The following is a 57,671-nucleotide window of genomic DNA, read 5'->3' as shown; positions in this document are numbered from 1 at the left end:
ACCACCTCGATCACGCGCCGCAAATCCTCGAACGACCGTTTTACCTGCTCGGCCGGATCGCCGGCCTGCAATCCGTGGTCGCCATGGACCAGCGACGTCATGTCGTACACGCGGTGGATGATGGCGTTGACCTGGCCGTCCGGGCCCAGCACCGGCAGGTTGGTCGGCAACCAGTATTTGACGATGAAGTCGCCGCCCTGGCGGTCGGGCACATCGTAGCGCTGCAGATCCATGGTGTGGATGCGGCGCGTGCGCACCACTTCCTGCAGCGAATGACGCAGGCGGTCTGGGCCGTCCGCATCGGCCGAGGCGGCCGGAAATGCCTCGAACATCGGTCGTCCGATGATTTCCGCGCGCGTGGTGGCGGTGGCGGCCAGGTATTCGTTCGAGGCGTGCACGATGACGAACTCGGGCGAAACATCGAGCACGAGCAAGGCAAACGGCAAGGCCTGGACGACGAGGGAGGTTTCAACAGTCATCGGATACGGGAAGATCGGGTTTTTTTGTGATTTTAGCATCCGTACGGCAACGCACGAATGGACCTGGATTCATGGTGGACACGGTAGGTTGCGGACGCTGCGCAGCTTGTACACTCTGTGTACCATCCGACAACTTCGAGCGTCCCCCATGTTCCGATACAGTTCCAGCGCCCTGACGCCGGGCCGCGTGGCCGGCGCCACCGTGATCGCCACCCTGCTTGCCGTCCTGTGCGCGGTCACGCTGGCGCGCGCGCCCGACCTGATTGCCGCCATGCCGCCGCTCGTGTACCACGCGCTGGTCGGCGGCGCGTGGGCGGCCGCCGCCACCGCGCTGGGCACGCTGCCGGTCTTGCTGTCGCAAGGTTTTTCGCCGCGCGCGCACGCGGCGGCGCTGGGCCTGGGCGGCGGCATCATGCTGGCTGCCACCTCGTTTTCGCTGGTGTTGCCGGCGCTTGCCGCCAGCAAGGGCGCAGGCAGCACGGCGCTGGCGGCCAGCATGACCGTGGGGGGCGGCATCCTGGCCGGCATGCTGCTAGTGATGGCGCTCGAACGCCTGGTCCGCTCGGACGGGGTACTCGACCACGGCGGCACCGTGGCGCGCGCCTGGCTGTTCGTGGCGGCGGTCGCCATCCACAATATTCCGGAAGGCATGGCGATCGGCGTCGGCTACGCCGGTGTCGACCTGAGCAAGGCCAACGCGCTGGCGACCGGCATCGCCATCCAGGATATTCCCGAAGGCATGGTGGTAGCGATGGCGCTGCGCGTGGCCGGTTACGGGCGCCTGTTTTCTGTGGCGCTGGGCACGCTGTCGGGCGTCATCGAACCGGTCAGCGCTGTCGTGGGCGCGCTGCTGATCGAAGCCTCGGGCACGCTGCTGCCGTGGGGCCTGGCCGGTGCGGCCGGCGCAATGCTGTACGTGATCTGCCACGACGTGGTGCCCGAGTCCCAGCGCCACGGCAACGACCGCACCGCATCGTTCGCGCTGGTGGTCGGTTTCATTGTCATGATGGTACTGGACACGGCCATGGGCTGACGCCTTCCATGCTGGAAGTAATTCCTTGATGCAATAACGCAACGCGACCCGGCGTTTTTCATTGTGCTTATGGCAGCTTTGCCGCCGATTCGACAAGCGGACGATACACTGCACAGAGCGGGGCGGCCCCGTTTCTATAAGAGACATTGCAATGAAAAATTCGATCGAAGAGCTGGCGTCCATGGATCACGAAACCCAACTGGCTACCGCGATGTCGGTGCTGGACGCCATCCACCGCGTGCAGGCCGTCATCGAGTTCCAGCTCGACGGCACCATCATCCACGCCAACGCCAATTTCCTGGACGCCGTCGGCTACACGCTGGACGAAATCGTCGGCCAGCACCACAGCATGTTCTGCGAGCCCGAGTACGCGGCGTCCGCCGAATACCGGCAATTCTGGCAGCACCTCGGTGACGGCGAGTTCCACTCCGGCGAATTCAGGCGCCGCGCCAAGGGCGGCAGGGAGGTGTGGATCGCCGCGTCATACAACCCGGCGCTGGGCCCGGACGGCAAACCGGTCAAGGTGATCAAGTTTGCCACCGACATCACCGCGCGCAAAATGGCGGCGGCGGAGGCCCAGGGCCAGCACGCCGCCGTCAACCGGGCCCAGGCCGTCATCGAATTCGACCTGACCGGCCGCATCCTCACCGCCAACGACAATTTCCTGAACGCGCTCGGCTACAAGCTTGACGAAGTCGTCGGCCAGCCGCACGCGATGTTTTGCGAGCCAGCGTTCAGCCGCTCGCCCGACTACGTCGCCTTCTGGCGGCACCTGGCCTCGGGCGAGCTGCACTCGGGTGAATTCAAGCGCCTCTCCAAGACCGGCCGCCCGGTCTGGATACAGGCCAGCTACAACCCGATCTTCGACGCCAGCGGCAAGCCGTTCAAGGTCGTCAAGTTTGCCACCGACATCACCGAAGCGAAGATGCGCAACGCCGACTTCGAAGGCAAGAACCTGGCGATGAACCGGGTCCAGGCCGTGATCGAATTCGACCTGCAAGGCAAGGTCCTGACCGCCAACGACAACTTCCTCAACATCATGGGCTACCGGATCGACGAGGTGCAGGGCCAGCATCACCGCATGTTCTGCGCCGCCGCCTTTGTCCATTCGCCCGAATACCTGGCCTTCTGGGAACGGCTGGGGCGCGGCGAATTCAACGCAGGCGAATACCGGCGCGTGACCAAGGACGGCAAGGACGTCTGGATACTGGCGTCGTACAACCCGATTTTCGATGCCGAGGGCAAGCCCCTGAAAGTGGTGAAATTTGCCACCGACATCACGGAGCAGAAAAACCTGAGCACGGAATCGCGCGGCAAGCTCGATGCGCTGGGCCGCTCCCAGGCCGTGATCGAATTCGACCTGCGCGGCCACGTGCTGTCGGTCAATCACAACTTCCTGCGCACCATGGGCTATGTCGAGGAGGAAGTCGTGGGCGCACACCACAGCATGTTCTGCGAAGAAGAGCTGGTCAAGAGCGCGGAATACCGCAACTTCTGGGCCGCGCTGGGCCAGGGCCAATTCCAGTCGGGCCTGTTCAAGCGGCGCGGCAAGCACAATGCCGACATCTGGATCCTGGCCACCTACAACCCCATCCTCGACATCAACGGCAAGGCCTACAAGGTGGTCAAGTTCGCCATGGACATGACCGAGCAGGTGCGGCGCGAAATGCTGGTCAGCGAAAAGGTGCAGGGCATTTCCAGGGTGCTGGCCAAGCTCACGCAATCGATCGGCGAAATTGCCGACGGCTCGCAGCAGACCGCCGGCATGGCCGGCCAGACCCAGGTCGAAGCGGCCGATGGCAGCAAGCTGCTGGGCCGATCGAAGGACGCCATCATGGCGATCCAGAAGTCGTCGGTGGACGTGCGCGAAATCATCGACACCATCAGCGACATCGCCAGCCAGACCCACCTGCTGGCGTTCAATGCCGCGATCGAGGCGGCGCGCGCCGGCGAGCACGGTTATGGTTTTTCGGTGGTGGCCAACGAGGTGCGCAAGCTGGCGGAAAAATCGGCGCTGGCCACCCGCGAAATCGCCAAGCTGATCAACGAAACGGTCAGCCGCGTCGACGAAGGCACGCGCCTGTCCGGCGACGTGGAGGCGGCGTTCGAGCGCATCGTGCGCTCGATGGCGCAGACCAGCGTGGCGATCGGCCAGATCCACGCCTCCACGTCGGCCCAGGCCAGCGCCACGCAGGACGCGTCGGCGCTGCTGACCGAGCTTGAAACCATCACGCCGAAACACTGAGATGGCAGTCGCGCAGAATCACGCTGCCGCTGTGGTCCAGCTGGCGGTGGCCACCGTGGGCGCGGTCACCATCGGCATCCCGGTCGCAGCGGTATTGCAGGCGCTGCCCCTGGCAGGCGCCCTGCACCCGCTGCCGCGCCGCCAGGGCGCGCTGTGCGGCGTGGCCGACCATGGCGGTGCGCTGGTGCCGGTGGTGGACCTGGCGCGCTGGGTCGAGGTGGGCGCCGCTGCGGACGCCGGCGCCGACCGGCACAAGCACGCGCGCATCCTGGTGCTGGGCGACGGCCGGCGTACCATCGGCCTGCGGGTGGACGCCGTGCTGGGTCTGACCGACGTGCCCGCGCCAACGCAGGTGCTGCACGACCAGCACCCGGACGAGGTCTTCGACACCGTGGTCAGATCGGCCGACCTGGCGCGCGTGATCAGCGTGCTCGATGTCGGACGGCTGATCGCGCTGGCGGCGGCATGGCACGCTGGCGCCGACGGGGCCTCGGGTGCTCCGGATACCGGCAGCGCTGGCGGTGCTGACGGTGGCGAGTACCGCAGCAGTGGCGCGGGCCAGGCCGGCGAAGCCGGCATGCCCGACGGGGCAGCTGCTGCAGCGGCTGCCGGCGTGCACGGTGCGGCGGCGCGCCCGCCCGGCGTCCTGTACGCGCTGCTGGCCGTGGGCGACGCCCGCATCGCCGTGCCCGCCGACGAGGTGGCGCAGGTCAAGCGCATGCCGCCGCTGCAGCCGCTGGGTCCTGCCGGGGGCAGCAATTACTGCAGCTGGCGCAACCGCAAGGTGGCGGTGCTCGATACCACGCGCCTGCTCAACCTGCCCGCCGCAGCAAACGCGCCGCTGCTGGCCATCGTCGAGCGTGGCGACCTGGCGCTGGGCCTGGCCGTGCGCGCGGCGCTCGAATTGCGCACGCTGGCCGCACCGGCCACTGGCGTGGCCACCACCGTCATCGACGACGATGGCAGCGCAATCGAGGTGATCGACACGGCCACCCTGCTGGCGCGCGTGCCGGAAGCCTCGATCAGCCGCACGACCGAAGCGGCGCCCAGGCTGTCGGCGGCGACCGCCACGGCAGCGGCCCAGCGCGTCAACAGCAGCGCCTACATCGTGTTCCAGACCGACCAGCAGCACGCCACGGCCATCGATCCGATCGAGGAAATCCTGGCGCTGGCGCCGGCGCACGTGGATGGCCAGGAGCAGCTGCTGCCAACCATCGCCTGGCGCGGCCGGCCGCTGCCGCTGGTGGACCTGCGCCCGGCAGGAACGCCCACCCCCGCCGGCTGCGATGCGCGCATCATCGTCGCGCGCAGCAGCGAGCGCTGCACCGGCTACGTGGTGAAACACGTGCTGCTGCTGATCCCGCCCAATACCGGCAAGCTGTACCGCATGGCGCTGGCCGGCGCCGGGCTGGTGGAATTCATCACCACGGGTGCGGTCAACGAGCAAGCCAGCTACCGCACCATCGACCTGGCGCGCACCGACCTGTCACCGGCTGCTGCCTGACCCCGCCGCCCGCCGGTGTCGGTTCGGTCCTGGCACCGCCGGCGGCCACGATGGTGCGACAGCGACCGAACTTTCCAATGCGCGCCGTATCCAGCCGGATACCAATCATCCGCGAACGCATTGGAGGCAGCAATGAAAGCTGAAGATTTCACCCGACCGGAAAACCGCAAGCGACCAGAACGTCAGCGCGCCCTGCCGCCCGACGTCATCACCGGCGCCTACCCCGGCATCTTCTATGTCGCCGACCGCCACGGCATGCTTACGCAGTGGAACCAGCGCTTGCAGGCGATCACGAACCTGAGCGACAGGCAACTGGGCGCCCTGCGCCTGGCCGACCTGTTCATCGAGGACGACCGCGAGCGCGTCGAGGCCCTGTTGCGCGACGCAGGCGAGCAACAGGACGCGCAGTCGATCGAGGCATCGATGCAGGGCAGCGACGGCGCGCTCGTCACTTTTTTACTGTCGGTTGCCAACGCCCCGGGGACCGGCCAGGTATGCGGCTTCGGCATCGACATCACCGCCCGCCGCGCGCGCGAAAGCCTGCTGCGGCTACGCGAGCGCGCGCTGCACGCAGCCAGCAACGGCATCGTGATCACGCGCTGCATGGGCCGCGAGAATCCGATCGATTACGTCAACCCGGCGTTCGAACGCATCACCGGCTACACGGCTGCCGAGGCACTGGGACGCGACTCGCGCTTCATGGCCGCGCCCGGCCTCGACGACGACCTGCGCACGCAGCTGCGCGAAGCCATCCGCGAACGGCGCGAAGCGACCGTGGTGTTTCGCAACCTGCGCAAGGACGGCGGGCTGTTCTGGAACGAGCTGTCGGTCACGCCGGTGCAGGACGAGCGCGGCATGGTGACCCATTACATCGGCATCATCAACGACGTCACGGTGATCAAGGAACGCACGTCGTGCCTCGAACACCGTCTCAACCACGATGCCTTGACCGGGCTGGTCAACCGGAACCTGCTGTGGGACCGGATGGAACAGGCGCTGCAGGCGGCCCGGCGTAACAAGACGCTGGTAGCAGTGGTGCTGGTCGATCTCAACAAGTTCAAGCAGATCAACGACACGTACGGCCACGAGGCCGGCGACCTGGTGCTGACGGTCGTCTCGCGCCGCATGCAAAACGCGGTCCGCGACACCGACACCGTGGCCCGCCTCGCTGGCGACGAATTCGTGCTGGTGCTGGCCGACCAGCCCTCCCTGCGCTACACCATGCGCATGATCGAGCGCCTGCGCGCGAACCTGGCGCAGCCGGTAGCGTTCGACCAGCACGAAATCGCCATCGGGGCCAGCCTCGGCGTCAGCATCTATCCGCACGATGCCGATGCGCCGCTGGAACTGGTCAAGGCTGCAGACCTTGCCATGTACGACGCCAAGGCCAGCGGCGACACCGAAGCCCACTTCTATCCTGCCGATCACCGCGCCAGCGCCGACGCGCGGCGCCGCTTCGAGAGCAACCTGGTGGCCGCCCTGGACAATGACGAATTCTTCCTCATGTTCCAGCCGCGCATGGGGGCGCGCGACGGCGCACTGCGCGGCGCGCAGGCGCTGCTGCGCTGGCGACATCCCGAGCAAGGCGTACTCACGCCGGCGCTGTTCCTCAAGCAGGCCGAAAGCAACGGCATGGCGAAGCGCTCGGTCACCGGCTGCTGGCGCTGGCCATCGATTGCATGACCCGGCTGCGCGATGCCGGCGTGACCGGTTTTCCCCTGTCGCTGCAGGTCGGCTTCAGATCGCTGAGCGAGGACCGCTTCATCCCCGCGCTGTGCGACCGTCTCGCGCAGCAGGGCCTGCCCGCGTCGATGCTGCAGATCGAGATCGATGAGCGCACCTTGCAACGCGATCCCCAGCTGATGCGCAAGATCACGCAGCAATTGCGCGCCTGCGATATCGGGCTGGCGCTCGGCGATGTCGGCGACGGCGCCACCCTGCTCAGCAGCTTGCCCGAGCTGGGCGCATCGCACCTGAAAGTGTGCGCGGGCGCGGTCGGCGCCATCTCGCCCGAAGGCGACGAGGGCGCGCTGGCCCGGCTGTTGATCGACCTCGGCCACACGCTCGGCATGACCGTGGTGGCCGACGGGGTCGAAACGGCAGCGCAAGCGGAATTTTTACGGCAACACGGCTGCGACCTGCTGCAAGGCAGCCATATCGGCCATCCGGTGTCGGCCAGCAAACTGCTCACCTTGCTGGCGCCGGCGGGCCAGCGCGGCAGCGGCGCGCCCTAGGCAAGGCGCGCAGCAGCCAGGCTGGGTTCACTGTTCGCGGAACGCATCGAGCATCGGCGTCGGCCTGCCTTGCTGGTCGAATGCGCCCATCGGATAGCCTTTCCAGTCGTATGCCTGCGGCTCCCAGTAGAACGCGCCCACGCCCATGCCGTTGTTCACCGCACGGACCTTGGCCAGCAGGTCGGCGATGATGGCCTTGCCCTCGGGGTGATTCCACGGCGCGCCCACCTCGGCCAGCAGTACCGGCTTGTGGTAGCGCGCGGTGACGTCGTTCATGGTCGCAAGGCAGGCGGCGGTGGCGGCACGCCAGCTGAGGTTGCTGGCGGTGGTCGGGTAGGCGGAGGCGCCGATCAGGTCGAACTTGCCGCCATGCGCGACCAGGCCGTCGTAGTTCCAGCGGAAGCGCGCGCCATCATGGCAGTTATCGACGTGGACGATCACCAGCGCCTGCGGGAAGACCTGCTTGACGGCGTCGTAACCGGCAGTGACGAAGCGCGCGTAGTGCTGCATGTGCGTGTTGGCGTCGCCCTCGGGCCACAGCATGCCGTTGGTGGTTTCGTTACCGACCTGCACCCACTCGGGCGTGATGCCGGCCTCGCGCAGGGCGGTCAGCGTGGTGCGCGTATGGTCAGCTACCGCAGCGGCCAGCTGGTCGACGCTGTAGTGCTGCCACGCGAGCGGCTTGAACTGCTTGGCCGGATCGGCCCAGTCGTCGCTGTAGTGGAAGTCGATCATCAGGCGCATGCCGGCCTCCTTGACGCGGCGGGCCTTGACCAGCGTATCGCGCAGGTTGTTGTAGCCAGCGGCGGGATCGACCCACACGCGCAGCCGCACCGCATCCATGCCCTGCTTCTTGAGCGTGGCGAGCAGGCTTTGCTGCCTGCCCTCGCGGTTGCGCATGACGCGGCCCGCATCTTCCATTTCGGTGATCCAGCTGATATCGGCGCCCTTGGCAAAGGCGCCCGGCGTGGCGACGCCCGGCGCGGCGGCGCCGGCAAAGTGGGCGCCGCCGGCCAGCAACGCGCTGACCAGCACGGCGTGCAGCAGGTGTTTCATGTCGTCTCTCCGGGTCGGGTGGCAAAATCTAGCGGCATGCTACTGACAGTCACGCTGCCCGACCAATCATTTTTCTTTGAAGATGTATACCGAAATCGCATGACGCGTTTCCAACACGGCCGGTTGCGTATTTCACGTCGCGGGAATATGATGGGCCGGTCGTTGCCACCTGACCGACCTCGGCTTCCCCCAAGCCCTCGTCGCAAAGGCTGCAGGTACGCAAGGTGCCTGCTTCGGATCCCGCCTCTGCGGGGCTGAACCTTCCCGTTTTCCGCCACCCCGTTCCAGCTTGCCGGCGTGCGCGCAAACGGTCCATATTATTTATAAAAATGAATGGAGACATCATGAAAACCGCTTTGATACTTGCCGCTGCCGCAGGTTGGCTCGCTGCCGCCCACGCCCACGCTGCGATCGACGCCGCCACCCTGACCGGCGCCAGTACGCCGCTGCAGACCGCCCAGTATGGCGTGCGCAACTACTCTGCGCCGGTGCTGATCGACAGCCTGCATGCGCCGGCCAACTACATGGCTGCGCCGGCGCTGCCGGTGTGGCGCTTCGCCCAGTCCGACCCCACCGGCGGCGTGCTCACCTTCGAGCGCCAGCCGGCGCCGTCGAACGGCTGGCATGCGTGGTCGCGCAAGGGCGCGGTCACGGTCACCGGCGGCGGCGCCGCGCGCGCCGACCGCATCTACACGGTGTACAACGGCCAGCAGCTGGTGGCTGCCATCAACCAGGCCGGCAACGAGCCGAAGATCATCCGCGTGGTCGGCCACATCGACCTGCGCTGGAGCCAGAACAACACGGTGTTCCGCGAATACACGAGCTACCGCGACCAGAAGTTCGGCGGCTCGATCAGCCTGCCGTCGAACACCACGCTGGTCGGCATCAACGACGCCCAGGGGCGCCCTGCCCGCATGACCGGCACCACGATCCTGATCGGCGGCGAGCTGGCGCTGAGCGCCGGCGGCGACGAGCAGGCCGACTTCAAGAAGTGGATCGCCGACGGCAAGGACGGCGACGACTACCCGACCTGGACCCGCAACGTCATCGTGCGTAACATCGCGTTCGACACGCCGTGGGACGTCAACCCGGAAGACTCGGCCAACGCCTACGCGGACGGCATCACGCTCTCGCGCGCGCAGAATGTCTACATCTCGCACCTGACCATCAGCGACGGCGACACGCCCGACTCGCTGGCCGGTTCGACCAACAACACGCGCCACGACGGTGCGCTCGACGTGGTGCGCGGCAGCGACTACGTCACCATCGCCAGCAACGTCTTCAACAAGCACCACAAGACCACGCTGGTCGGCAACGGCGATGCCGGCCGCGCCTGGAGCGACGAGGGCCGCATGCACGTCACCTTCTCCGGCAACTGGTACGACGGCGCCACCACGCGCCTGCCGCTGAACCGCTACGGCCAGGTGCATATGTTTAACAACCTGATTGCCGGCAGCACCAGCACCAAGGACAGCAACGTCAAGTTCGAGGGCGGCACGGACGCGCGCTACCGCTCCAACATGCTGCTGGAAAATCACTACTACAACTTCACGGGACTGAAGGTGACGGAAGTGTGCGGCAAGGCGATCAAGGGCAAGGACTTCATCGGCTTTCGCTCGTCCGGCCATATCTTCAGCAGCGACAAACTGGTGAACGGCACTGGCACCAGCACCATCGACGGCCAGTGCGGTTACGCGCCGCCAACCGGCAACAACGTCTGGACCCCGCCGTACGCGTACACGCTGCAGACGGCGGCAGCGACGCTGACGTCGGTGCCGGCCAGGGCGGGCGCCGGCAAGCTGCCTTGATGTGAAACGGCGCGCGTGATGGGCGCGGGCCGTGTGCAGTTGACGCCAGGCGCGCATTGCACGAGCGCCGGACGGCGCCTTCGGAGCAAGGCGCAGCGACGAAGACAGTACGACAGTACGACAGTACGGCAAGGAGCTGCAACGCCGCTCCGGAGGTGCCGTCCGGTGCGCCTAGTCGTGGAAGGCGTCGACGACCTTACGCTTGCCGAGCATGAACGCATCGGCCACGTGGCGCAGCGGCGCCACGTCGACGTCCGACTTGCCGGCCTTGACCAAGTCGGCGAACACGCGGTACAGCGACGGGTACTCGGCTTCCTTGTCCAGCGGCTGCTCGACGTCGTCGATCCACAGGCGCGAGCCGCCGTCGGACAGCTTGAGCTGGCCCTTGGCCGTGTCCACCACGATGTCCCAGCTTTGCTTGCCGGTCTGGCGCCAGTCGAATTCGGCGTGCACGCGCAGGTCGCCCGCGCCCTGGAAGTGCAGGTCGGCAGCAATCGGCGCTTCGCGGTTGTCGGGAAACTCCAGGCTGGCGCCGCTGAGGAAGACACGCTGCGGCAGAATCTCGGTCACGATCGACAGCGCATTGATGCCCGGATCGAACACGCCAAGGCCGCCCGCCTGCCAGATCCAGTCCTGGTTCGGATGCCAGTGCCGCACATCCTCCTTCCACACCACGTGCAGGCTGGTCGGGGCATGGGCCGCCAGGTAGGCCTTGGCCGGCTGCACGCCGGGCGCATAGCGCGAGTGCCAGCTGGTGAACAAGGTCAATCCTTTCGATGCTGCCAGCGCTTCGAGGTCGGCCACTTCCGACAGCGTGGCGCCGGGCGGCTTTTCCAGGAACACATGCTTGCCGGCGCTGAGCGCCGCGTGGGCCGCGCTGTAGCGGTACTGCGGCGGCATGCACAGCGACACCGCTTCGATGTCCGGCATCTGCGCCAGCATGGCTTCGATCGAGGTAAACCCCGGGATGCCGTCGACCGTGTTGTGACGGCTGGCCGAAGCGATCAGCTGGTAATCGGGATTGGCGGCAATCGCCGGCAAATGCTGGTCGTGCACGATCTTGCCGACGCCGACGATGGCGAGTTTGATAGCGGACATGATGTCTCTTTCTAGTGATGAATGGGCGCAGTACTGCAAGCTAGCGCTATCCTAAGGGACGCCGGGATGCCACACCAATGACTTTTGCAGCACTAAACATAACCAAATCGACATAGCACTTTTCGCAGTGGAATTTGATCTGGCGCGTTTCGAAAAAGGTTGTTAGAATAGCGCCCTCTGCGGGAGTAGCTCAGTTGGTAGAGCGCAACCTTGCCAAGGTTGAGGTCGAGAGTTCGAGACTCTTCTCCCGCTCCAGTTTTCCTTGCGAAAGCTGGCTGGTTTGTCATTCACACTCCTGTGCGGGAGTAGCTCAGTTGGTAGAGCGCAACCTTGCCAAGGTTGAGGTCGAGAGTTCGAGACTCTTCTCCCGCTCCAGTTTCCCCCCCCTGTTTGTCTTCCCTTGTTGTTCGTGCGTGTCGTTGGCCATGCCCGGGTTGCGCTTGACCGATGTCTTTTTGCCACTGCCGCTGCTACATTAACTAAATTTAATCAATCGCACAGCCCCATTTAAGCCCCTACCGGGCATAGTGCAGTGCCATCAGAAAACTTTTAGTATTTCGACCGCGCCCCTATCGCCAACTGGACCGAACAATGCACCTGACCACCCTTGCGCGCCGTTCCGCGCTCGCTGCCGCTGTTACCACCGTCACCCTCGCCCTCGCTGCCTGTGGCGAGAAAAAACAACCCTCGCCGCCGCCCGTCCCCGAAGTGACGGTGCTCGCAGTCAAACGCGACAGCGTGCCGCTCAAGGTGGAGCTGCCCGGCCGCACCGCGCCCTTCCTGCTGGCCGAGGTGCGTGCTCGGGTCGATGGCATCGTGCAGGAACGCCGCTTCGTGGAAGGCGCCGACGTTAAGCAAGGCCAGCCGCTGTACCTGATCGACGCTGCGCCATACCGCGCCACTCTGGCCAGCGCCGAGGCCACGCTGCAGCGTGCGCAGGCCAACCTGGCATCCACCACCGCCCAGCTCGACCGCTACAAGGTGCTGATCGGCGGTAACGCGGTCAGCAAGCAGGCCTTCGACAATGCCCAGGCCGCGCAACTGCAGGCCGCTGCCGATGTGGCGGCCGGCAAGGCGTCGGTCGCCACCGCCAAGATCAACCTCGGCTACACCAACGTGACGGCGCCGATCAGCGGCCGCAGCAGCGTCTCGCAGGTCACGCAAGGCGCCTACGTTCAGGGCGGCTCGGCCACCCTGCTCACCACCATCCAGCAGATCGACCCGATGTATGTCGATTTGCAGCAGTCGAGCGTGGAAGGACTGGGGCTGCGCCGCGACCTCGCTGCCGGCGCACTCAAGCTCGACGGCGCCAATCACGCCACCGTCACCCTCAAGCTCGAAGATGGCACCACCTATCAGCACGCGGGAACGCTGGAATTTGCCGGCGTGACCGTCAACCCGGCCACCGGCTCGGTCACCCTGCGCGCCAAGTTCCCCAATCCCGATCACCTGCTGCTGCCCGGCATGTATGTGCGCGCGTCCGTCAGCCAGGGCGTGCGCCCGGCCGTGATCCGCGTGCCGACACCGGCTGTCACCCGCAACGCCCAGGGCGAAGCGACCGTGATGCTGGTCGGCGCCGACAACAAGCTCGAACAACGCACGATCGAAACGGGCGCGCTGGTCGATGGCCAGTGGCTGGTCGAGAAAGGCCTGCAGGATAACGAACGCATCGTCACCAGCGGCATCCAGAAGCTCAAACCGGGGATCGTGGTCAAGGTGCGCGCCGCCGCGCCGGCCGCCGCTGCCACCGCCGCTGCCACCCCGGCTGCAGCGCGCTAAGGGACGACACACGATGCCTAAATTTTTCATCCAGCGCCCGATCTTTGCCATCGTCATCGCGCTCCTGATCATGCTGGTCGGCGTCATCTCGCTGATGAAGCTGCCGGTCGAACAGTATCCACCGGTCTCGCCGCCCACCGTGCAGATCCAGGCCAGCTACCCTGGCGCCTCCGCCGAGACCATGCAGAACACCGTGGTGCAGGTGATCGAACAGCAGATGACCGCGATCGACAACCTGCTCTACATGACGTCCACCAGCGACGACACGGGCCAGTCCACCACCACCCTGACCTTTGCCGCCGGCACCGATCCCGACATCGCCCAGGTGCAGGTGCAGAACAAGCTGCAGCTTGCCGTGCCGCGGCTGCCCAACGATGTCCAGCAATCGGGCCTGCGCGTGAGCAAATCGACATCGGACTTCCTGATGGTGGCGGCCTTTGTCTCGGACGACAACAGCATGACCAAATTCGACATCGCCAACTACGTGGCCTCGAACATCCAGGACCCGCTCTCGCGCATCCCCGGCGTGGGCAGCATGAACCTGTTCGGCACCCAGTACGCGATGCGGATCTGGCTCGATCCCGTCAAGCTGCGTAGCTATTCGCTCACGCCGCTCGACGTCAACACGGCCATCGTCGCGCAGAACGTGCAGATCTCCGGCGGCCAGCTGGGCGGCTCGCCTGCCGTCACGGGCCAGACGCTGAGCGCGACCATCAGCGAATCGACACTGATGCGCACGCCCGAGCAGTTCCAGCGCATCCTGCTCAAGGTGCAGCCCGATGGCTCCGCCGTGCGCATCGGCGACGTCGCCCGGGTGGCGCTCGGTCCCGAAAACTACAACGTCGATGTGCGCATCAGCGGCAAGCCTGCCTCGGGCCTCGGCATTTCGCTGGCGCCCGGCGCGAACGCGCTGGCCACGGCCGACGCCGTGCGCGCCCGGCTGGACGACCTGAAAGCCTATTTCCCGCACGGCCTGCGCGTGGTGTACCCGAACGACATCACGCCGTTCATCAAGGTCTCGATCCACGAAGTGGTGAAGACCCTGATCGAAGGGATCGTGCTGGTGTTCCTGGTGATGTACCTGTTCCTGCAGAACTTCCGCGCCACCCTGATTCCGTCGATCACGGTGCCGGTGGTGCTGCTCGGGACCTTCGGCATCATGTCGGCGCTCGGTTTCACCGTCAACACGCTGTCGATGTTCGGCCTGGTGCTGGCGATCGGCCTGCTGGTCGACGACGCCATCGTGGTGGTGGAAAACGTCGAGCGGGTGATGCACGAGGACGGCCTGGGGCCGTACGACGCGACCGTCAAGGCCATGGGCCAGATCACCAGCGCGCTGATCGGCGTGGCGCTGGTGCTGTCTGCCGTGTTCGTGCCGGTGGCGTTTTCCAGCGGTACCGTCGGCGCCATCTACCGCGAATTCTCGCTGACGGTAGTGGCCTCGATGCTGCTGTCGGTGTTCGTGGCCCTGACGCTGACGCCAGCGCTGTGCGCGATGCTGCTCAAGCGGCCGGACCCCGATCACCATGATAAGCGCGGTTTCTTCGGCTGGTTCAACCGCAGTTTCGATCGCACCCGCGACCGCTACCTGGGCGGCGTGACCGCCATCATCGGCCGCCGCGGCCTGTGGATGGTGCTGTATGCGGTGCTGATCGGCGCCGTGCTGTTCCTGTTCCTGCGTCTGCCCGGCGGCTTTTTGCCCAAGGAAGACCAGGGCTATATGTTCGTGCAGGTGCAAACCCCGGCTGGCAGCACGCTGGAAACCACCGGCAAGGTGCTCGACGAGATCAGCAACTACCTGCTGACGGACGAAAAGGCGATGGTCGAATCGACCTTCCTGACCAACGGCGCCAGCCAGCCGCAGCGCGGCCAGAACCAGGGCCGTCTGTTCGTGCGCCTGAAACCGTGGGGCGAGCGCGAAGACGCCAGGCTTTCCGTGAGCGCGCTGAGCGACCGCATCGCCGCCCGCTACGCCAACTTCCAGGGCGCCCAGGTGACGCCGGTGGAACCGCCGCCAATCCGCGGTCTCGGTTCGGCCACCGGTTTCTCGCTGCAGCTGCAGGACCGTGGCAACGCCGGCCACGAAGCGCTGGGCAAGGCGCGCGACCAGCTGCTGGAACTGGCGAAAAAGGAGCCGAACCTGAGCCGCGTGCGCTACACGGGCCAGGCCGACAATGCGACCTATAAAATCAATATCGACCGCGAGAAGGCGGCAGCGCTGGGCGTGAGCCTGACCGATGTCGACCAGACCTTTGCCACCGCCTGGGGCTCGCGCTACATCAACAACTTCTTCGATACCGACAACCGCATCAAGCGCGTGTATGTGCAGGCCGACGCCCAGTTCCGCATGAACCCGGACGACATCAAGCTGCTGTACGTGCGCAACCAGGCCGGCGGCATGGTGCCGTTCTCCGCGTTCGCCACCGCCCAGTGGGCGTGGGGTGCGCCGGCCATGTCGCGCTACAACGGCATCGAGTCGGCCGAGATCCTCGGCCAGCCGGCGCCCGGCCACAGTACCGGCGAAGCGATGAAGATCATGGAACGGCTGGTGGCCCAGCTGCCGGAAGGCTTCGGCTACGAGTGGAGCGGCATCTCGCTGCAGGAATCGCAGGCCGGCGCGCAGGCGCCGCTGCTGTACGCGCTGTCGATCCTGGTCGTGTTCCTGAGCCTGGCCGCGCTGTATGAAAGCTGGTCGATTCCCGTCTCCGTCATCATGGTGGTGCCGGTCGGTGTGCTCGGCGCGCTCGGCGCGGCCACCGCCTTCGGCCTGGAAAACGACGTGTTCTTCCAGGTCGGGCTGCTGACCACGATCGGCCTGTCGGCCAAGAACGCGATCCTGATCGTGGAATTTGCACGCGAACTGCAGATCGAGGGCTACGCGATCCTCGATGCGGCGCTGGAGTCGGCCAAGCTGCGCCTGCGCCCCATCATCATGACGTCGATGGCCTTCGTGCTGGGCGTGCTGCCGCTGGCCATTGCCAGCGGCGCCGGCGCGGCCAGCCAGAATGCGCTCGGCATCGGCGTGATCGGCGGCATGCTGACGGCGACCTTCCTGGCGACGTTCCTGATTCCGCTGTTCTTCGTGCTCATCGCAGGCAAGATCAAACAACGCAACCCATCGGACGGCGCCGCACCGCCGGCCGCCATCGCCACCCAGCCGGAGGCGCACTGACATGAAGACCACGCTGAACACCATGATGCAGACGCTGGGCGCAGTACTGGGCCCGTTACTGGCCGGGACACTGGTCGCCGGCTGCGCCCTGCAGCCCGCCTATCAGCAGCCGACCACGGCCGCCACGACCACCACGCCGGCCTACCCGACCGGCCCGGCCTATGCGGCCGCACCGACGGCGAACGGCACTGCCGCCGCCGACACGGGCTGGCAGAACTTCCTGGTCGATCCCCGGCTGCAGGCGCTGGTGCGCCTGGCACTCGACAACAACCAGGATCTGCGCGTGGCCCTGCTGCGCGTCAGCCAGGCGCAGGCGGCCTTGCAGTTGCAGCGCGCCGCCGCCCTGCCCACGGTCGGCGCCGAAGCGTCGGCCGGACGCTCGTCGACCACCAATAATGCGTCCGGCAACCGCGCGCTCAGCAAGAGCAACGCGGTGATGCTCAATACCGCATGGGAGATCGACCTGTTCGGCCGCCTGCAAAGCCTGAGCGAGTCCGCGCGCGAACAATACCTGGCCAGCGCCTACGGCCGCCAGGCCACGCACATCCTGCTGGTGTCGCAGGTGGCCGACCAGTATCTGGCCATGCTGGCCTACGACGAGCAGCTGAAGGTCACCGACGATACGCTGGCTGCCGCGCGCGAGTCGTACCGCATCGTCAAGCTGCAATACGACACCGGCACCACCTCGGCGCTCGACGAATCGCTGGCGCAGGTGACGCTGCAGCAGGCCGAAGCGAACCACGCTGCGCAGCTGCGCCTGCGCGCTCAGGCCGAGAATGCGCTGGTGCTGCTGCTGGGGCAACCGCTGCCGGCCGATCTGCCGGCCGCCACACGGCTCGGGCAGCAGGCCATGCTGGCCGATATCCCTGCCGGCCTGCCGTCCGACCTGCTGCTGCGCCGGCCCGACGTGCAGCAGGCCGAGGCGCTGCTGCGCGCCGACTACGCCAACATCGGCGCTGCGCGCGCAGCCTTTTTCCCGCGCATCAGCCTGACCGCGGCCGCCGGCACGGCCAGCAACGCGCTCGGCGACCTGTTCAAGGCCGGCACCGGCGCCTGGTCGCTGGCGCCCGAGCTGCTGCTGCCGCTCTTCGACGGCGGCGCGCGCCAGGCCAATCTCGATACGGCCCGCATCAACCGCGACATCGGCGTGGCCCAGTACCGCAAGAGTGTGCAGACGGCGTTCCGCGAAGTGGCCGACGGTCTCGCCGCGCGCGGCACCTACGACACCGAGCTCGCTGCCCGCCAGCGCAATGTCGATGCCCAGCAACGCCGCGTGACGCTGGCCGAGATGTTGTACAACAATGGCGTCAACGACTACCTGAGCGTGCTCACCGCAAAAACCGACTTGTACAATGCCCAGATCAACCTGATCACGGCGCGCCAGAACCGGCTGACGTCACTGGTCGGCCTGTACCGGGCCCTGGGCGGCGGCTGGATCGCCCGCACCGGCGACGCACCGGCGCCAGCCGACAGCGGCGCGGCAGCAGCGACGCCGGCAGCGTGAGGCGCAACGGAGGAATGCGGTGAAACTATTACTGGTCGAAGACAATGAACGCGTGAGCCGCTTCGTTAAGAAGGGGCTGATCGAGGCCGGCCACACGGTGGACCATGCCGACAACGGCAAGGACGGCATGTACCACGCGGTGAGCGCGGCCTACGACGCCATCATCATGGACCGCATGCTGCCGGGCGGGATCGACGGCCTGGCCATCATCGAAGCGCTGCGCATGCACGGCAACCGGGTGCCGATCCTGATCCTGTCCGCGCTCGACGGCGTCGATGACCGCATCCGCGGCCTGAAGAGCGGCGGCGACGATTACCTGATCAAGCCGTTCGCCTTCGGCGAACTGCTCGCGCGCCTGGACGCGCTGATGCGCCGCTCGCAGAACGTGTCGGTGGACACCGTGCTGGCGCTGGGCGACCTGAGCATGGACCTGCTGGCCCATAAAGTGGTCCGCGGCGGCAAACCGGTCGCCCTGCAGCCGCGCGAATTCAAGCTGCTCGAATACCTGCTGCGCCACGCCAACCAGGTCGTCACGCGCACCATGTTGCTGGAAAACGTGTGGGACTACCACTTCGATCCGCAGACCAATGTGATCGATGTCCATATCAGCAAGCTGCGGCAGAAGATCGACGCCGGTTTCCCCGTGCCGCTGCTGCGCACCATGCGCAATGCCGGCTACATGCTGACCGACCGCGAGTAGCCGCGAGAAATTATCCCCATGCTGAAACTGCCCGGCTTTTCCGCCCGCACCATCGCCATCGGCTACGCCGCCATCAGCCTGCTGGTGCTGGCCATGTTTGCAGGGCCGCTGTGGTGGGCCTGGAACATCAATATCGAACAGGTGCGCACCGAGCTGCTGCAGTCCGAATCGCGCCGCATGTGCAACCTGTTCGCCCGCACCGGACCGTTCGCACTGGCGGCCGCCATCGACAGCCAGGTGATGGGCACCAACGACGGCGTGCGCAAGATCATCGTGTTCACCGCGCCCAACGGCGTCAAGCTGGCCGGCAACCTGCCCGGCTGGCCTGCCGACCTGCCGCGCGTCGAGGGCAACAGCTCGGCCACCATCGAGGTCGATGGCACGCCGCGCCGGATCGAGATGGTGCAGATGACGCTCAAGGATGGCTACCGCCTGCTGGTGGCCAGCAACCTCAATCGCTTCGACGTGCTCGAACAGCTGTTCATCTATGGCCTGCTGGGCTGCGCCGCCGCAGTGCTGATGGTGGCGGCGCTGGGCGGCGTGATGATACGGCGCGCCCTGCTGGCGCGCGTGCAGAACATCAGCCAGACCACGTCCGCCATCATCGAAGGCCAGCTGTCGCGCCGCCTGGCGGTGCCCGACGACGGCGACGAGCTGCAGCTGCTCACGCACACCGTCAACCGCATGCTCGACCAGATCGAACACCTGGTCACCGGCGTGCAGGACGTGTCGAACGCGATCGCCCACGACCTGCGCACGCCGCTGTCGGAACTGCGCGCGCGGCTTGAGGAACTGTCAGTCGCGCGGCCGTCCGACGAGGAAACCTATGCCGAGATCGACGCCGCGATCGGCGACGTCGATCGCGTGATGAGCATTTTCAATGCCCTGCTGCGGCTGGCGGAAATCGACAGCGGCAGCCGCCGTGGCGGCTTCGTCGAGGTCGATCTGGCGCGCCTGGGCGCCGAGGTGGCCGAATTCTACCTGCCGGTGGCGGAACTGAAAAACATCGCACTCAGCTTCACCCCCAGCGGCAACCTGGCCACCATCGGCGACCCGGTGCTGCTGGCGCAGGCGCTGGGCAACTTGGTGGAAAACGCCCTCAAGTATGCGCCCGAGCACGGCGTCATCGCGATCACGGCCAGCCGCCCGACCGATGACGTGCTGCAGCTGGTGGTGGCCGACAACGGCCCCGGCGTGGCCGAGGACGAGCGGCCGAAAGTGGTGGAACGGTTCTACCGCGGCGACGCCAGCCGCGGCACGCCGGGCGTGGGTCTGGGGCTGTCGGTGGTGTCGGCCGTGGCGCGGCTGCATGGCGGCAGCCTGACCCTGGCAGACAACGCGCCGGGCTTGCGGGCGACGCTGCTGGTGGCGGCGTCGGTACATGCGCCGACGCGTTAGCGACGCAGGCGGCGGTGCAAATGGCGGCGTCGGTACATGCGCCGACGCGTTAGCAAGGCAGGCGGCGCTGCTGGCGGCGGCAGTGCATGCACCGGGGTAGCAGCGAGACAGGCAACACCGGGCGGCAGCCGGCCCCGGTACCAAGTACAGAACCTGCGCCGCACCACCGTTGTTCAGGGCATCGTCAAGCCGTTTTGACCTGTGTTACCGCCAGCTGGCGCCGCACGCGTACCTGCCGGGTTTGCCGCACGGCCCACGCCACGCCCAGGATCAGCAGCGCCGCGCCCAGCGCTAGCGGGCTCCATTTCAGCATCGGCGCGTAGTCCATCCCCATCAGCAGCAGCCACACGGTGGCGGCCCAGGCGAATGAGCTCAGCGATTGCAGCAGGCCGCCCACGCCGCGACCGCTGCGCTGGTTGAAGTCGCTGCGCTTGCCGGGCTGGCAGTTCCACAGGATGATGGTGGCGCTGGCGACCGCACCGCACAGCAGTGTCAGCAACACCGCCAGGCCCGCCAGCGGACGGTGAACCAGCAGCCACAGCGCGGGCAGCACCACCAGTGCCAGCGGCGGCACCGTGGCAGCGGCCACCTTGGCGCCTTCGATGACGGCGGCGCTGCGCGGGGCGCTGGCCAGCAGATCCGGCGCATCTTCTGCGGCGATGGTGATCCAGGCCAGCGAACCGGCCATCGACGCGCAGACGAACACGATCGCAGCGCCTGCCGAGGCACTGATGGTGTCGGCGTTCTTGAAGACGATGAAACCGAGCGGCACCATGTACAGCAGACGCATCAGCACCTGGGTGATCAGGCGCGTGTCGCGCCCGATCAGGCGCCACTCCTTGACCATGGTGGTCCACACCAGCCCGCGCGTGAAATTGAGGCGCGGGCCACCGCGCGGCGCTGCCGCTGCCCTGCCCGCGCCGGCGGCCTGCTGCACGCCGCTGGCAAAGAAGCCGCGCGTGGTACGCGTGGTAAAGAAAAACAGCGCCACGCCGGCTGCCAGCAGCGCCGCCAGCGGCAGCGGCCGGCCCAGCGCCGCGTGACCGAGCCACAGCACGCCGGACCAGTCGCCGTGGACCAGCCATTTCAATCTTTCGCCCATGGCGCCGTGGACGTTGGCCGCCTGCGACAGCAGGAACACCAGCGCGCCGGCAATGGCGCTGAGCACCTGCACCAGCACCTTGGTGCGGCGCGCGCCGATCAGGCGCACCAGGACCAGCGTCAACAGCATGGCGCCGGAGGACACCAGCAGCGCCAGCGCGAAGACCACCACGTACAAGGCCAGCCATTCCGGGTGGCCGGTCAGCAGCCCCACGTTGGCAAACGGCGCCAGGAAATACAGGAAGGCGCCGGCCACGCTGACGACCAGGCCCAGCAGGCGCGTGAAGAAGATGCTGGCCGTCGGCAGCGGCGACGACAACAGCAGGTCGAGGTCGCCCCGCTCGAACAGGGCCGATACGCTGCCGCGCAAGGCCGCCGCCAGCATCAGCGTCACGCCCACCAGCACGGCCGCGGTCGCCAGCATGGCCGCCAGCGCCGTCGCCGGCCCCTGCCGGTGGAGCTCCGGTATCAGCGTGAAGGCCACGCCATGCAACGCCAGGTGCAGCACGACCAGAAACGTCGGGCCAAGCCACCGGGCGCCGATCTTGCCGTTGGCGCGCACCTTGCGCATGGCAGCGAAGACCATCCGTATCTCGTGGCGCAGCAGCCACCAGGTGCTGCCCGGCGCGCCCTTGCCGATCATGCCGGCTCTCCGGTCAGCTGCAGGAACACGTCTTCCAGCGTACCGCCGGCGCCCAGCCCCGCCAGCGCCCGCAGCTCGTCGAGCGTGCCTTCGGCGATCAGGCGCCCGGCGCGGATCACGCCGATCCGTTCGGCCAGCCGCTCGGCGACCTCCAGGATGTGGGTGGTCAGCACCACGGTGCCGCCGTCGGTGACGTGCTGCTGCAGCAGGTCCTTGACCTGGCGCGCCGCGGCGGCGTCGAGGCCGGTGAGCGGCTCGTCGAGGATCAGCAGCTGCGGCGCATGGATCAGCGCACCGGCCAGCGCCAGCTTCTGTTTCATGCCGCGCGAAAAACCTTCGGTCAGCTCGTGGGCATGCTTGCTGAGGTCGAGCCAGTCGAGCAGGTGGCGCGCGCGCGGCTCGGCTTCGTGGGCAGCGATGCCCCACAGCCCGGCGACGAATTCCAGGTACTCGGTGGGCTTGAGCTTGGCGTATACCATCGGCTCGTCGGGCAGATAGGCCATGTCGCGCTTGGCGGCCGCCGGATCGTCAAGCATGTCCACGCCCAGCACCTCGACGCTGCCGCTGTCGGGCGCCAGCAATCCGGTCGCCATGCGCAGGGTCGTGGTCTTGCCGGCGCCATTGGGCCCCAGCAGCGCGTAGAACTCGCCGCGGCGCACGGCCAGGTCGAGGCGATCGACGGCCGGGCGGCCGAACGACTTGGACAGGGATTGCAGGCGTAAGGCGTGATCGCGCATGGCATCGGCAGTGATGAAGTGATAATTCCCCATCTTGTTCCAAGCCGAGAATGATGTCCAGTGGAAAATTAGTTAATCAATAATTTAGCATGGTTACAAAACCGCCGACGCCCATTTTGACCGGCCGAATGATTAAATTGCCAAGATAACGCTGCGGCTGAGTACGGAATTCGCACAAATGTCACGCGGACAGTCTAAAATATTCGTCTGGGTTAGATAGACTACTAACACTCCTGCCGTCTGGCACCGATCCGATTTGGTAATGAACTGAGGGAATCAACATGGCAACAGAAAAATCTAAAATCATTTACACCCTGACCGACGAGGCGCCGCTGCTGGCGACGTATTCCCTGCTCCCGATCATCCAGAAGTTCACCGCGCCGGCCGGCGTCGACGTTGTCCCCAGCGACATTTCCGTTGCCGCCCGCGTGATCGCCGAATTCCCGGAATATCTGACCGAAGCGCAGCGCCAGCCGAACACGCTGGCCGAACTGGGCGCACTGACCCAGCATCCGGACACCAACATCATCAAGCTGCCCAACATCAGCGCCTCCGTGTCGCAGCTGCAGGCGGCGATCCGCGAACTGCAAGGCAAGGGCTACGCCCTGCCCGACTACCCGGAAGATGCGAAAACCGACGAAGAAAAAGCGCTGAAGGCGCGCTACGGCAAGTGCATCGGCTCGGCCGTCAACCCGGTCCTGCGCGAAGGTAACTCCGACCGCCGTGCGCCGAAGGCTGTCAAGGAATACGCGCGCAAGCACCCGCACTCGATGGGCGAATGGAGCCAGGCGTCGCGCACCCACGTGTCGCACATGCACGCCGGCGACTTCTACCACGGCGAAAAGTCGATGACCATCGACAAGGCGCGCGACGTCAAGATGGAACTGATCACCGCCTCCGGCAAGACCATCGTGCTCAAACCGAAGGTCTCGCTGCAGGCCGGTGAAATCATCGACAGCATGTTCATGAGCAAAAAGGCGCTGCTCGACTTCTACGAGAAGGAAATCGACGACGCCTACAAGACCGGCGTGATGTTCTCGCTGCACGTGAAAGCGACCATGATGAAGGTGTCGCACCCGATCGTGTTCGGCCACTGCGTGCGCATCTTCTACAAGGAAGCGTTCGAGAAGCACGCCAAGGTGTTCGAGGAACTGGGCGTGAACGTCAACAACGGCATGGTCAACCTGTACGACAAGATCGAAAAGCTGCCGGCCTCGCAGAAGGAAGAAATTCTTAAAGACCTGCACGCCTGCCTCGAGCATCGTCCGAAGCTGGCCATGGTCGATTCGGCCAAGGGCATCACCAACTTCCACTCGCCGAACGACGTGATCGTCGATGCGTCGATGCCGGCAATGATCCGCATCGGCGGCAAGATGTGGGGCGCCGACGGCCGCACTGCCGACGTCAAGGCGGTCATGCCCGAATCGACCTTCGCCCGCATCTACCAGGAGATGATCAACTTCTGCAAATGGCACGGCAACTTCGACCCGACCACCATGGGCACGGTGCCGAACGTGGGCCTGATGGCGCAGCAGGCCGAGGAATACGGTTCGCACGACAAGACTTTCGAAGTAACCGAAGGCGGCATCGCCAACATCACCGACCTGGCCACCGGCGAAGTGCTGCTGACGCAGACCGTGGAAGAAGGCGACATCTGGCGCATGTGCCAGGTGAAGGATGCACCGATCCGCGACTGGGTCAAGCTGGCCGTCACCCGCGCGCGCAACTCGGGCATGCCTGCCGTGTTCTGGCTCGACCCGTACCGTCCGCACGAAAACGAAGTAATCAAGAAGGTGCAGACCTACCTGAAGGACCACGACACCAGCGGCCTGCAGATCGAGATCATGTCGCAAGTGCGCGCCATGCGTTACACCCTCGAGCGCGTCTCGCGCGGCCTGGACACCATCTCGGTGACCGGCAACATCCTGCGCGACTACCTGACCGACCTGTTCCCGATCCTGGAACTGGGCACCTCGGCCAAGATGCTGTCGATCGTGCCGCTGATGGCCGGTGGCGGCATGTACGAAACCGGTGCCGGCGGCTCGGCGCCGAAGCACGTCAAGCAGCTGGTCGAAGAAAACCACCTGCGCTGGGATTCGCTGGGCGAGTTCCTGGCGCTGGCCGTGTCGCTGGAAGAGCTGGGCATCAAGTCGGGCAATAACAAGGCCAAGATCCTGGCCAAGACGCTGGACGCCGCCACCGGCAAGCTGCTCGACAACAGCAAGTCGCCATCGAGCCGCACCGGCGAACTGGACAACCGTGGCAGCCACTTCTACCTGTCGCTGTACTGGGCCCAGGCGCTGGCCGCCCAGACCGAAGACGCGGAACTGCAAGCCCACTTCGCGCCGCTGGCCAAGGCCCTGTCGGAAAACGAAACCAAGGTCGTGGAAGAACTGGCCAAGGTGCAGGGCCAGGCAGTCGACATCGGCGGCTACTACCAGCCCGATCCGGCCAAGACCGCCGCAGCGATGCGTCCAAGCGCCACCTTCAACGCAGCGCTCGACACCATCTAAGCGACAACACCGGGGCGACTGCCCCTGAGAAAAAACCCTGCAAGCCTCGCGGTTTGCAGGGTTTTTTGTTTGCCCGGATGGGGTTAGACGGCAGCGTCCGGCAATACTGCCTAACGCTTGTGACCCGTGATCTCGGCCAGTAGCTCGGGTGGAATCGGCTGGCCGTTCGAACTCAGATGGCGCGCTGTTTCGTGCAATAAATTCATCCGAGTGACCTTGACGACGGCCCAGGCAATGACGCCCGCGATCGGCACGAGCAGCGCCACGATGGGAACCAGCAGCGGTGATACATCGCTCAGCATGTTCATTTTTTATCCCTTTTCGAATGCGCTTCAGGATACCAGCTTGCTGCGCCAGAGCCTAGACCCTGCGCGCGTTTTTGCCCAGCGAGCGCAGCCAGGCGACGATGCCGGGCAGGATGGACAGGAACACGATGGCCAGCACCACGGCCGTCAGGTTGTTGCTGACCCACGGGATATTGCCGAACAGGTAGCCGGCCAGCAGCAGGCTGCCGACCCAGACCAGGCCGCCCACGACGTTGTACGTGAAGAACACGCGCGCCGGCATCGAGCCGAGGGCAGCGACGAATGGCGCCAGCGTGCGCACGATCGGCACGAAGCGGGCCAGGATGATGGTCTTGCCGCCATGGCGCTCGAAGAATTTCTGCGTCAGCACGATGTGCTCGGCCTTCAGGAACGGAATGCGCGAGGTATCGACCGCCTTGCGCCGCACATAGGTGCCGATGGCGAAATTGAGCGCGTCGCCGGTCACGGCAGCCGTCAGCAGCAGGAAGAACAGGATCCACGGATCGAACAGCCCCTTGGCGGCCAGCGCGCCGGCGATGAACAGCAGCGAATCGCCGGGCAGGAAGGGCATGATCACCACCCCGGTTTCAATGAAGATCACGGCGAACAGCAGCAGGTAAATCCAGTGGCCATATGCCGCCACCAGTTCGGACAGGTGCACATCGAGGTGCAGGAACCAGGCGCCCAGCAAGGTCAGAAATTCGTGCATTATTTGGTCTTTCGGCAAGGTTGAACGATCGTGCAGCATTCTAAACCAGCCGACGTGGTTCGCGGCTCCGATGACCAACTAAATTGCCGTGACGACAGCCCTCTGTTCAGATGGCGATCGACCAGCGGCGCAATCCCGCCACGGTTTGCGTCAGTCCTTGCGCCAATAGCGTATCGAGATATTCCGACGCAGTCTTGGGCGGGTTCTTCAAGGACCGGCGGTGGTTTGCCACTGCCTGCAGCACCGCTGCAGTGTGGAGATCCAGAAGGTCGATGATGAAATCGTCGGGATGTTGCGCTGCAAGCTGATACGGAAGCAAAGCCGTTTGCGGAAAATCCTTGAGATTGAATGTCACAATCAGTGCGGCGCCACAATGGATCGCCGCAGCGACAACGTGGCGATCGGCGGGATCAGGCAAGCTCACGGACAGAATAAGATAATCGAAGCCGCTGACCAAGCTGTCGCGGACATGCGCGTTCATCAATTGGCGTGTCCGGTTCAGCTGACCAGCATTGAGATCAGGACGATTAGCCAGGACGTTGCGCGTCCATTCGTCATGAATCAGCTCACTCCAGCGGGCGCGGTATAGATCCGATAGCGCAAGGTGCATCAACAAGTCGCGTAGCGGTGCCGGGTACAGAACGCAGGCGTCATACACGACCGTGAAGTGCGCGCTCATGATCAATACCCTAAACCGAGCTCCTGTGCCTGACGGCTTAACTCCTCGAGCGCGACGCGACGCTCGCCATCGACACGCTGCTTATAGTCCATCACATCCTGAAAGCGCACCCGCCGATGCGCGCCAGTCTTGTGGAAAGGTATATCACCATTTTCCAGCAACCGGATCAGGAAGGGTCGGGAGACGCCGAGCATATCTGCTGCTTGCTGCGTGGTCAGCTCGGCGTGGACGGGTATCATCGACACCGCGTTGCCTTGTCCGATTTCCGTCAGGATGTCCACCAGCAGCCGCAGTGCCGACGTCGGAATACTGACTGCTTTGACGCTGCCCTGCTCGTCGTAAAAATCAATTTGCTGGGATGTCTCACGGCTGCGTAACACAGCCGATAAGGCGCGGCCGGACTCCCTCGCCAATGCGATGTCGCCGGTGGTAGGCAGCGTCACAGGAAGAATTGGCATGTTCATGGCAAGCATCCCCCGTCCAATAAATTTGGTTGCTGCCATTCTAATCGAAATAAACGAAACACGAAATCGCAGCGATCGATTCCGTCTCAGCAACGCGTCGGTCGCTGTCCTATTCTCGCTCCCGGCCAAGGTCCGGATACCGCTCGAGCAGCGCGCTGGTGACGCCGTTGGTCCAGCCGAAGCCGTCCTGGGTCGGATATTCGCCGCCGCCGCCGGTCTTGCGTTCTTCGACATCGTATTTTTCCAGCAGCTTGCCCGTTTCCAGCCAGGTGCGGTGGACGGTGTTGACCCAGCGTCCGGCGATGTCGCGCGCCAGGGCGGTGTGGCCGTAGCGGGACAGGCCATCGACGGCGATCCACTGCAGCGGCGCCCAGCCGTTGGGGGCGTCCCATTGCTGGCCCGTGCGCAGCAAGGTGGTGCGTACGCCGCCTTCGGCCAGCAGCTGGCGCCGGGTGGTGTCGGCCACGGCTGCCGCCTGCGCCGGCGTGGCGATGCCGACCCACAGCGGGTAATAGGTGGCCGCGCTCAGCACCGCGGTAGGGCGCTGGTGGCGCAGGTCGTAGTCGGCATAGCGCTGCTCGGCGCCGACCCAGAAGATGCGCTGGATGGCCGCCGCGCGGGTCGCGCTGGCCTGCCGGTACTGCGCGGCGCACGCCGTGTCGTGCGCAGCTTCGCAGCGGCGCGCCACTTCGCCTTCGAGCTGGTAGAGCAGGCTGTTCAGGTCCACCGGCGCGATCGCGGTCGTGTGCACGGTGGCCAGGCGCTGCGGATCGTCCTGCCAGCGCGACGAAAAGTCCCAGCCGCTCTCGGCCGCCGCGCGCAGGTCGCGGAACAGTTCGGGTGTCGAGCGGCCGCTGTCGCGGGCCGTGTCGAGGTCGGGCTGGGTGGCCTCGTCGCGCGGCGTGTCTTTGGCATCCCAGTAGCGGTTGAGGATGGTGCCGTCGGCCAGGCGTACCACGTGTTCGCAGGCGCCCTGCCCGCTCTGCGGCAGGCACGCAGCACCGCGCATCCAGTAATCGTGCTCGCGCCTGAGCGCGGCCAGCAGGCGCGCATCGGCAGCGGTGTCGCCGAGCGGCTTGAGTTGCGCCATGGCCGCGAAGAACGGCGGCTGCGAGCGGCTCAGGTAATAGCTGCGGGTGCCGTTGGGGATGTGGCCGTAACGCTCGATCAGGCTCTGGAAGCCGACGATCATCGACTCGACCAGGTCGCTGCGGTGGTCGGCCTGTAAGCCCAGCATCGTGAAATACGAATCCCAGTAATAAATTTCGCGAAAGCGCCCGCCCGGCACCACGTAACTGGCCGGCAGCGGCAAGGCCGACGACCACCTGGGCGGATCGAGCGGCGGGCGCGTGAGCACCGGCCACAGCGAGGCGATGTGCTGGCGCAGCGTGATGGCGGCTGGCGCCGGCAGGGTGAAGTGGCGTTCCACGAAGGCTTGCAGCGCCGCCTTGTCGCGCGGTTGCTGCTGCCGGTACTGCGCCAGGATCGCTTGCGGATCGGCCTTCGGCACGGCATCGGCAAAGGTCTTGGCGTCGGGGTAGATGTGGGCGGTTTGCACCGCCTGGTACAGTGGACCGAACAGCTGCTGCGGCGTGGGAACGTCCGGCATGACGTCAGATTTGCTGGCGCCTTGCGCGGGCGTCGTCTGTGCAGCGGCCTGGCCGGTCGCTGCCAGCCAGGCCGCTGCCAGCAGCAGCGCAGCAGGTACGCGCTTGTTTCCCTTCATCGTCTCTCCTCCGTGGCGCGCTCCCGGTGGCGCGTCTCGGACTCGATGTTACCTCAGCAGCGAATACCGCTACGTCCCGCTGACGCGCTCACTTGGCAGGTGCCGGCGTCAGCGCCTGCAGGGCCGCCGATACGTACACCAGCGGCGCATTCCAGTTGATGGCCACCTCGTTGCTGGCATATGAACAGACATCATCGAGGTAAGCGCGTGCCGGCAAGGTCGAGGCGTAGCTGGCCTTGCAGTCCTTCTGGTCTTCGCGGCCGGGCTGGGGCCCGCCGGCCACGAAACCGGGCACCGGCGCGGCGATGCCGTCCGCTTCCGACGGCCGGTGGTGCGGGTGCAGCGTCGAGCGCGCGCCGAACCCGGTGACGAACGAGATATCGACGGCGTTGCGGCCGAGGATGTAGTCGAAATTGGCCTGCGCCGCGTCGAGGTAGGTGCGCTTGCCGGTCAGGCGGTAGCCGTGCAGCAGCACCATGGCCTGGTTCAGCACCATGGCATTGCTGCCCCAGACGTAATCGGCAGCCTGCATCGCGGTGCCGTAGGCCGAGCGCTGGCTGACCGCCGCCAGCTGGCTCGACAAGGTATCGATGCGGCTGGCGATCAGGGCCTGGTCGGCGACCGCCGCCAGGTGCTGGCGGTGGCGCGCCAGCGACATCCACGCCAGGCTGTCCACCTGGCCCCACGACGGCACCGTGGCCTGCACGGTCGGCGCCTGCATGGCCTGGTAATACGCGGCGTCGCCGGTGGTGATGAACAGTTCGGCGGCAGCCCACGCGAATTCGTCGCGCACGTCCTGGTCGCCATACTCGCCGGTCTTGATGTCGGCCGGCTGCTGGTAGTACGCCCTGGGATTGGCATTGGCCCAGCGCCACGCGCGTTCGGCAGCCGTGCGCATGCGCGCGGCCAGACCGGGCAGCTGCTTGTCATAGGGCGCGAGGACGCGGCTGGCGGTGGCCATCACGGCGGCAAAATCGAGTGCGGCGGCGGTGGTCTTCTGCACCACGTAACGCTGCTGGTGGGCGTCGGCCGGCATCACGAAGCCGTCGAAGCTCTTGTCGGTGAGCTTGTGGTACACGCCGCCGTCGTTGGGGTCCTGCATGGTCAGCATCCACTGCAGGTTCCACAGCGTTTCATTGAGCAGGTCGGGAATGCCGTTGCCGCTCTCCGGAATATTGAGCGCCTGCTGGCGGAACTGGGCCGGGAAGTCTTCCCACGCGGCCAGCAGCGTGTAGGTCGAGATACCGGAATTGACGATGTACTTGTTGTAGTCGCCGGCGTCGTACCAGCCCTTGGGACTGGAGATGATGGTGCCGGCCGGGCGCGCGCTCGACGCGGCCGAAGCGTGCACCATCACGCTGGTATCCGGGTGGCCGGCCGCGCGCGCGTACACGCCGGCGTGCTGCCGGTCGAGCGCAATGCTGGCGCGGTTGTAGTAATAGGCGCGGATCGCACCGGCATTGAGCGCCTGGAAGGCGCTGGCCGAAACGTCGAACGGCAGCGAATCGGGCAGTCCGGCCACGCGCAGCTGGTAGCGGCCCGCCGTGGTCAGCGTGGAAAAATCGGCCTGCCGCACCGTCTCGCCCGACTCCGGCGCCGACCTGGCGGCGCTCAGCGTCCCTTGCAGCACCACCGTCCCACCTCCGGTCCCCCCTGCGGCGCGGATCACGCTGAACGTCGTGGCGCCCGTCTCCGGCACCACCGCTACCTTGACGGCGCCGGGCAGAAAGCCCAGCTGATTGAGCTTGATGTCGGCCGCACTGGCGCCGCCGCAAGAAGCGGCGCAGCTGCTGGCGATGGCGACGGCGAGCGCGGCGCGCCGGTGGAACGGGAAGGTAGTTGGCATGGTCACGGGGCACAGGGTCAAGAAAACGATTTCACGATGATCGTTCATATTTGTCACCCAGTCAACGACCTGCGCCATTGATTCTGGCTATGGTGCCAGCCCGCTCCGGTGGCCGGCGCGCTACAGCACGCGCACCCAGTTCCCCTTGTACAGTATCGGCCCGCTCGGTCCGTTCGGATCGCGCGAGCCGCCCTTCGGTTCCAGCGAAACCGCCAGCAGCGCCACGTCGGCGCCGATGGCGCGTGACGGGGCGCCCGGCGCCAGCGTCAGCCGGCCGGACGGATCGACCAGGCCCAGCGAACGCGGGTTGCCGGACTTGGGCACTGCCCACAGCTGCAGCGATTTGTCCGGCGCGACCGGTGCACCGCCGACCAGGCGCACCGTCAGCTGCCGCCGGTTTTGGTCGGCCGCCAGCACCAGCACCGGCTGCGCCTTGTCGTCGGTCAGGGTGGCCAGGTATTCGGCCTGCGGCGCCTGCATGCCGTGCGTGGCCAGCAGCGCGGCCAGTACCAGCGCGGCCGCCGTCGAGACGATGGCCAGCGGGCGCCACGCACCGGCACCTGCCATGTGCCAGGCTTCGCTGCGCCAGAACTGCCAGGCCGGCACCGCCGGGCGCAAGCCGAGCCGGCGCTCGATGCCGGTCCAGACCTGCCGGCGCGGCGTCTGCGCCCCCGCGAACTCGGCCAGCGGCGCCAGCCGGTCCTGCCATTCGGCCACGGTGCGGCGCAGTGCGGCGTCGTGGTGCAGATAAGCTTCGAAGCGGCGCCGGGCGCCGCCCCGCAGGGTGCCAAGCGCGTATTCGGCTGCCAGTTTTTCGCGCAGGGGCAGGTTGTCGCGCAGGTTCATGGCGCCGCCTCGCGCGCCAGGCAGGCCTTGAGTTTTTCCAGGCTGCGGCGGATCCAGGTCTTGACCGTGCCGATCGGCAGCGCCATGTGCGCGGCCACCTCGCTGTGCGACAGGTCGTGGAAATAGGCCAGTCCCATCACCTGCCGGTGCACGCCTTCCAGGGCCGACATGCAGTAGGCCAGCGCCTTGGCGTCGCGGCTCAGTTCCAGCGCATCGATCGGCGTGGCGCCCGGATCGCGCAAGGCGTCCATCACGGCAGCGGCGTACGGATCGCCATCGATCTCGGCGTCGTCGTCGCTGCGGCGCAGCGCGTCATAGGCCTTGTTGCGCACGATGGTGGTCATCCATGTCATCGGTGCGGCAAGGTGGCTTTGGTAGTTGCCTGCATTGTTCCAGATCGCCACAAAGCTCTCCTGTAAAACATCTTCGGCTAGTTCACGCCTGTTCAATATACGCAGCGCAAAGCCGAACAGTTTCGGCGACACGGCGTCGTACAGGGCGCGAAAGGCCGCTGCATCGCGGCGCGCGGCGCCTTCGAGCCAGCGCCGCAGTTGCTGGGGGTCGGTAGTAATAATGTCTGGCACGGTGAGCTTGTCTGTGTGTTGGGGAACGGAACCGGATTTAAAAATGGAAGCGACAGGAAAATACCACATGGACCCGCGCACTGTACGAATCATGAATCCGTTTTCATGTTCCTTGCGTAGAATCATTTTCATAAAGAAAATAAATTCGACGTTTTCAGGAGACCGGATGAGAGTTGAATCGGTGATGGGCGCCATGGCAGGTGTGCTGGCGATGATGCTGGCGCCCGGCGCGCACGGCGAGCCTGCCGTAGCGCTGGTGGAAGACGACGCCGCCCCGCCCAGCGTGACGGTGCTCGGCCACTACGACAATGCCGTGGGCACGGCCGATGCCGCCAGCGAAGGCACGGTCACGGCCAGCCTGATCGCCAACCGCCCTGCCCTGCGCACGGGCGAGCTGCTCGAATTCGTGCCCGGCATGATCGTCACCCAGCACAGCGGCGACGGCAAGGCCAACCAGTATTTCCTGCGCGGCTTCAACCTCGACCACGGCACCGACTTTGCCACCTATGTGGACGCGATGCCGGTCAATCTGCGCACCAACGCGCATGGCCAGGGCTACTCGGACCTCAACTTCGTGATTCCCGAGCTGGTGCAGCGCATCGACTACCGCAAGGGACCGTATTTTGCCGACGAAGGCGACTTCTCGTCGGCCGGCGCCGCCCGACTGAGCCTGGTCGACACGCTGCCGCAGGGGCTGGCCAGCGCCACGCTGGGCAGCTACGGTTACCAGCGTGCGCTGCTGGCGAACGCGTTCGACCTCGCCGGCGGCAAGCTGCTGTACGGCGTCGATGCGGGCCGCAACGACGGTCCGTGGGATGCTCCGGAAAACGTGCGCAAGGCCAGCGCGCTGCTGCGCTATAGCAGCGGCGACGAACAGCGCGGCTACAACATCACCGCCATGGCATACCGCAACCGCTGGAACGCCACCGACCAGGTGCCGCTGCGCGCCGTGCAGCAGGGGGTGATCGACCGCTTCGGCGCCATCGACGCCAGCGACGGCGGCAAGACCGACCGCGCCAGCCTGTCATGGGCCATGCACGTCAAGGACGACAACCGCGTGAGCGAGGCGGCCGCCTACATCGTGCGCTCGCGGCTGGACCTGTTCAGCAACTTCACCTATTTTCTGAACGATCCCGTCAACGGCGACCAGTTCCAGCAAAGCGAACGGCGCACCATGGCCGGCGTCAACGCCAGCACGGCCTGGCTGGCCAGCTGGGGCGGCGTCGAGGTGCGCAACAAGATCGGCGTGCAGACGCGCTACGACCATATCTCGCCGCTGGGCCTGTACGCCACGGTGGCCCGCGCGCGCATCGGCACCGTGCGCGAAGACCGGGTCAACGAAGCCAGCGCCGGCGTCTACGTCGAGAACACCGCATACTGGCAGCCTACGCTGCGCACCGTGCTCGGGGTGCGCCACGACGGCTACCGCTTCGATGTCGACGGCGACCGCGTGACCGCGCAGCGCACCTCGCCCAAGCTGTCGGTGATCCTGGGGCCATGGGCCGATACCGAGTATTTCATCAACTACGGCGCCGGCTTCCACAGCAACGACGCGCGCGGCGTGGTGCAGGCGGCCGATCCGGCCACGCCGCTGGTGGGCACGCGCGGCTATGAGCTGGGGGTGCGCAGCGAATGGCTGCCCGGTCTGCAGACGTCGCTGTCGCTGTGGACGCTCGATATCGACTCGGAACTGGTGTTCGCGGGCGACAGCGGCCAGACCGAACCGAGCCGGCCCAGCCGCCGCCGCGGCATCGAGTGGAGCAGCCATTACATCGCGGCGCCCTGGCTGCTGTTCGACCTCGACCTGTCGGCCTCGCGCGCGCGCTACCGCCAGAGCGACCCGGCCGGCAATTACGTGCCCGAGGCGCTGGACCGGGTGGCGTCGTTCGGCGTCACGGTCAAGGATCTGGGCCGCTGGCAGGGCGCGCTCGAGCTGCGCTATTTCGGCAAGCGCCCGCTGATCGAAGACAACAGCGTGCGCTCGAACGCCACCACGCTGCTGTACGGGCGCATCGGCTACCAGTTCACGCCGCGCACGCGCCTGACCCTGGACGGCTTCAACCTGCTCAACCGCAAGGCCAGCGACATCGATTACTACTACGCGTCGCGCCTGCCGGGCGAACCGGCCGACGGCGTCAACGACCTCCATTTCCATCCGGTGGAACCGCGCACCGCGCGGCTCACGCTGAGCCACCGCTTTTGACGATGCAAAAAAAGTTAGCCATTTATGAATCCGACGGCAATCGTGCGCCGTATAGGTGTGAGCAGTGTAGGCAGTGTAGGCAACAACCGCAGTTTGCAGTAACCGACATTTAAACCAAAGGGGATATACGATGCAAACGTTGATCAAGCATGCCTTGGGCATGGCAGTACTGGGTACCCTGGCTGGCGCGCTGGCGCCGGCAGCGATGGCGTCGAGCCACCGCGAAGCGCCGTTCGTGACGCAAAGTCCGAAAGTGGACGGCACCGACTTTTACATGTTCCGCAGCTACGAGACGGGCCGCTCCGGCTTCGTCACGCTGATCGCCGATTACGTGCCACTGCAGGATGCCTACGGCGGTCCGAACTACTTCGCCATGGACCCGAACGCGCTGTACGAAATCCACATCGATAACAACGGCGACGCCAAGGAAGACATCACCTTCCAGTTCCGCTTCACCAACACCAACAAGGACACCAAGCTGACCGTGGGCGGCAAATCGGTCTCGATTCCGCTGGTGATCAACGGCGGCGCCATCGCCGGCGCCAATGCCGCCGGCGCCAATGTGCGCGAAACCTACACCATCAACGTGGTGCGCGGCGACCGCCGCACCGGTACCAAGTCGGCGATCACCAATGCCGCCGGCGGCACCACCTTCGACAAGCCGCTCGACAACATCGGCAACAAGTCGATCCCCGACTACGCCGCCTATGCCGCTGCCCACGTGTACAGCGTCAACATCCCCGGCTGCTCGACGCCGGCCCGCGTGTTCGTCGGCCAGCGCAAGGATCCGTTCGTGGTCAACCTCGGCGAAACCTTCGACCTGGTCAACATCAAGGCGCCGGCCGTGGAATTTGCCGCCAACGCCGAACGCGCAGCCAAGGACGACCTGGCGCAGAAGAACGTGACCTCGATCGAGATGGAAGTGGCGGCATCGTGCCTGACCGCCGCCAACAGCAGCGACCCGGTCATCGGCGGCTGGACCACGGCCAGCGTGCGCCAGGCGCGCCTGCTCAATCCGACCCCGAACAGCTCGACGCCATCGAAGGAAGGCGGCGCCTGGACCCAGGTTTCGCGCCTCGGTTCGCCATTGGTCAACGAAGTGGTGATCGGCCTGAAAGACAAGGACACCTTCAACGCCAGCAAGCCTTCCGGCGACGCCCAGTTTGCCGATTACGTGACCAACCCCACCCTGCCCGCGCTGATCGAGATCCTGTACGGCAGCGCCGGCGCCAAGGCGCCGACCAACTTCCCGCGTAACGACCTGGTGGCCGCCTTCCTCACCGGCGTCAAGGGCCTGAACCAGCCGGCCACCGTCACCGCGTCCGAGATGCTGCGCCTGAACACCTCGACGCCGGTAACGGCCATGGGTTCGCAAAGCCGCCTCGGCGTGATCGGCGGCGACAATGCCGGCTTCCCGAACGGCCGCCGTCCCGGCGACGACGTGGTCGATATCGCCCTGCGCGTGGTGATGGGCAAGCTGTGCACCATCAGCCTCGGCTGCGCACCGTCGGATGCACCGGCCGGCGCGCTGCAGTTCACCGACGGCGCCTACATCGACGACAGCTTCTTCAACGCCGGCTTCCCTTACCTGAAAACCCCGATCGCCGGCTCGCCGCAAAGCGCCGCCGTGGCCCAATCGGCAAGGAGCGCACGATGAAAAAAATCACGGTGACACTGGGCGCTGCAGCGCTGCTGGCCCTGGCCGGCTGCGGCAGCAGCGATGACCATGCAATCAGCAATACCGGCGGCGGCAGCAGTGGCGGCGGCGGTAGCGGCGGCGGCAGCATGGTGGACAGCTTTTACAGCGCGGTGCTGGCGCTGATCGGCGACGGCAGCGAGACCACGACCGAGCCGGTGGCCACCGACAGCATCACGGCCACCGCACCGGAAGACACCGAGCCGGTCGCGCTGAAATAAGGGGACCGCGAAAAACCGTCGCGAGCCGCCCGATATCGTCTTAAGTAGCGCAAGCGTACGGAGGTACGCTGAGCAACGGAGAGGCGATAGCGGGTCGCGCAGCAGGTTTGACGTGGTTCCCGTAAAGCTTTCAGGGCAATCGGGCATGACCCCGGCGCTGGTCCGTTGCAGGACCGGCGCCGTTTGTTCTTATTGTCGTTCTTTGTGATTGCAGGATGCATCGATGAGCAGACTCCAGAAGTTATTCACGCTGTGCGCGGTGGTGGGCGCCGTCGCCTGCGCCCACGCAGCACCATACATTCCCGCCAGCGGCGCCCAGGTGATCGAAACCCTGCCGCGCCGGGGCGACCCGGTCCAGCAGGAACTGCGCCGGCTGCGCGCACAGCTCAACGCCCGTCCCGACGACATGGCACTGGCCACCACGCTGGCCAAACGCTACATTGCGCTGGGCCGCAGCGAGACCGATCCGCGCTACCTCGGCTACGCCGAAGCCGCGCTGGCGCCGTGGTGGAAGATGGCCGCACCACCGCCGGCAGTACGGCTGCTGCGCGCCACGCTGCTGCAAAGCACCCACCAGTTTCCTGCCGCACTGGCCGACCTGCAAGGCGTGCTGGCGGCCGAGCCGCAGAATGCCCAGGCCTGGCTGACCCTGGCCACGGTACAAACCGTGCAGGGCGACTACGCCGGCGCCACCCGCAGCTGCGCGCACCTGTCGTCGCTGGCCAATGAACTGATCACCGTCACCTGCGTGGCGCAGGTGGGCGCCGTGACCGGCCGCGCACTGCAAAGCGAACAGCTGCTGGCGCTCACGCTCGAGCGCAGCGGCAAGACCGCGCCCGAGCTGCAGGTCTGGGTGCTGACGCTGCTGGCCGAAATGGCGCAGCGGCGCGACGCCGCAGAACTGGCGGAGACGCGCTTCCAGCGCGCACTGGCGCTCGACCCGCGCGACAGCTACCTGCTGGGCGCCTACTGCGACTTTTTGCTCGAACAAAAACGGCCGTCGCGGGTGGAGGCGCTGCTGGCCGACCAGACCCGCATCGATGCCCTGCTGCTGCGCCGCGCGCTGGCGCTGCAGCAGCAAGGCAAGGGCGCCGCCCTGGCAGCCGACGTGGCCGAACTGGGCGCACGCTTCGACGCGGCCATGCTGCGCGGCGACACCGTGCACCAGCGCGAGCAGGCCCGCTTCGAGCTGCTGCGGCGCGATACGGCGCGGGCGCTGACGCTGGCGCGCAAGAACTGGGCGATCCAGAAGGAACCGGCCGACATGCGCATCTATCTCGACGCCGCCCTGCAGGCGCGCGACCGCGACGCCGCGCAACCGGTGCTCGACTGGATCGCGAAGAACAAGACGGAAGACGCTGGCGCCGCCAGGCTGGTGCGCCAGCTCGGAGAGGCTGCGTGACGGCGCGCTGGTGGTACCGGCTGTTCGTCCTGGTCTGCCTGTGCGGCGCGCTGCTGCCGGCGCAGGCGCACAAGCCCAGCGACAGCTACCTGGCGCTCGATATCCGCGGCGCCCAGATCAGCGGTCAATGGGACATCGCGCTGCGCGACCTCGATTTTGCGCTGGGCCTGGACCAGGACGGCGACGGCAAGCTGACCTGGGATGAAATCCGCACGCGCCATGCGGCCATTGCCGCCTATGCGCTCGAACGCCTGACCCTGTCCACCGGCCAGGGGCGGTGCACGGTCACGCCGCAGCAGCAGCTGATCGACAACCATACCGACGGCGCCTACAGCGTGCTGCGGTTTACCGCCACCTGCGCGGCGCCGGTCACGTCGCTCGATGTCGGTTACCGGCTGTTTGCCGAGATCGACCCGCAGCACAAGGGCTTGCTGCGCCTGACGCACGACGGCGAAACGTCCACCGCGATTTTCGATCCCGAGCACGCGCGCCAGACGCTGACGCTGGCCGCGCCCGACCGCTGGCACCAGTTCGCGACGTATATCAAGGAAGGCGTGTGGCATATCTGGATCGGCTACGATCACATCCTGTTCCTGCTGTCGCTGCTGCTGCCGGCCGTGCTGCTGGCGCCACCGGCCAACAACCTGCGCGGCGCTTTCATCGACGTGCTGAAAGTGGTCACCGCCTTCACGCTCGCGCATTCGCTGACGCTGACGCTGGCCAGCCTGTCGGTGATCTCGCTGCCTTCGCGGCTGGTGGAATCGGCGATCGCCGCCTCGGTGGTGCTGGCGGCGGTCAACAACATCTATCCGCTGTTCCGCACCCGCCGCCCGGTAGCCGCCTTCGCCTTCGGCCTGATCCACGGCTTCGGCTTTGCCAGCGTGCTCGGCGACCTCGGACTGCCGCAGGGCGCGCTGGTCACCAGCCTGCTCGGCTTTAACGTCGGCGTGGAAATCGGTCAGCTCTGCATCGTGGCCGTGTTCCTGCCGATCGCCTACCTGCTGCGCCGCACGCGCTTCTACCGCGTGCTGCTGACCGGCGGCTCGGCGCTGATTGCGCTGCTGGCGCTGGTGTGGCTGGTGGAGCGGGCCTTCGATCTGCCGCTGTTCGGCGCATGAACTGCGGGCGGCTCGCGCAGGGCTGACGCCTGACCGGCGTCTAAAGGACATATGGGCGCCACGACGCCGGCGCTCAGAACGCGTGGCGCAGGCCGAGCATGAAGACGTTCTGACGGCCGTTCGATGACGGCGTGCCGGCCTGCGAATCGCCGACCACGGCCACTGCGTCCACCACGGTGACGCCGTCGGCGGCCAGGGTGTCGCCGTGGGCGCGCTGGAACGACTGCAGCACGTAGATGGCCGTGCGCGGCGACAGCCAGTACGCCTGCTGCAGCGCCAGCTGGCGGTAGCGGGCGGCGCGCCGCACGCCGTTGGCGGCAACGGCGCCGGTGCGGTTGGCCGCCACGCCGAGCACCCACGGGCTGGCCGTCTGCCAGGTGGCGACCAGGCCGACGGTATTGAAGATGGCCGCGTCGCGAAAGCGCGAGCCGCCGTCGGGACGGTACTGGACATTGGTGAATGTGCCGCCCACGCTGACACCGCCCAGCTGGCGGCGCGCGCCTGCAGCCAGATAACGCACGCTGCCGGCGGACAGGTAGCCGCCGTTCACGGGCGAGCGGGCGAAGTTGCTGGCGGCGGCCGGGTCCCAGCCCGCGCGCTGCGGGCCGTTTTTGAGCAGCTGGTAGCCGAGGCCGAAGCGCCAGGCCGGCCCATCGTATTTCACAGCGGCGCTGAGCGCCCCGCCGCTGCCCTGGTGGCCGGCCTGTTCGCCGCTGGCCGCCATCAGGCTCAGGCGAACGCCGGCCCAGTCGGGCGAGGTGTAGCCGATGGCGTTGCTGTTGCGGATGATGATGCTCAGGCCATCGATGTCGCCGGCTGCGGCGCCGGCCGCGCCGGTCACCGCACCGAGCGGTCCCAGCGGACTCATGAACGTGAAGTACGGCGCGTACTGGCGACCGGCGATCAGCGTGCCCAGGCGCCGGTCGGCAATGCCGAGCCAGGCCTGGCGATTGAACAGGCTGCCGGGCTGGGACGCGCCGCCATCGTCGAGGTTGAATCCGGCCTCCAGCGTGACCAGCAGCTCGGTGTCTTCGCCGAGCCGGTCGCTGCCGCGCAAGCCGACGCGGCTGCCATCCTTGTTGCCGCTGCGGATATAGCGTACCGCCTGCCCCTGCTGGTTGGAGGTGTAGGCCAGCGCGGCATCGACGGCGCCATACAGCGTGACATCCGTTTCGGCAGCAGCGGCCGTGGGCGTGCAGGCCGCAGCCACCGCTGCGGACAGCACCAGGGCAGGAGGGAACGATACGATCAGTTTCATCAACACACTCATTCAAGAATCGAAATAATTCGGAATGCGAATTAAAGTTCGCAAAAATGAGCAATGGTAACAAAAAGTCGGGCAGCCTCCTAAGCCTGGCCGGTCAGGCCAGCAGCTCGCCCACCCGCTGGCCCAGCTGTTCGGCAGCGAACGGCTTGGTCAGCACCTGCATGCCGGCGTCGAGATCGCCGTGGTTGAGCACCGTGTATTCGGCATAGCCGGTGATGAACAGGATCGGCAAGCCGGGGCGCCGGACGCGGATGGCGTCGGCCAGCTGGCGGCCGTTCATGCCGTTGGGCATACCGACGTCGGTGACCAGCATGTCGATATCGGGCCGGGCCGCGAAAGCGTTCAAGGCGGACGGACCGTCTTCGGCCTCGCTGACGTCGTAGCCGAGATCGCGCAGCACCTCGACTGCCACGCTGCGCACCAGCGGCTCGTCGTCGACCACCAGGATTTTCTTGCGGGCCGGCGCGTCCGGCAACGCCGGTGTGTCGCCGTGGGCGTCGTGCGGTAGCTCGGCGCCGGTATGACGGGGCAGGTACAGGCATACCTCGGTGCCCTGCCCCGGTTGCGAATAGATGCGCACCGCGCCGCCCGACTGGCCGGCGAAACCATAGACCATCGACAGGCCCAGGCCCGTGCCCTGGCCCATCGGCTTGGTGGTGAAAAACGGCTCGAAGGCGCGGGCCGACACGTCGGCCGTCATGCCCACGCCGGTATCGCGCACGCTCAGTGCGACATAGTCGCCGACGGCCAGGCCGCGCTGGACGGCGGCCGCTTCGTCGAGCTGCAGGTTGTCGGCGCGGATGGCGATGGCGCCGCCGTCGGGCATGGCGTCGCGCGCGTTGATGCACAGGTTGAGCAGCGCATTTTCCAGCTGGCTCACGTCCACGAAGGTCGGCCACAGGCTGGCGCCGACGGCGGTCTCGAGCGCGATACCGGGCCCCACGCTGCCGCGGATCAGCTCCTGCATGCCAGCCACGATGCGGTGCACACAGGCGGGCTTGGGCGCGAGCGTCTGCCGACGCGAGAACGCCAGCAAGCGCTGGGTCAGCGAGGCGGCGCGCTTGACGGCCCCCTGGGCGCCGGCCAGGTGACGCTCGACATCGGCAATCCGCCCCTGCGCCAGGCGGATCTTGAGTAGCTCCAGGCTGCCGCTGATGCCGGCCAGGATGTTGTTGAAGTCGTGCGCTAGGCCGCCGGTCAGCTGGCCGACCGCTTCCATTTTCTGGGCCTGGCGCAACGCTGCCTCCGCCTCGAGCAGCGCTGCCGTGCGCTGCTCGACGCGCTGCTCGAGCGTGTCGGTCAGCGTGCGCAGCGCGGCAATGGCGCGGTCGCGCTCGGCCTCGACCGCGCGCCGGCCCTCGATGTCGATCAGCACGCCCGGAAATTTGCTGCCGCTGCCATCGGGCAACAGTTCGACGCGGCCGTTCGCTTCCAGCCAATAATAGTTCCCGTCCTGCCGGCGGGTACGGTACTGGTGGGCGTAGGCGCCGCCGCGCGCGATCACCTCGGCAATGGCGGCAGCCAGGCCGGCGCGGTCGTCGGGGTGCACGGTCTCCACCACTTCCGCCAGGCTCAGACCGGTACGACCCTTGGCGGGATCGAAGCCGAACGCAGCCGCAAAACCCTCGTCCACGCTGAACCGGTCGGTGGGCAGGTCCCAGATCCAGGTGCCGATGATGGCGCCGGCCGCCAGCGCCAGCTGCACGCGCTCGATGTTCTCGGCCAGCGCCGCCTCGGTCTTCTTGCGCGCCGTGATGTCGCGGAACAGTACCGAGACCTGGCGCATCTCCGGCGGCCCCACGCGGCTGGCCGACACTTCGATGAAGCGGCCCACGACCTGGAATTCCTGCTCGAAGCGGGCCGGCTCGCCGGTCGCCAGCACCTTGCCGTACAGGTCGAGCCAGACCTCGGCATTGCCGGGGTCGATCTCGCGCAGGCGCTTGCCGACGATGTCGGCAATGCCGGTATGGCGCTGGTAGCCGGAATTGGCTTCGATGTGAACGTAGTCGCTCATCGGGCCGTGCGGACCGTCGATGAAGCGGATGATGCAAAAGCCGTCGTCGATGGCCTCGAACAGGGCGCGGCGTTGCGCCTGGTGAAGCGCCAGCTGCTCTGCGAGCACGGCGCCGTGTTGCGATGTCAGGTCCTGGCCCAAGGTGTGTTTCTTTCTTAAATACTAGCTAACTTTCCGCGAGTGTACCATTGCCACTGCGAAAGTAGCGTTCCGCAGGCGGGCGCGATGGCGTCCTACCCGGTTTGCCGATTTCTGGCAAAGTAGAGGGCCTCGCATCGCCACTGTCGAGTTTGGCAATGCGCTCGTCACTACCCTACTGACCGGAGATCCCCGACCATGACCACCACCAGCACACCAGCGTATCCCGATACCCGCCTCCTGATCGGCAACGAATGGGTGGACGCCACCGGCGCCAAGACCATTGCTGTCGTCAATCCCGCCACCGGCCAGGCCATCGGCACCGTGGCGCACGCCAGCATTGCCGACCTCGATCGCGCGCTGGCTGCCGCCCAGCGCGGTTTCGACGCCTGGCGCAAGGTTCCTGCCTTCGAGCGCGCCGCCATCATGCGCAAGGCTGCCGGCCTGCTGCGCGAGCGCGCCGACGAGATCGGCCGCCTGCTCACGCAAGAGCAAGGCAAGCCGCTGGCCCAGGCCAAGCTCGAAGCGACGGCCGGCGCCGACATCATCGACTGGTTCGCGGCCGAAGGCATGCGCGTGTACGGCCGGATCGTGCCGTCGCGTAACCCGGCAGCCCAGCAGCTGGTCCTGAAGGAGCCGGTCGGCCCGGTGGCCGCGTTTACGCCGTGGAACTTCCCGATCAACCAGATCGTGCGCAAGCTGGCGGCGGCGCTAACCACCGGCTGCTCGTTCCTGTGCAAGGCGCCCGAGGAAACGCCGGCCTCCCCTGCCGCGCTGCTGCAATGTTTCGTCGATGCGGGCGTGCCGCCCGGCACTGTCGGCCTGGTATTCGGCGATCCGGCTGAAATTTCGGGCTACCTGATCCCGCACCCGGTGATCCGCAAGGTCACTTTCACCGGCTCGACCCCGGTCGGCAAGCAGCTGGCCGCGCTGGCCGGCGCCCACATGAAACGGGCGACGATGGAACTGGGCGGCCACGCCCCCGTCATCATTGCCGAAGACGCCGATGTGGCGCTGGCAGTGCAGGCAGCGGGCGGCGCCAAGTTCCGCAACGCGGGCCAGGTCTGCATCTCGCCGACCCGCTTCCTGGTGCACAACAGCATCAAGGCCGAGTTCACGCGCGCCATGGTGGCCCATGCCGAAAGCCTGAAACTCGGTAACGGCCTCGACGCTGCGACCACGCTCGGTCCGCTGGCCAACCCGCGCCGCGTGAGCGCCATGACCAAGCTGGTGGAGGACGCCCGCGCCCAGGGCGCCAATGTGGCCACCGGCGGCGAACGCGTGGGCACGGACGGCAACTTCTTCGCGCCCACCATCCTGGCCGATGTGCCATTGACCGCCAGCGTGTTCAACGACGAGCCGTTCGGCCCGGTGGCTGCGATCCGCGGCTTCGACACGCTGGACGAGGCGATCGCCGAATCGAACCGCCTGCCGTTCGGCCTGGCCGGCTACGCCTTCACCCGCTCGATCAAGCACGCCCACCAGCTGATGCAGAACGTCGAAGTGGGCATGCTGTGGATTAACCAGCCGGCCACGCCAAGCGCCGAGATGCCGTTCGGCGGCGTCAAGGATTCGGGCTACGGCTCGGAAGGCGGCCCCGAGGCGCTCGAGTCCTACCTGAACACCAAGGCCGTCTCGATGGTGGGCGTGTAAGCGCAGCGCTTCACCCTCCGGGAGGATGGACGGCGGCGGTCGGCGGATGCGATACTGGTCCGATGAATAACTCTGTCCCCTTCCGACCATGAGCCACGGTTTCTTGCTGCACATGGTGTTCTACCTGGTGGCGGCCGTGGTGCTGGTGCCGCTGGCCAAGCGCGCCGGCATGGGCGCCGTGCTCGGCTACCTGGCCGCCGGCGCCCTGATCGGCCCCTGGGGCCTGTCGCTGATCGGCAACGTCGAAGATGTGCTCAACATCTCCGAATTCGGCGTGGTGCTGATGCTGTTCCTGATCGGCCTCGAACTCGAACCGAAGAAACTGTGGTCGCTGCGCCGCCCCATCTTCGGCTGGGGCGGCCTGCAGGTGCTGGTCGTCAGCGCCGTGCTGGCCGGTGTGGCCGTGGCCTGCGGCATCGACTGGCACGTCGCGCTGGTGGCCGGGCTGGCGCTGTCGCTCTCGTCCACCGCCATCGTGCTGGCCACGCTCGGCGAACGCAAGCTCTTGCCGAGTCCGGCCGGTCAGGCCAGCTTTTCCATCCTGCTGCTGCAAGACATTGCCGCCATCCCGATGATCGCCCTGGTGCCGCTGCTGACGCTGGCCGGCGCCGCGGCCGGGCACGACAGCCAAGGCTGGATCAAGGCCGTCAAGCTGCTGGCCGTGCTGCTGACCCTGGTCGCCTGCGGGCGTTTTCTGGTCAATCCCGTGATGCGCTACCTGGCCCGCACCGGTCTGCGCGAGCTGTTTACCGGCTTTGCGCTGCTGCTGGTGATCGGCATCTGCCTGCTGATGGAATGGGTGGGCCTCTCGCTGGCGCTGGGCACGTTCACGGCCGGCGTGCTGCTGGCCGATTCCGAGTACCGCCACCAGCTGATCAGCGACCTGGAGCCGTTCAAGGGGCTGCTGCTGGGCCTGTTCTTCATGGCGGTCGGCATGTCGGCCGACTTCGGCCTGCTGCTGGCCCAGCCTTGGCTGGTGCTGGGCCTGGTCTGCGCGCTGCTGCTGGTCAAGGGCGCCCTGCTGTTCGGTCTGTCGTTCTGGTTCGACATTCCGCGCGGCCAGCGGCTGTTTTTCGCGCTGCTGATGTCGCAGGGCGGCGAATTCGCGTTCGTCGTGTTCGGTACAGCCGTGGACGCCAGGGTGCTGCCGGCGGCCACCGGCGCGCTGCTGGTGGTGGTGGTCACGCTGTCGATGGCGGCCACGCCGCTGCTGCTCCTGCTGCACGACAAGCTGGTGGCGCCGCGCCTGCGCGGCGGCAAGCAGCAACGCGAAGCGGACCGGATCGCGGTGGACAACCCGGTCATCATCGCCGGCTTCGGGCGCTTCGGCCAGATCATCGGCCGCCTGCTCTCGGCCAACCGGATCGGCGTCACCGTGCTCGATCACGACCCCGACCAGATCGAACTGCTGCGCAAGTTCGGCTACGAAGTGTTTTATGGCGACGCCACCCGCATCGACCTGCTGGAAGCGGCCGGCATCGGCAAGGCCAGCGCCCTCGTCATCGCCATCGACACCGTCGACGACAGCCTGGCGCTGGTGGACGCCGTGCGCGAACGCTATCCGCAACTGACGATCCTGGCCCGCGCCCGCAATGTCTCGCACTATTATGCACTGCTCGACCGTGGCGTTACCCTGATCGAACGCGAAACCTTCGAAGCCTCGCTGCACCTGGGCGCGAAGGTGCTGCAACAGCTGGGCTTTAGCAGCGAACGGGCCGACCAGGCGGCCGGCATCTTCCGCACCCACAACCTAAAAACCCTGCTCAAGGTGTACCCGCACCAGCAGGACCAGGACCAGGTGGTGTCGATCACGCGCAAGGGCCGGCAGGAGCTCGAAGAGATGATGGCGGGCGATGCGGCCGCGTTCCGGGAGGCCGAACTGGCGCAGCAGGGCAAGACGGACCAGGCACCCGGCTAATATTTCGCAGCGTCATGTTAATGGTACGCAGTGAGCCCGGCAGCAGCGCGGGTCTGCACGCACGCCAGCATGGCACGCGTCGGCGGCCCGTTGCGCAGGTGACATCGACGCGGCTGGTCATTGCCTGGTCGCTCTCAGGCCAGCGGCGCCACCGACGCGCCCTGCACACCATGGCGCGCCAGCGCCGCGTCAACCATGCCGCGCGCTTTCATCGTTTCGACAAACGTGCGCAGCACCTGCGCTGCGTCGTCGCCGCGCGCCTTGGGCAAGCCCATCGCCTGCTCGATCACCATGAAGCGCTCGTCCAGCAGGCGCAGGCCGCCCAGGCGCGCGGCATCGTGCTGCAATTGCTGGCGCACGCCGGCTGCGACATCGGCCCCTTGCGCCAGGAAAACATCGACCACTGCCGGCGAGGACGGTGCGCGCACGATGGTGGCGTGCTTCAGGGTACGCGTCAGGTACAGGTCGTAGGCGCTGCCCTGGCCCACCACCACCCGCAGCGGCGGGTTGCCGCCATCGTCGACCTGGTCGTTGCTGGTGATCGGCGCGTCGTGCCGGACCAGGTAGCAGCCTTCGATCAGCACGTAAGGTGCGGTAAAAGCGATGTGGGCGCCGCGCACCGGGTCGATGGCGAAAAAGCCGACATCGGCCTGGCCGCTGTCGAGGGCGGCCACCGATTCGGCGGCCGTGTCGAACACCTGCAATGCCAGCGGCAATGCCAGCAACGCGGCCAGCTCGTGCGCCAGGTCCACCGACACGCCGGCAGGCGTGGCGCCATCGCCGCGGTGGGCCAGGATCGGATTGCCGAGATTGATGGCCGCGCGCAGCGTGCCGGTTGGGGCAAAGGCGGCGCGGACGGCCGGGGTGATGGCAGCGGTCATGGTGCTCCTCGTATCGATGATCGGTGGTCGTCTGGACGTCCGTCAGGCTAGCAGAAATCGACGCGCTGCGGACCGCGATCGTGCCACCGTGCGCCGGGGTGCGCACGATTGCGAGGCATAGTCTTACACGACAATATCGGCGCGTCATTTACTGCTAGATTGTGATCCGCATACCCGATCAATCCCAACCTCTTTCACCGGTGCCTCATGAAAACGTTCCACTGTGATAAATGCTCCCAACAAGTGTTTTTTGAAAATACGCTCTGCGCCAATTGCGAGAGCATGCTCGGCTATCAACCCTCGCAGCGGACCATCAACAGTTATGAACCGGCCGAGAACGGCCTGTGGCGCAGCCTGAACAAGCGGGACGCGGGCAAGCTGTACAAACAGTGCGGCAACTACGTCAACCACAACGTGTGCAACTGGATGATCGCGGCCGACGATCCGCACGAGCTGTGCGCATCGTGCCAGTACACGGTCGTGATACCGGCGCTGTCGTCGGAAAAGAACCATATCCTGTGGTCGCGCCTGGAAGCTGCCAAGCGCCGGCTGCTGTACTCGCTGGCGACGCTGAACCTGACCCCGGCATCGAAAGAGGAAGAACCGGAGACGGGACTGGCGTTCCAGTTCCTCGAAGACGGCGTCACAGACCAGTGCGTGATGACCGGCCACGACAACGGCCTGATCACGCTGAACATCGCCGAAGCGGACCCGGCCGAACGCGAGCGCACGCGCGAACAGATGCACGAACGCTACCGCACCCTGCTCGGACATTTCCGCCACGAAAGTGGGCATTATTATTTCGACCGGCTGGTGGTCGACAGCACGTGGATCGACAGCTTCCGCGCCCTGTTCGGCGACGAGCGCGCCGACTATGCGGCCAGCCTCCAGCGTCATTACAGCGAAGGTCCGGCGGCCGACTGGGAAGAACGCTTCGTCAGCAGCTACGCCAGCTCCCACCCGTGGGAAGACTGGGCCGAGACCTGGGCCCATTACCTGCACATGATCGACACGCTGGAAACGGCCCATGCCTGCGGCCTGTCGCTCAAGCCGGCCAAGCCCGACGAACCGTCGCTCGACGGCGTGACCTTGCCGACCCGCGTCGATACCTTCGACGACACGCTCTCCGACTGGTTCACCCTGACCTATGTGCTCAACAGCCTCAACCGCAGCATCGGCATGCCCGATTCCTACCCGTTCAAGCTCAGTACGCCTGTGCTGGAAAAGCTGACCTTCGTGCACAAGGTGGTGGCGTCGTACCGCAAGACCGGGATCCAGACCGGCGCCGCTGCTGCACCGGCAAGCACGGCGCCTGCACCGGCGGCCACCCCGGCCGCCCCCGCGCCGGCAGCCGCGCCCCTGCCCCAGACGGCCTGACCGTCCCGGGTCCGTTCCACGAGGTGCGCGCCGGTTCGCCAGGCCAGCGCGCGATCGCGCCGTTTGCACCATAATGGCGCTCCACACATGGTGCACGGGCATGGATTCCAGGTATGAATCCTGCTTCCCGCATCCTGCCGCGCCGGCTCCCGCTGCGCCCACCTCGTAAAGGCATCCCTGCATGGCTATCCGCATCGCGCTGCACCACAAGACCAGTTACCGTTACGACCGCCCGGTCGACCTGTCGCCGCACGAAGTCCGTCTGCGCCCTGCCCCCCATGCACGTACCCCGATCCTGTCGTATTCGCTGACGGTCCGGCCCGAAAACCATTTCATCAACTGGCAGCAAGACCCGTACGGCAACTACATCGGCCGCTTCGTGTTCCCGCAAAAAACCGACGTGCTCGAATTCACCGTGGACCTGGTGGCCGACATGACTGTCATCAACCCGTTCGATTTCTTCATCGAACAGTACGCCGAGCAATGCCCGTTCGCCTATCCGGCGCAACTGGCAACCGAGCTGGGTCCCTATCTGAATGTTGAACCGCCGGGCCCGCTGCTGGCCGCGTGGGTGGCGTCTACACGCCAGGCACTGCTGGCCGAACCGGCATCGACCATCGGCTTCCTGGTGGCCATCAACCGGCGCCTGCAGCAGGACATCGCCTACCTGCTGCGCATGGAACCCGGCGTGCAGACGCCCGAGGACACGCTGGCAAAGCGCTCGGGCTCGTGCCGCGACAGCAGCTGGCTGCTGGTGCACATCCTGCGCGGCTTCGGCCTGGCGGCGCGCTTCGTGTCCGGCTACCTGATCCAGCTGCGTGCCGACCAGCAGGCGCTGGACGGGCCCAGCGGCGCCGCCGAAGACTTCACCGACCTGCACGCGTGGACCGAAGTGTTTATTCCCGGCGCCGGCTGGATCGGGCTCGACCCGACGTCCGGCATGCTGGCCGGCGAGGGCCATATTCCGCTGGCGTGCACGGCCACGCCGTCGTCGGCGGCGCCCGTCAGCGGCTATGCCGACCAGGCCGAAGTGACCTTTTTCCACGAGATGACGGTCACCCGCATCCACGAAGACCCGCGCGTGACCAAGCCGTATTCGGAAGCGGACTGGTGCAAGATCGACCGGCTCGGCCAGCAGGTCGATGCCGACCTCGCGCAGCAGGACGTGCGCCTGACCCAGGGCGGCGAGCCGACCTTCGTCTCGATCGACGACATGGACGGCGCCGAATGGAATACGCTGGCCCACGGCGAGCACAAGCGTGAACTGGCCGGCAAGCTGGCGCACCGCCTGAAAAACCATTTTGCCCCGGGCGGCCTGCTCCATTACGGCCAGGGCAAGTGGTACCCGGGCGAACCGCTGCCGCGCTGGGCGCTCAATATTGTCTGGCGCGTCGATGGCCAGCCGATCTGGCAGGACCCGTCGCTGTTTTCGCAAGAGCATGTCGACGACGGCTACGGCAGCGCGCAGGCGGCCAGCTTTGCTGCCGAGCTGACCAAGGTGCTGCAGCTGCCGCCCGACAGCGCCATCCCCGCCTACGAGGACGTGCTGCTGCAGGCGCAACGCGAACAGGCGCTGCCGCGCAACCTCGACCCGCTGCAGGCCGACCTGGCTGCGCCTGCCGAGCGGCGCCGCCTGGCGCGGCTGCTGGAACGGGGCCTGGGCCAGGTGGCCGGCTACGTGCTGCCGCTGCAGGCCGCCGACCACGATCCGGCGCTGGTGCCGGGCAGCCGCTGGCGCACCTCGGCGTGGCCGCTGCGGCGCGAGCACCTGTACCTGCTCGACGGCGATTCGCCGCTGGGCCTGCGCCTGCCGCTGGCCACCCTGCCCTGGGTGCAGCCCGGCGAGCGCGCGACGGGCGACGGCTTCGACGTCGATCCGTTCGCGCCACGCGGTCCGCTGCCGCCGGCCGGCATGGCGCAGCGCACGGCGCCGGGCCATGCCGGCCAGCCGGCGCAGCAGGCAGCAATCAACGCCGGGGCCGGGCATGCAATAACGGCCGATCCGGCGCCGCCCGACGTGATCCAGACCGCGCTGTGCGTGGAAGTGCGCGCCGGCCGCCTGTACATCTTCATGCCGCCGCTCAAGCGCCTCGAGGATTACCTGGCCCTGGTCACGGCGGTGGAAACCACCGCGTCCCGGCTCGGGCTCAAGCTGTGGATCGAAGGCTATGCGCCGCCGCGCGATCCGCGCATCAAGCTGCTCAGCGTGACGCCCGATCCCGGCGTGATCGAGGTCAATGTGCACCCGGCCGCCAGCTGGAACGAGCTGGTGCACAACACCACCACGCTGTACCAGCAAGCGCGCCTGACGCGCCTGGGCGCCGAAAAATTCATGCTTGACGGCCGCCACACCGGCACCGGCGGCGGCAACCACGCCACGCTGGGCGGCGCCACCGCCGCAGACAGCCCGATGCTGCGCCGGCCCGACCTGCTGAAAAGCCTGATCACCTACTGGCAGGTGCACCCGGCGCTGTCGTATCTGTTCTCGGGCACCTTCATCGGCCCCACCAGCCAGGCGCCGCGCGTGGACGAGGCGCGCGACGACAACCTGTACGAACTGGCCATCGCCTTCCAGCAGATGGACCAGGTGCTGCCGACGCTGGGCGACGGCGACAAGCCGTGGATCGTCGATCGCCTGCTGCGCAACATGCTGGTCGATTTGACCGGCAACACGCACCGCGCCGAATTCTCGATCGACAAGCTGTATTCGCCGGACGGCCCGACCGGCCGCCTGGGCCTGGTCGAACTGCGCGCCTTCGAAATGCCGCCGCACGAACGCATGAGCCTGCTGCAGATGCTGTTGCTGCGCGCGCTCGTGGCGCGCTTCTGGCGCCAGCCGTTCGAGGCCAGGCTGGTCCACTGGGGCACGGCCCTGCACGACCGCTGGATGCTGCCGCATTTCGTCGCCCAGGACATGCGCGACGTCGCCCGCGACCTGCGCGCGGCCGGCTACGCGTTCGAAGACCACTGGTTCGAGCCGTTCGTCGAATTCCGCTTCCCGCGCTTTGGCACCGTGGCGTACGAAGGCGTCGAGATGGAACTGCGCCAGGCCATCGAGCCGTGGCATGTGCTGGGCGAGCAAGTGGGCGCCGGCGGCACCGCGCGCTATGTCGATTCGTCGGTCGAACGCCTGCAGCTGCTGGTGCGCGGCCTGACCGACGGCCGTCACGTGGTCGCCTGCAACGGCCGCATGGTGCCGCTCCACCCGACCGGCGTACCGGGCGAATACGTGGCCGGCGTACGCTTCCGCGCCTGGCGCCCGTGGTCGGCGCTGCACCCGACCATTCCCGTGCAGGCGCCGCTGCGCTTCGACCTGGTCGATACCTGGAGCGGGCGCGCCATCGGCGGCTGCACCTACCACGTCGCGCACCCGGGCGGGCGCAACGAGGTCGGCGCACCGGTCAACGCCAACGCTGCCGAGGCGCGCCGCTTCGCCCGCTTCTGGCCGCACGGCCATACGCCGGGGCCGATGACTGTCCGAAAAGAAGCACACAATCCGCGCTTCCCGATGACACTGGACTTGCGCTGGCAGCCCGATTGACCTATTGTTTCGATCCAGCAATCAATCGACCATTTTTCACCCGTCGCCCGCGCGTCCATGCCTTCTTCCCTACTCGCCCACTACCTGGCCGCGCCAGACAGCTACGATGAGATGCTGGACGCCGGCCGGGCGCCGCGCCCGCACTGGCGCGCCATGCTGGACAACCTGGGAGGCGAAGCGCCGGGCATGATGCGGCAACGCAACGAGATGGTCCAGCGCCAGGTGCGCGAAAACGGCGTGACCTACAATGTGCCGGCCGACCGCGACGGCCGCCAGCGGCCGTGGGACCTGAACGCGCTGCCGCTGATCCTGCCGCCCGACGACTGGAACCTGATCGAGGCGGCCGTGATCCAGCGCGCCACCCTGCTCAACCGCATCCTGCTCGACGTGTATGGCGACCAGCAGATGCTCCGCGAAGGCCTGCTGCCGCCGGCGCTGGTCCACGGCCACGCCGGCTTCCTGCGCCCGTGCCACGGCATCCGCCACCATGACGATGTCGCCCTGCATGCGTACGCGGTGGACCTGGCGCGCGCGCCCGACGGCCGCTGGTGGGTGATGGCCGACCGCACCCAGGCGCCGTCCGGGGCCGGCTATGCGCTGGAAAACCGCGCCATCATCTCGCCGACCTTCCCCGACCTGCTGCGCGAGCTGAAGGTGCAGCCGCTGACCGGCTTTTTCCGCACCATGCACGACAGCCTGCAGCACTGGGGCCGCGCGTGCGCTGCCAGCGGCGACCGCCCGGCGCCGCTGCGCGATGGCGACGTGCCGCTGATCGTGCTGCTGACGGCCGGTCCGGCCACGGCCAGCTACTATGAGCAGGCGTACCTGGCGCGCCACCTGGGCCTGGCGCTGGTGGAAGGCGGCGACCTCACCGTGCGCGACGGCGTGGTCTACCTGAAAACCCTGGCGGGACTGCAGCGGGTGCACGTGATCATGCGCCGGGTCGATGACGAGGCGTGCGATCCGCTCGAGCTCGACAGCTCGATGCTGGGCGTGGCCGGCCTGGTCCAGGCCGCGCAGCGCGGCAACGTGGTGGTGGCCAACAGCCTCGGTTCGAGCCTGCTGGAGTCGGGCGCCCTGCTCGGCTTCCTGCCGGCGCTGTCGCGCCGCCTGCTGGGCGAGCCGTTGAAGATGCCGTCGGTGGCCACCTGGTGGTGCGGCGAGCCGGCCGCGCTGGCAGCGGTGATCGAAAAACTCGACCGCCTGGTCATCAAGCCGAGCTTTTCCCAGCGCCCGCAGTCGGCCGTGTTCGGCCGCGACCTCGACGGCACGGCGCGGGACGCCTTCATCGCCGGGCTGCGCGCCAACCCCGGCAATTTCATCGCCCAGGAGGTGGTGCGGCTGTCGCAGGCGCCGGTGTGGAAAGGCGGCATCACGTCCGGCCTGCAGGCGCGCGCCATCGGGCTGCGCGTGTTTGCCTGCGCCACCCCGAACGGCTACGTGGTGATGCCGGGCGGCCTGACCCGGGTGGCCACCGGGCCCGATGCGCGGGTGCTCACCATGCAGATGGGTGGCGCCAGCAAGGATACCTGGGTGCAGGGCCGCGCCCGGGTGGACCGGCACCGGCCGCAGCAGGCGAGCATCAGCAGCGACAACCTGGTGCGCGAAGACACCAACCTGTCGAGCCGGGTGGCGGAAAACCTGCTGTGGTACGGCCGCCATGCCGAGCGCTGCGACAATACCGGGCGCCTGCTGCGGGTGGCGCTGCACATCCTGTTCAATGTCCGCTTCGACCAGCGCGGCGCCGAATGGCCGACCGTGGAAGCGTTGTGCATCGAATTCGGCCTGCTGGACGCCGGTACCAAACGCGCCGCAACCGGTGCGGCCAAGGCGGCAGCGGCCACCGTCTTCAGCGACGCCGAGATCGAATCGGCGCTGCTGCTGGCCGTGGTGTCGCCCGACGTGCCGGGCCTGGCGCTGCAGCAGCGCCAGCTGCACCGGGTGGCCAGCCAGCTGCATGAACGTTTTTCGGTCGATAACTGGCGCGCCCTCAACCGCATGGTGCAGCCGGCCGTGCACCCGGGCGAACGGCCGTCGCAGTCGGCGGCGATGACCATCCTCGACGACGCTGCCGCCGCGCTGATGATGTTGTCCGGCTTTTCGCTCGACGGCATGACGCGCGACCTGGGGTGGCGCTTCATGTCGGTCGGACGCCGTCTCGAACGGCTGCAGTTCCAGTGCGAAGTGCTGCAGCGCGCGCTGGCGATGGACCATGACGGCAACCTCGAATGGCTGCTCGAACTGTCCGACAGCATCATCACCTACCGCGCCCGCTACCGCGCCCAGCCCGAGTGGCTGCCGGTACTGGACCTGCTGCTGTGCGACGAAAGCAATCCGCGCTCGGTGCTGTTCCAGATCGACGGCATCCTCGGCACGCTGCGCCACATCAGCTACACCCATGGCCCGTGCGGCGCCCACCTGCTGGCGCCGTTCCGGGACGAGCTGGGCGCGCTCACGCCGGCTGCCGACCTGGCCCACGGCAACACCACGCTGGGCGCGCTGCTCAAGCGTATCCACGCCGCCAGCGCGGCGCTGTCCGAGCACATCAGCGTGCAATTCTTCAGCTACACCGACAACGGCCTGCAAGGAAAACGCACAGCATGAGCGACGGTACGACCACGGCAGCAGCGGCAGGCACACCGGCAGCGGCGCCGGGCGCGGCGTGCGCACGCTACCGCGTGGTGCACGCCACCCGCTACCGCTACGCCAGCACGGTGACGCTGTCGCAGCAGTATCTGCACCTGACCCCGCGCGCGTTCGCCTGTCAGCAGGTGGCGTCGCACCTGATCTGGCTCGACCCCGTCGTCAGCGAAGGACACAACAGCTCCGATTACTTCGGCAACCAAGTGCGCCACGTGGCGCTGACGGTGCCGCACGACAGCCTGCTCGTGCACGCCGAATCGACGGTGGTGCTGCGCGCGCGCCCCGACCTGGCGCGCATCGCCGGCTCGCTGGCGTGGGAGAGCGTGCGCGACATGATGGGCAAGGAAAAAAGCGCCGCCACGCTCGAAGCGTGCCGCTACCTGTACGCGTCGCCCCACGTGTACTGGTTCCCGGACCTGGAAGCGTATGCGCGGGTCAGCTTCACGCCGGGCCGGCCCCAGCTCGACGCCGCGCTCGACCTGACGCGCCGCATCTTCGACGATTTCGAGTTCGACAGCAAGGCCACCGATATCTCGACCCCGCTCGAACAGGTGCTGCGCGGCCGGCGCGGCGTCTGCCAGGACTTCGCCCAGCTGATGATCGGCTGCCTGCGCAGCATCGGCCTGCCGGCGCGCTACGTCAGCGGCTACATCCTCACCCACCCGCCGGCCGGCCAACCGCGCCTGGTGGGCGCCGACGCCTCGCACGCCTGGGTTTCGGTCTACTGCCCGGCACTGGGCTGGATCGATTTCGACCCGACCAACCGCTGCCTGGTCCAGCACGAACACATCACGCTGGGCTGGGGCCGCGACTACAGCGACGTGCCGCCGATGCGCGGCATCGTGCTCGGCGGCGGGCCCCAGGAACTCGATGTGCAGGTGACGGTGACGCCGTTGCCGGTGGCGGCAAACGGCCAAGAGTGATCCCGGCGTGGCGGCGGGCGCGATGGTGAATCAGGGTTTAGGCAGACTGGTTGCGGGATCGACCGCCGAAAAATTATCGACATAGCTGACGAACATCGCCGCCTCGCCGGACGGCAGGTCGCTGCCGCAGGCGCTGGCCGGCGCCAGCGGCGGCGGTGGCAGCGTCGGTGCGATGCGGGTCACGGCCATGCCGAGCAGCACGCGCTGCACGACGCTCTCCGGCAAGCCGCACCGGGCCATGTACGCGGTCGCATCCTCGGGACCCAGCATGTCCCGGAAAACGATCGCAACATCGACCTGCTGCGCCATCATGTGGTCAGTTCTTCGCATCTTGTTCCGCCAAATTTCGTCCAGGTGACTGGCACCCTCCCTGCCGCCGTGTTGACCGGGCGGCGTAAGCCGATGACATTTGACTACTGTTATTGGCATACTTTCCATATGATAACAGTAAAGATAAGTTCTTGCGAGAAACTACCGTGCTACCGGACACGCCTCCACCGCGCACCGTTGCTGGCCGGAGACGCCGGCGTGCTGCGCAACGACCGGCGATCCGATCAGCTGTACTGCGCCAGCATCTGCAAGGCCTGATCGAACTGGCCCTTGGCCTCGGCCTCGCGGAAGTAGCGCACCCGTTCCACGCAGACCTCGGCCGGGGTGGGATCGGCCTGCAGCAGGGCCAGCACTTCGTCGACAAAGGCTGCCAGCGGCATGCTGTCCGGGTCTTGCGACTGGCCGGGCGTGAGCTCGGTCTGGACCTGCGGCGGCACGATCTCGATCACTTCCACTTTGCCCGCCAGTAGCGGGCGCAGCGCAGCCGTATAGGAATGGATGGCGGCCTTGCTGGCGCTGTAGGTCGGGGCGCCCGGCAGCGGCACGAAGGCCAGCCCGGACGAGACGTTGATGATCGCCGCGCCAGCCTGCCGCGAGAGGTGGTCCACCAGCGCGTCGATCATGCGGATCGGCCCGAGCACATTGGTGGCGATCATGCGCTGCGCAGCGCCGAGGTCGCGCTGCGCGGTCGGCTTTTCGGCACTGTACACGCCGGCGTTGTTGACCAGTACGTTCAACGACGGGTGGTCGGCCACGACCTGGCGCGCGAACGCGGCCACGTCATCGTCCGCCGTGACGTCGAGCACATAGGCCGACATGCGGGGGCGCCCTGCGATGGCGGCGTCGAGCGCCTGCCGGCGGCGGCCGGTGATGATGACGTGGTTGCCGGCGTCGTGCCAGCGGTGTGCGAGGGCCTGGCCGATGCCCGAGCCGCCGCCCGTGATCAGGATGGTGTTGCCAGTGTGTTGCATAGCTTGTCTCCGGGGGTTGGCGATGCCGGTGCCGGCATCGGCGCTGGCCGTGATCGTAAGGGATCGGCCCGCTGCTGCACAGCTGCTAAGATCGGGACACCGTGTCTCAAAACTGGAACGACGATGGACCTTGCAGCAGTCACAGATTTCAACCTGGTCGCCAGGCATGGCGGCTTCGGCGCCGCCAGCCGCGTGGCAGCGACGCCGAAAGCCACGCTGTCGCGCCGCGTGCGCGAGCTCGAGGAAAGCCTCGGCGTGCGCCTGATCGAGCGCGGTGTGCGGCCGCTGCGGCTCACCGACGAAGGTGCGGCGCTGTATGCGCGCACCGAGGAACCGTTCGGCGCCATCGCCGACACCCTGCGCGATATCCGGGCCGGATTGAACCGGCCCAGCGGCCTGCTGCGCATCAGCGCACCGCTGCTGTTTGCCAACATGTCGCTGGGGCCGCTGGCCGCTGCCTTCCTGGCAGCCTATCCCGAGGTGCTGCTCGAAGTGACCACCGACGACGGCTTCGTCGACCTGCGCGACGGCACCGTGGACGTGGTCATCCGCGCTAACCCGCGCCCCGACGACGACCTGGTCGGCCGCTGCTTTCTCACCAACCCGCTGGTGCTGGTGGCGCCGCCCGGCCTGGCGCGTCCGGCCGAGATACACCAGCCCTTCCCTGCCGTGATGCGCACCGGGATGGTCGATGGCGAGACCTGGACCATCGTCGACGCCATCGACGGCGCCATTCGCCCCTACCGTCCGCAGGCGGTGCTGCGGCTGTCGTCGCCGCTGTCGATCCGTGACGCCGTGGTGGCCGGCGCCGGCGCGGCCATGGTGCCGGTGGCGATCGTGGCCGACGAACTGGCCGCCGGCCGCCTGGTGCAATGGGGCGCGTGCACCCGGCCGCCGGTGGAGGTGTGGGTGCTGCACGCCTCGCGACGGCTGGTGAGCACCAAGGTGCGCGTGTTCGTCAGTTTTATCTGCGACTATTTCGCAAAGCGGACCCAGCTGGATTGACCGGCTACCCGGTGTTGTTTGCCGATCTCAAGATGCAGTGTGCGCTGGTTTTCCATGCGCAACCCACGTCATAATCGATATGGCCCTGGCATGCAGTCCGCATGCCTACGAGCTTGCAGAACAATATCGACATACGATCGAACAAACACTTTGGGAGGCAGCAATGACGTTAGCGAATATGCGGATCGGCTTGCGGTTGGGCGTGGG

At 66.9% G+C, this 57,671-nt stretch carries 41 protein-coding genes, 2 tRNA genes and 1 pseudogene (2 of these 44 only partly in view); 26 read left to right on the top strand and 18 right to left on the bottom strand.

Annotated features, from left to right (window positions below; all coding sequences use genetic code 11):
* On the bottom strand, positions 1 to 479 hold the beginning of the coding sequence (locus tag ASF61_RS08985; RefSeq protein WP_162241981.1) for an ATP-binding protein. The gene continues 1,519 nt to the left of window position 1, outside the view; 479 of the gene's 1,998 nt are visible here — the first part of the coding sequence; it begins with the start codon at positions 477 to 479; the stop codon falls past the left edge of the window.
* 148 nt (positions 480 to 627) lie between these two features.
* Between ASF61_RS08985 and ASF61_RS08980 the strand changes: the two genes are divergently transcribed.
* The 4 genes and pseudogenes from ASF61_RS08980 (at position 628) to ASF61_RS08965 (ending at position 7,495) form a co-directional block, all read left to right on the top strand.
* Positions 628 to 1,512 (top strand): ZIP family metal transporter, encoded by an 885-nt coding sequence (locus ASF61_RS08980; protein WP_056154190.1) that lies wholly within the window; start codon positions 628 to 630, stop codon positions 1,510 to 1,512.
* Positions 1,513 to 1,663: 151 nt separating this feature from the next.
* Positions 1,664 to 3,757 carry a PAS domain-containing methyl-accepting chemotaxis protein gene (locus ASF61_RS08975; protein ID WP_082491387.1) on the top strand — a complete coding sequence of 698 codons (2,094 nt, stop codon included), beginning with the start codon at positions 1,664 to 1,666 and terminating at the stop codon, positions 3,755 to 3,757.
* 1 nt (position 3,758) lies between these two features.
* Positions 3,759 to 5,261: a chemotaxis protein CheW gene (locus tag ASF61_RS08970; RefSeq protein WP_056154187.1), complete on the top strand. Its 1,503-nt coding sequence runs from the start codon at positions 3,759 to 3,761 to the stop codon at positions 5,259 to 5,261.
* Between the two features lie 132 nt (positions 5,262 to 5,393).
* Positions 5,394 to 7,495, top strand: a pseudogene (locus ASF61_RS08965) (putative bifunctional diguanylate cyclase/phosphodiesterase).
* A 27-nt stretch (positions 7,496 to 7,522) separates the two neighbouring features.
* Here ASF61_RS08965 and ASF61_RS08955 read toward each other — a convergent pair.
* Entirely contained in the window at positions 7,523 to 8,551 is a 1,029-nt protein-coding gene (locus ASF61_RS08955) for a glycosyl hydrolase 53 family protein (protein ID WP_056154179.1), read from the bottom strand.
* Positions 8,552 to 8,895: 344 nt separating this feature from the next.
* Between ASF61_RS08955 and ASF61_RS08950 the strand changes: the two genes are divergently transcribed.
* Entirely contained in the window at positions 8,896 to 10,359 is a 1,464-nt protein-coding gene (locus tag ASF61_RS08950) for a polysaccharide lyase family 1 protein (RefSeq protein ID WP_056154176.1), read from the top strand.
* Positions 10,360 to 10,530: 171 nt separating this feature from the next.
* On the opposite strand, the gene ASF61_RS08945 is transcribed toward ASF61_RS08950, so the two are convergent.
* Positions 10,531 to 11,457: a Gfo/Idh/MocA family protein gene (locus ASF61_RS08945; RefSeq protein WP_056154173.1), complete on the bottom strand. Its 927-nt coding sequence runs from the start codon at positions 11,455 to 11,457 to the stop codon at positions 10,531 to 10,533.
* A 179-nt stretch (positions 11,458 to 11,636) separates the two neighbouring features.
* Here ASF61_RS08945 and ASF61_RS08940 point away from each other — a divergent pair.
* The 7 genes from ASF61_RS08940 (at position 11,637) to ASF61_RS08910 (ending at position 20,010) form a co-directional block, all read left to right on the top strand.
* Positions 11,637 to 11,712: transfer RNA gene (locus ASF61_RS08940), tRNA-Gly, on the top strand.
* A gap of 44 nt (positions 11,713 to 11,756) precedes the next feature.
* Positions 11,757 to 11,832: transfer RNA gene (locus ASF61_RS08935), tRNA-Gly, on the top strand.
* 216 nt (positions 11,833 to 12,048) lie between these two features.
* Positions 12,049 to 13,236: an efflux RND transporter periplasmic adaptor subunit gene (locus ASF61_RS08930; RefSeq protein ID WP_056154169.1), complete on the top strand. Its 1,188-nt coding sequence runs from the start codon at positions 12,049 to 12,051 to the stop codon at positions 13,234 to 13,236.
* 13 nt (positions 13,237 to 13,249) lie between these two features.
* Positions 13,250 to 16,408 carry an efflux RND transporter permease subunit gene (locus ASF61_RS08925; protein WP_056154165.1) on the top strand — a complete coding sequence of 1,053 codons (3,159 nt, stop codon included), beginning with the start codon at positions 13,250 to 13,252 and terminating at the stop codon, positions 16,406 to 16,408.
* A gap of 1 nt (position 16,409) precedes the next feature.
* Positions 16,410 to 17,912 (top strand): efflux transporter outer membrane subunit, encoded by a 1,503-nt coding sequence (locus ASF61_RS08920; protein WP_229205772.1) that lies wholly within the window; start codon positions 16,410 to 16,412, stop codon positions 17,910 to 17,912.
* 19 nt (positions 17,913 to 17,931) lie between these two features.
* The gene (locus ASF61_RS08915; protein WP_056154162.1) at positions 17,932 to 18,612 is read left to right on the top strand and encodes a response regulator transcription factor; all 681 of its coding nucleotides are present in this window, start codon (positions 17,932 to 17,934) and stop codon (positions 18,610 to 18,612) included.
* Positions 18,613 to 18,630: 18 nt separating this feature from the next.
* Entirely contained in the window at positions 18,631 to 20,010 is a 1,380-nt protein-coding gene (locus ASF61_RS08910) for a HAMP domain-containing sensor histidine kinase (protein WP_056154159.1), read from the top strand.
* A gap of 184 nt (positions 20,011 to 20,194) precedes the next feature.
* Here ASF61_RS08910 and ASF61_RS08905 read toward each other — a convergent pair whose 3' ends face one another.
* Both ASF61_RS08905 and ASF61_RS08900 read right to left on the bottom strand, forming a co-directional pair.
* A complete protein-coding gene (locus ASF61_RS08905; RefSeq protein WP_056154157.1) occupies positions 20,195 to 21,754 on the bottom strand; it encodes a hypothetical protein in 1,560 nt (519 codons plus the stop codon).
* Complete coding sequence (locus ASF61_RS08900; protein ID WP_056154153.1) at positions 21,751 to 22,524, bottom strand: ABC transporter ATP-binding protein; 774 nt, start codon at positions 22,522 to 22,524, stop codon at positions 21,751 to 21,753. Before ASF61_RS08900 ends, ASF61_RS08905 begins: the two co-directional genes overlap by 4 nt.
* A gap of 248 nt (positions 22,525 to 22,772) precedes the next feature.
* Between ASF61_RS08900 and ASF61_RS08895 the strand changes: the two genes are divergently transcribed.
* The gene (locus ASF61_RS08895) at positions 22,773 to 25,004 is read left to right on the top strand and encodes an NADP-dependent isocitrate dehydrogenase (RefSeq protein ID WP_056154150.1); all 2,232 of its coding nucleotides are present in this window, start codon (positions 22,773 to 22,775) and stop codon (positions 25,002 to 25,004) included.
* Between the two features lie 110 nt (positions 25,005 to 25,114).
* Here the strand turns inward: ASF61_RS08895 and ASF61_RS08890 are convergent, their stop codons facing one another.
* The 8 genes from ASF61_RS08890 to ASF61_RS08855 form a co-directional block, all read right to left on the bottom strand.
* Positions 25,115 to 25,312 carry a hypothetical protein gene (locus ASF61_RS08890; RefSeq protein ID WP_056154148.1) on the bottom strand — a complete coding sequence of 66 codons (198 nt, stop codon included), beginning with the start codon at positions 25,310 to 25,312 and terminating at the stop codon, positions 25,115 to 25,117.
* Between the two features lie 52 nt (positions 25,313 to 25,364).
* The gene (locus ASF61_RS08885; protein ID WP_200919829.1) at positions 25,365 to 26,018 is read right to left on the bottom strand and encodes a VTT domain-containing protein; all 654 of its coding nucleotides are present in this window, start codon (positions 26,016 to 26,018) and stop codon (positions 25,365 to 25,367) included.
* A gap of 106 nt (positions 26,019 to 26,124) precedes the next feature.
* A complete protein-coding gene (locus tag ASF61_RS08880; RefSeq protein WP_056154145.1) occupies positions 26,125 to 26,697 on the bottom strand; it encodes a PIN domain-containing protein in 573 nt (190 codons plus the stop codon).
* Between the two features lie 2 nt (positions 26,698 to 26,699).
* Positions 26,700 to 27,161, bottom strand: a complete 462-nt coding sequence (locus ASF61_RS08875; protein ID WP_082491469.1) for a helix-turn-helix domain-containing protein — start codon at positions 27,159 to 27,161, stop codon at positions 26,700 to 26,702.
* Positions 27,162 to 27,270: 109 nt separating this feature from the next.
* Complete coding sequence (gene treA, locus ASF61_RS08870) at positions 27,271 to 28,887, bottom strand: alpha,alpha-trehalase TreA (protein ID WP_056154142.1); 1,617 nt, start codon at positions 28,885 to 28,887, stop codon at positions 27,271 to 27,273.
* Positions 28,888 to 28,975: 88 nt separating this feature from the next.
* Positions 28,976 to 30,781 (bottom strand): glycoside hydrolase family 9 protein, encoded by a 1,806-nt coding sequence (locus ASF61_RS08865; RefSeq protein ID WP_229205771.1) that lies wholly within the window; start codon positions 30,779 to 30,781, stop codon positions 28,976 to 28,978.
* 72 nt (positions 30,782 to 30,853) lie between these two features.
* On the bottom strand, positions 30,854 to 31,579 hold the full coding sequence (locus ASF61_RS08860) for an anti-sigma factor domain-containing protein (RefSeq protein WP_056154136.1): 726 nt from the start codon (positions 31,577 to 31,579) through the stop codon (positions 30,854 to 30,856).
* On the bottom strand, positions 31,576 to 32,358 hold the full coding sequence (locus ASF61_RS08855; protein WP_229205770.1) for a sigma-70 family RNA polymerase sigma factor: 783 nt from the start codon (positions 32,356 to 32,358) through the stop codon (positions 31,576 to 31,578). Before ASF61_RS08855 ends, ASF61_RS08860 begins: the two co-directional genes overlap by 4 nt.
* Here ASF61_RS08855 and ASF61_RS08850 point away from each other — a divergent pair.
* The 5 genes from ASF61_RS08850 to ASF61_RS08830 all read left to right on the top strand — a co-directional run bounded on the left by ASF61_RS08850 (position 32,330) and on the right by ASF61_RS08830 (position 38,803).
* Entirely contained in the window at positions 32,330 to 34,366 is a 2,037-nt protein-coding gene (locus ASF61_RS08850) for a TonB-dependent receptor (RefSeq protein ID WP_229205769.1), read from the top strand. The two genes, ASF61_RS08855 and ASF61_RS08850, sit on opposite strands and share 29 nt — an antisense overlap.
* A 160-nt stretch (positions 34,367 to 34,526) precedes the next feature.
* Positions 34,527 to 36,023 (top strand): DUF4331 domain-containing protein, encoded by a 1,497-nt coding sequence (locus tag ASF61_RS08845; RefSeq protein WP_229205768.1) that lies wholly within the window; start codon positions 34,527 to 34,529, stop codon positions 36,021 to 36,023.
* Complete coding sequence (locus tag ASF61_RS08840) at positions 36,020 to 36,283, top strand: hypothetical protein (RefSeq protein WP_056154126.1); 264 nt, start codon at positions 36,020 to 36,022, stop codon at positions 36,281 to 36,283. Before ASF61_RS08845 ends, ASF61_RS08840 begins: the two co-directional genes overlap by 4 nt.
* Positions 36,284 to 36,506: 223 nt before the next feature.
* Entirely contained in the window at positions 36,507 to 37,685 is a 1,179-nt protein-coding gene (locus ASF61_RS08835) for a hypothetical protein (protein WP_056154123.1), read from the top strand.
* Positions 37,682 to 38,803, top strand: a complete 1,122-nt coding sequence (locus tag ASF61_RS08830; protein WP_056154120.1) for a HupE/UreJ family protein — start codon at positions 37,682 to 37,684, stop codon at positions 38,801 to 38,803. The genes ASF61_RS08835 and ASF61_RS08830 overlap by 4 nt, the downstream gene beginning before the upstream one ends.
* Positions 38,804 to 38,876: 73 nt before the next feature.
* Here the strand turns inward: ASF61_RS08830 and ASF61_RS08825 are convergent, their stop codons facing one another.
* The gene (locus ASF61_RS08825) at positions 38,877 to 40,061 is read right to left on the bottom strand and encodes a porin (RefSeq protein WP_056154117.1); all 1,185 of its coding nucleotides are present in this window, start codon (positions 40,059 to 40,061) and stop codon (positions 38,877 to 38,879) included.
* Positions 40,062 to 40,164: 103 nt separating this feature from the next.
* Positions 40,165 to 42,225, bottom strand: a complete 2,061-nt coding sequence (locus tag ASF61_RS08820; protein WP_082491382.1) for a response regulator — start codon at positions 42,223 to 42,225, stop codon at positions 40,165 to 40,167.
* 195 nt (positions 42,226 to 42,420) lie between these two features.
* Between ASF61_RS08820 and ASF61_RS08815 the strand changes: the two genes are divergently transcribed.
* Positions 42,421 to 43,875, top strand: a complete 1,455-nt coding sequence (locus tag ASF61_RS08815; protein ID WP_056154114.1) for an NAD-dependent succinate-semialdehyde dehydrogenase — start codon at positions 42,421 to 42,423, stop codon at positions 43,873 to 43,875.
* A gap of 88 nt (positions 43,876 to 43,963) precedes the next feature.
* A complete protein-coding gene (gene kefC / locus ASF61_RS08810; RefSeq protein WP_056154110.1) occupies positions 43,964 to 45,793 on the top strand; it encodes a glutathione-regulated potassium-efflux system protein KefC in 1,830 nt (609 codons plus the stop codon).
* A gap of 134 nt (positions 45,794 to 45,927) precedes the next feature.
* On the opposite strand, the gene ASF61_RS08805 is transcribed toward kefC, so the two are convergent.
* Entirely contained in the window at positions 45,928 to 46,674 is a 747-nt protein-coding gene (locus tag ASF61_RS08805) for a transporter substrate-binding domain-containing protein (protein WP_056154106.1), read from the bottom strand.
* A 207-nt stretch (positions 46,675 to 46,881) separates the two neighbouring features.
* Here ASF61_RS08805 and ASF61_RS08800 point away from each other — a divergent pair, with 207 nt between their 5' ends.
* The 4 genes from ASF61_RS08800 (at position 46,882) to ASF61_RS08785 (ending at position 55,158) form a co-directional block, all read left to right on the top strand.
* Positions 46,882 to 48,051: a putative zinc-binding metallopeptidase gene (locus ASF61_RS08800; RefSeq protein ID WP_056154105.1), complete on the top strand. Its 1,170-nt coding sequence runs from the start codon at positions 46,882 to 46,884 to the stop codon at positions 48,049 to 48,051.
* Positions 48,052 to 48,232: 181 nt separating this feature from the next.
* Positions 48,233 to 51,592 carry a DUF2126 domain-containing protein gene (locus tag ASF61_RS08795; protein ID WP_056154102.1) on the top strand — a complete coding sequence of 1,120 codons (3,360 nt, stop codon included), beginning with the start codon at positions 48,233 to 48,235 and terminating at the stop codon, positions 51,590 to 51,592.
* A gap of 57 nt (positions 51,593 to 51,649) precedes the next feature.
* Positions 51,650 to 54,196, top strand: a complete 2,547-nt coding sequence (locus ASF61_RS08790; protein WP_056154099.1) for a circularly permuted type 2 ATP-grasp protein — start codon at positions 51,650 to 51,652, stop codon at positions 54,194 to 54,196.
* On the top strand, positions 54,193 to 55,158 hold the full coding sequence (locus tag ASF61_RS08785) for a transglutaminase family protein (protein ID WP_082491380.1): 966 nt from the start codon (positions 54,193 to 54,195) through the stop codon (positions 55,156 to 55,158). The genes ASF61_RS08790 and ASF61_RS08785 overlap by 4 nt, the downstream gene beginning before the upstream one ends.
* Positions 55,159 to 55,188: 30 nt before the next feature.
* Here ASF61_RS08785 and ASF61_RS08780 read toward each other — a convergent pair whose 3' ends face one another.
* A complete protein-coding gene (locus tag ASF61_RS08780) occupies positions 55,189 to 55,488 on the bottom strand; it encodes a hypothetical protein (RefSeq protein ID WP_156369505.1) in 300 nt (99 codons plus the stop codon).
* A gap of 224 nt (positions 55,489 to 55,712) precedes the next feature.
* Positions 55,713 to 56,459 carry an SDR family oxidoreductase gene (locus ASF61_RS08775; RefSeq protein WP_056154093.1) on the bottom strand — a complete coding sequence of 249 codons (747 nt, stop codon included), beginning with the start codon at positions 56,457 to 56,459 and terminating at the stop codon, positions 55,713 to 55,715.
* A 123-nt stretch (positions 56,460 to 56,582) separates the two neighbouring features.
* Between ASF61_RS08775 and ASF61_RS08770 the strand changes: the two genes are divergently transcribed.
* Positions 56,583 to 57,464: a LysR family transcriptional regulator gene (locus ASF61_RS08770; protein WP_056154090.1), complete on the top strand. Its 882-nt coding sequence runs from the start codon at positions 56,583 to 56,585 to the stop codon at positions 57,462 to 57,464.
* Between the two features lie 163 nt (positions 57,465 to 57,627).
* On the top strand, positions 57,628 to 57,671 hold the 5' end (the start) of the coding sequence (locus tag ASF61_RS08765) for a methyl-accepting chemotaxis protein (protein WP_082491377.1). 1,714 nt of this gene lie beyond the right edge of the window; the window shows 44 of its 1,758 coding nt (coding positions 1–44); it begins with the start codon at positions 57,628 to 57,630; the stop codon falls past the right edge of the window.

This window comes from Duganella sp. Leaf126, assembly GCF_001423125.1.
Classification (GTDB): domain Bacteria; phylum Pseudomonadota; class Gammaproteobacteria; order Burkholderiales; family Burkholderiaceae_D; genus Rugamonas.
This window is presented reverse-complemented; position numbering and strand designations above follow the sequence as displayed.

Coding starts and splice junctions, on each gene's coding strand:
- ASF61_RS08980 (WP_056154190.1), top strand. CDS start 628: ATGTTCCGATACAGTTCCAGCGCCCTGACGCCGGGCCGCGTGGCCGGC.
- ASF61_RS08975 (WP_082491387.1), top strand. CDS start 1,664: ATGAAAAATTCGATCGAAGAGCTGGCGTCCATGGATCACGAAACCCAA.
- ASF61_RS08970 (WP_056154187.1), top strand. CDS start 3,759: ATGGCAGTCGCGCAGAATCACGCTGCCGCTGTGGTCCAGCTGGCGGTG.
- ASF61_RS08955 (WP_056154179.1), bottom strand. CDS start 8,551: ATGAAACACCTGCTGCACGCCGTGCTGGTCAGCGCGTTGCTGGCCGGC.
- ASF61_RS08950 (WP_056154176.1), top strand. CDS start 8,896: ATGAAAACCGCTTTGATACTTGCCGCTGCCGCAGGTTGGCTCGCTGCC.
- ASF61_RS08945 (WP_056154173.1), bottom strand. CDS start 11,457: ATGTCCGCTATCAAACTCGCCATCGTCGGCGTCGGCAAGATCGTGCAC.
- ASF61_RS08930 (WP_056154169.1), top strand. CDS start 12,049: ATGCACCTGACCACCCTTGCGCGCCGTTCCGCGCTCGCTGCCGCTGTT.
- ASF61_RS08925 (WP_056154165.1), top strand. CDS start 13,250: ATGCCTAAATTTTTCATCCAGCGCCCGATCTTTGCCATCGTCATCGCG.
- ASF61_RS08920 (WP_229205772.1), top strand. CDS start 16,410: ATGAAGACCACGCTGAACACCATGATGCAGACGCTGGGCGCAGTACTG.
- ASF61_RS08910 (WP_056154159.1), top strand. CDS start 18,631: ATGCTGAAACTGCCCGGCTTTTCCGCCCGCACCATCGCCATCGGCTAC.
- ASF61_RS08905 (WP_056154157.1), bottom strand. CDS start 21,754: ATGATCGGCAAGGGCGCGCCGGGCAGCACCTGGTGGCTGCTGCGCCAC.
- ASF61_RS08900 (WP_056154153.1), bottom strand. CDS start 22,524: ATGGGGAATTATCACTTCATCACTGCCGATGCCATGCGCGATCACGCC.
- ASF61_RS08895 (WP_056154150.1), top strand. CDS start 22,773: ATGGCAACAGAAAAATCTAAAATCATTTACACCCTGACCGACGAGGCG.
- ASF61_RS08890 (WP_056154148.1), bottom strand. CDS start 25,312: ATGAACATGCTGAGCGATGTATCACCGCTGCTGGTTCCCATCGTGGCG.
- ASF61_RS08885 (WP_200919829.1), bottom strand. CDS start 26,018: ATGCACGAATTTCTGACCTTGCTGGGCGCCTGGTTCCTGCACCTCGAT.
- ASF61_RS08880 (WP_056154145.1), bottom strand. CDS start 26,697: ATGAGCGCGCACTTCACGGTCGTGTATGACGCCTGCGTTCTGTACCCG.
- ASF61_RS08875 (WP_082491469.1), bottom strand. CDS start 27,161: ATGAACATGCCAATTCTTCCTGTGACGCTGCCTACCACCGGCGACATC.
- treA (WP_056154142.1), bottom strand. CDS start 28,887: ATGAAGGGAAACAAGCGCGTACCTGCTGCGCTGCTGCTGGCAGCGGCC.
- ASF61_RS08865 (WP_229205771.1), bottom strand. CDS start 30,781: ATGAACGATCATCGTGAAATCGTTTTCTTGACCCTGTGCCCCGTGACC.
- ASF61_RS08860 (WP_056154136.1), bottom strand. CDS start 31,579: ATGAACCTGCGCGACAACCTGCCCCTGCGCGAAAAACTGGCAGCCGAA.
- ASF61_RS08850 (WP_229205769.1), top strand. CDS start 32,330: ATGAGAGTTGAATCGGTGATGGGCGCCATGGCAGGTGTGCTGGCGATG.
- ASF61_RS08855 (WP_229205770.1), bottom strand. CDS start 32,358: ATGGCGCCCATCACCGATTCAACTCTCATCCGGTCTCCTGAAAACGTC.
- ASF61_RS08845 (WP_229205768.1), top strand. CDS start 34,527: ATGGCAGTACTGGGTACCCTGGCTGGCGCGCTGGCGCCGGCAGCGATG.
- ASF61_RS08840 (WP_056154126.1), top strand. CDS start 36,020: ATGAAAAAAATCACGGTGACACTGGGCGCTGCAGCGCTGCTGGCCCTG.
- ASF61_RS08835 (WP_056154123.1), top strand. CDS start 36,507: ATGAGCAGACTCCAGAAGTTATTCACGCTGTGCGCGGTGGTGGGCGCC.
- ASF61_RS08825 (WP_056154117.1), bottom strand. CDS start 40,061: ATGAAACTGATCGTATCGTTCCCTCCTGCCCTGGTGCTGTCCGCAGCG.
- ASF61_RS08815 (WP_056154114.1), top strand. CDS start 42,421: ATGACCACCACCAGCACACCAGCGTATCCCGATACCCGCCTCCTGATC.
- kefC (WP_056154110.1), top strand. CDS start 43,964: ATGAGCCACGGTTTCTTGCTGCACATGGTGTTCTACCTGGTGGCGGCC.
- ASF61_RS08805 (WP_056154106.1), bottom strand. CDS start 46,674: ATGACCGCTGCCATCACCCCGGCCGTCCGCGCCGCCTTTGCCCCAACC.
- ASF61_RS08800 (WP_056154105.1), top strand. CDS start 46,882: ATGAAAACGTTCCACTGTGATAAATGCTCCCAACAAGTGTTTTTTGAA.
- ASF61_RS08795 (WP_056154102.1), top strand. CDS start 48,233: ATGGCTATCCGCATCGCGCTGCACCACAAGACCAGTTACCGTTACGAC.
- ASF61_RS08790 (WP_056154099.1), top strand. CDS start 51,650: ATGCCTTCTTCCCTACTCGCCCACTACCTGGCCGCGCCAGACAGCTAC.
- ASF61_RS08785 (WP_082491380.1), top strand. CDS start 54,193: ATGAGCGACGGTACGACCACGGCAGCAGCGGCAGGCACACCGGCAGCG.
- ASF61_RS08780 (WP_156369505.1), bottom strand. CDS start 55,488: ATGCGAAGAACTGACCACATGATGGCGCAGCAGGTCGATGTTGCGATC.
- ASF61_RS08775 (WP_056154093.1), bottom strand. CDS start 56,459: ATGCAACACACTGGCAACACCATCCTGATCACGGGCGGCGGCTCGGGC.
- ASF61_RS08770 (WP_056154090.1), top strand. CDS start 56,583: ATGGACCTTGCAGCAGTCACAGATTTCAACCTGGTCGCCAGGCATGGC.